Raw genomic sequence first — 57,155 nt, 5'->3', positions numbered from 1 at the left:
ACCGTGGTGCGGGCCGGGGTGATCCAGGCGCCCGCTCCGGTGGGTTGCGCGGTGGCGGCGAGCAGGCCGAACCCGCCGCCCGGGGTGGTGACGGCGTCGGTCGCGTAGAGGCGCAGGGTCAGTGGCTGCCGGGAGTGGTTGGTGACGGCCACGTGATCGGTCAGGGTCGCGCCCGGGTCCAACTTGTAGTCGAGCGCGGTCCGGCCGTTGGGTCCCTTCGGTCCGGACGGCGCAACCGACCAGGTCAGGGCATCGGTGGCAGAGGTCCCGGGCGTGGACTCGGCAGCGGAGAGGAAGGCCGCGGGGGCCGGAACGGCGTCGGGAAGGTCGGCCGCGGGGGCCGGAACGGCGTCGGGAAGGTCGGCCGCGGGGGCGGGAACGGCGAGGAGGAAGGCGGTGAGAAGGGCCGCGCGTCCGGGCGTACACATGAGGGGTCTCCGTCTGAAGCGGGACGGGCCGGGAAGCGGGACCGCCGGGCGACCGAGGGGCCGGACCGCCCGGCGGAATCTCAGATGGCGGTCAGGGTGAGGGTTCCGGTGTAGGTGCCGGCCGCCGTGTCGGTGGGGACGCTGAGCAGCAGCGCGGCGTCGAGGCGGGCCGTGCCGAGGCCCGCGCCGGCCGGTGCCGAGGCGAGGACGGCGCTGCCGCCGAGCCCGGTGTGCGGCTGAACGGTGCCGTACGGGTGCGCGACCGGCCCGGCCAGCGCGCCCTGCCGGACGCTCTGCTGGACGACCGTGGGTGTCCAGCCGAGGTAGCCGCCCGCGAAGGTGTCCCCGCCGTCGGTGCGGAAACCGTCGGCGACCTGGCCGGACGCGGTCCAGCCGGGTTTGGCGGAGCGGGTGTCGGTGACGGTGACCGGCCGGAGGGCGCCGGTGCTCTCCCACCTGTCGCCGGAGGCGCCCAGGACCGCGGCCGGCAGGTTCACCGTCCGGTCGGCGGGGTCGACGCTGATCACCAGGGCGCCCTCGGTCGCGCTGATGGTGGCGGTGACCGATTTGGTGGCGCTGCTGCCCTCCGGCGGGAACGCCACCCACAGCCACACCGGTTCGGCGGTGGCCGCCACGGTGTCGCCGTCGTAGAGCTTGACCAGGTATTCGGTGCCGTTCAGGGCGCGGGTGGCGGTGAACGTGTAGGCCGCCCCGGTCTCGCCCTCGATCGGCCGGTAGTCGGCGTCGTCGGGTCGCTTGCTGAACCACTGATACCTGGTCAGGGCGCCCTGCGGGGACTGCACGGCCTGCACGGTGACGGTGTCGCCGACCTGGTATTCGTCGTTCATGCCGACCACCGACAGACCCACCGTGGCCTGGTCGTCGCCGACGACGAACCGGTAGTCGACGGCCCCGGTGCTGAGCGCGGTCCCGTCGGTGAGGGTGGCGTCGGCCTGGAACTTCAGGGTGTACGCGCCGGGTGCGGAGAACACCCACCCGGCGTGGGCGTGCGTGTGCACCGGTACGTCGAGCCGGTCCGGTAGGCCGTCGTTGCTGCGGAACTTGACGTTCGCGACGCCGAGTGAGCTGGTGTCGAAGAGGGTGACGTCGCCGGGCCCGTCGACGCCGACGAGGCTGATGGTGACCTTGTCGCCGGCGAACACACCACGGCTCAGTTTCGTGGTGTTCCAGCCCGGCCACAGCAGCTCCGGGTCCTGGACCTGCGGGAGCATCCAGATCGGGGTGCCGGGTGCGCCGAGGAACGCGAAGCTCGGCAGGTCGGGGACGGTGGTCTCGGCGGCCGGCAGCACCTGGAAGGTGACGTCGGCCGGGTCACGGACGACCGCGGGGCTGACGGTGTCGTCGTTGACCCGTAGCTGCAGGCGGCCGTCGATGTGGTGCACGTCGACGGCGTCGGTGTGCCCCTTGGCGAGTGTCACCCGGTCCGCGGCATACGCCGGGGAGGGGCCGAACAGGGTGGCCGTGGCCAGGGTCAGACCGGCCACGGTGGACGCGATCCGCACGGGATGCCTCCTGACATGAAAATGAAAACGATTGTCGTTTCGTGGCGAGACGCTAGCACGAGAGGAGGTCGGATGTCGTCAGGGGAGCAGGCGCGAAGCGCGTAGCCAGGCCTCGGTCCGGGCCATCCCCTCGGCCAGGTCCACACTGGGCCGGTAACCGAGAAGACGCTGCGCCTTCTCGATCGAATACGTTCCGGTACGCGCGAAGTAGCGCATCGAAACGGCGTTGACCTCGGTCTCCGCCCCGGTTAGGCGAATCAGCCGACCCGCCGCACGGGCCACCCCGACCGCCACCGCGGTGGGCGCCACGATCGGCCCGCGCCGCCCCAGCATCCGGTAGTAGTGCCCGAAGAACTCCCGGCACGGCACACCCACCCCGCCGGTGAGCGTGAAGACCCGCCCCGCCCCGGCCCGTGACGTGGCGGCCCGGATCAGACCCTCGACCAGGTCGTCGACGTAGACCGGGCTGAAGATCCCGGTGCCCATGGCCGGGAGCAGGAACTGATACCTCTTGATCAGCTGCAGCGGCAGGACCGTCCACGGCCGGGACCCGGGCCCGTAGACGTCACCCGGCCGCACCACGGTCACCGCGATCCGGCCCTCGGCGTGCGCCTGCAGCACCACCTGCTCACCGGCGATCTTCGTGTCGACGTACGGGTTGCCGTCCGGCCGTACCGGATGGTCCTCGGTCACGCCGTCCGGGAAACCCCGATCGGAGAACGCCCGGATCGACGACAACTGCACGAACCGCCCGGCCCCGGCCCGCACCGCCGCGTCCAGGACCCGCCGGGTGCCCGCCACGTTGACCAGCCACTGCCCGTCCAGCCCGACCGCGTTCGACACCACGGCCGCGGTGTGGATCACCACATCGGCGCCGGCCATCACGTCCTGCCAGGGGCCGCCCCGGGTGATGTCGCCGGCGACCACCCCGGCTTCCGGATCCGCGCGCAGGTCCATCCCGTACACCTGATGGCCCTGCTCCCGCAGCCGCGTGGCGGTGGCACGGGCGATGAAACCGTTCGCGCCGGTGAGGAAGACCCGCATCACCGGACGGTACCGCCCTCTACCGAAAGATAGAGGACCGTTCGGCTCACGGGCCGATCCCGGCGTTGCGCCGTGATGGCAGGCTCTCAACGGCCCGGCGATCCCGGGCGCCATCTGTCGAATCGGGGGAGGCGACGTGGCGCGCAAACGTGCCGTGACGGAAGAGCGACGGCGATGGGACTGGCGAAGCCGGGTGCCCATGGCGTTCGGCATGCTCTACGCGGTCGTCGGGGTCCTGGGCATCCTGGCCGCCGTGGGCACGGTCGGCAAGCAGTTGGCCGGTGACGCTTCACTGTGGACCGGCCTGCCCGCGATGACGTCGGCCGCGAGCGGCATCCTCTACCTGATCGTGGCCCGTGGCCTGAGCCGCCGCGAACACACCGCCTGGGTGTGGCTGGTGTCGCTGCTGACCCTGCAGATCGTGCTGGCGGCGGCCGGCATCGTCACCGACACCGCACACCCGATGCGGCACGGCGCCACGCTGCGCATCGGGATCAGCGCACTGCTCCTGGCGGTCGCGGTGGCCGCCGGATCGGAGTTCACCACCGGCCGACGGCGGCCCCGCCGGTCGACCACCGTGCTGTTGGTGTCACTGGTCGCGGTCGGCCCGCTGGCCGGCTGGCTGATGCTGACCCTGTTCAGCCCGGGCACCTCCACCGGTGGACTGCGCCGGGCGTGGTGCGGCGTCTGGTTCCTGGTGCGCTGGCTGGTCGGGATCAGGCAGCCGCACTTCGAGGCGGCGCCGCCCGCCTGGATCCCGTTCACCGTCGGCCTGGCCGGCGCGACCGCCGTCGTGCTCGCCGCATGGCTGAGCCTGCGCCCCAGCCGCCCGGTCACCGGCGACGACGGCGACGCGGCCACCCGGGTCCGGGAACTGCTGGCGACCCACGGCGACCAGGACTCCCTCGGCTACTTCGCACTGCGCCCGGACAAGGCGGCGGTCTTCTCGCCCAGCGGAAAGGCGGCCGTCTGCTACCGCCTGGTCAACGGGGTGAGCCTGGCCGCCGGCGACCCGATCGGCGCCGCGTCGGAGTGGCCCGGCGCCATCGAGGCGTGGCAGGAGGAGGCGATCGCGCACGGCTGGACCCCGGCTGTCCTCGGCGCCGGACCGGCCGGGGCTCGCGCCTACGCCCGGGCCGGGCTGCGGGTGCTGGAGATCGGTGACGAGGCGATCCTGAACGCCGGTGAGTTCACCCTGGAAGGCCGGCCGATGCGGACCGTGCGACAGGCCGTGCAGCGGGTCCGGCGGGCCGGCTACCGGGTCCGCGTGCACCGGGTCGGTGACGTGGCCCCGAGCACCATGGAAGAACTCGCCGGATACGCGGAGCGGTGGCGCGACGGCCGTACCGAACGGGGTTTCTCGATGGCTCTCGGCCGTTTCGCCCACCCGGACGACCTGGAGTACGTGGTGGTCGAGGCCCGGGACGCGCAGGACCGGCCGGTGGCCGTGCTCGGATTCGTGCCGTGGGGTGCGGGCGGCCTCTCCCTCGACCTGATGCGCCGCGACCCGGACGGCCCGAACGGCCTGATCGAGTTCATGATCGTGGAGCTGCTGGCGATGTCGGCGACGATGGGGGTGCAGCGCCTCTCGCTCAACTTCGCGATGTTCCGATCCGTCTTCGCTCGCGGTGAGCGGCTCGGCGCCGGGCCGTTTCTGCGCTGGTGGTACGGCGTACTCAAGATGCTGTCCCGGTGGTGGCAACTGGAATCGCTGTACCGCGCGAACCAGAAGTACCAGCCGACCTGGCAGCCCCGGTTCATCTGCTATCCGAAGGGCCGCTCGTTCCCGAAGGTGGTGATGGCCGCCGCCGTGGCCGAGGGTTTCGTCACCGCCCCCAGCCTGCGCCGCACGATCCCGCCGGCGCCCCGCCGCCTGCCGGCCGAACTGGACCGCAAGCAGACCACCGTCGGGATGCCCCGATGAGCGGCGTCGTCCTGACCAGCGGCTGGGTGATCGCCCTGCTGGTCGGCCTGACCGTCGCCGCCGCCGTGGCCACCGCCGCGTTCTGGGACCGGGGCCGGTTCCGGGTCGTGCACCGGGCCGCCGGGTTGCTCGTCGTGCAGCTGCTGCTCCTGGTCAGCCTGGCCGCCGTGGTCAACAAACAGGCCAACTTCTACGTCACGGTCGGTGAGTTGCTGGGGCAGGGCGGGGACACGTACGCCCAGACGCTCCCGGCTGATTCGCCACGACTGTCGGTGGACGGTGGACAGGACGAACTCGCCGGCTGGATCGCCGCCCACCCGGCCGCTCCCGGCCGGGGCACGGTGATCCCGGCGACCCTGGCCGGCAGGTCCACCGGTTATGCGCTGCCCGCGCAGATCTACCTGCCCGCCGGGTACCGCGCGTCGGCCGGGGACCTGCCGGTGGTGATGTTCCTGGCCGGTTATCCGGGCACTGTGTTCAGCTGGCTCGACAGTGTGGGTGTGGGCGCCGCCCTGGACGAGGCGATCGGATCCGGTCGGCTGCCACCGGTGATCGCGGTGATGGCCGAACAGGATCCGGTCCGTGGTCGGGACAGCGAATGTGTCGACTCGGCGCTCGGCGTCAAGTCCGACACCTACCTCACCAGTGATCTCCCGGAGATCATCCACAAGCATTTCCGTGCCGCTCAGGGGCGGCAGAACTGGGCCGTGGCGGGCTACTCGACGGGTGGGTTCTGCGCGGTCAACCTGGCGCTGCGTCATCCCGACCGGTTCGGTGCCGCGGCCTCGCTGGCCGGATACTTCCGTCCGCTGATCGACAGGTCGACGGGTGACCTCTACCAGGGTGATCTCGACCTGCGCCGGGCCAACGACCCGCGGCTGATGATCGGACAGTCCCGGCCGCAGCCACTCGACCTGTTCCTCACCGCCGGGGCCGACGACCGCAGCGCCCAGCGCGACCTGACGGCCTTCGCGCCGATGGTGCGCGCCCCGGACACCGCGCTGGTGATCGCCGACCGGCCGGGCGGCCACAACTTCACCACGTGGCGGGCGATCCTGCCCGACCTGTTCGACTGGCTCGACGAACGCCTCGGCGGCGGTCACCGTACCGCGGCCTGACCGCGCACCGGCGACCGAAGGTCAGGTGGGCAGGCGGAGGCGGGCCTGGATCGGCAGGTGGTCACTCGGGAACTGGCCGGCGACCTGGTAGGGGTTCATCAGGGCGGCCTGCGCACTGACGTCCGGGGTGGTCAGGATCCAGTCGTCGCGTTCGCCGTCCGGGATCAGCGGATCGTAGTTGTGGATGGTTCCCCAGGCTGGGCCCCGTCGTGGGGTGTCCCAGGTGTCGTGCAGCGCCGCCGACACCGTCAGCAGCCGGTAGACCTCGCTGTCCGGGCCGGCCGGGCTGTTGAAGTCGCCGGTCAGGACGATCGGGACCGGGGCGAAGGCGGCCAGCCGGTTCATGATCAGTTCGGCGGAGTGGCGGCGGGCGGGTTCGCTCACGTTGTCCAGATGGGTGTTGACCGCGTAGAAGCGGCCGCCGGTCTGCCGGTCCTCGAACAGCGCCCAGGTGACCATCCGGACGCGATGGGAGTTCCAGCTGGTCGAGCCGGGTACGTCGGGGGTCTCGGAGAGCCAGAAATGGCTGTACCGGAGCAGGTGCAGCCGGGTCCGGTTGTAGAAGATCTCCATGTGTTCGCTCAGGCCGCCCGGATCACGGCCGACGCCGATCCGGTCGTAGTCGGCGCCCAGGTCGCTCTCGATGTCGCGCAGCTGGATGGCCAGGCCTTCCTGGGTGCCGATCAGGTCCGGGCGCTCGGCGGTGAGGAGGGCGCGGGTCACCGGGCGTCGCTCGGCCCACGAGTTCGGCCGGTCCAGGCTTGCGTAGCGCAGGTTGAAGCTCATCACGTCGAGATCGGCCGGAGAGCCGGGCCCGGCGAGCCGATCCATGGCGGACACCGACGGCGGCCCGGCCACCGAGGCGGAGGCCGACCCGGAGGTCGGTAGGGATGACGGACCGGCCGACACCGAGACCGGCGGCTCCCCGGTGGGGGCGGCGACCGACGAGGCGGGAGCGGACGCGGGCACGGCGAGTCGCTGGGCGACCGCCGCGACGGCCGCGGTCAGGCAGAGCACGGCGAGCGTCGTGAGGATGAGCACCCGCATTCCGCGCTTCTGCACCGTTCGACGATACCAAGTGGAATGTCACTCACCGTGACGAAGCATTCGCGGTTGGGGCGGGCGGTGCCGCTCCGATACGGTCTGGCGGACCGACGGGGAGGCGGGGCGATGGGCAACCGGAACAAGCCGATCGTGGTGGACGGGCTGGTCTGCACGGACACACCGGCCCTGATCTGGGCCGACGGCGAACACGAACGATGGGCGGCCCGGGCTGCGGCGCTCGACCACGGTCGTCAGCAACCCGACTGGCCGATGGCGGTGACCAGCGCGAACCGCATGTCGGACCTGTCGCCCGCCCAGATCTCGTGGCTGATCGCCAAGGGCCCGGACGGCCCGGCCCGAGCCCTGCTCGCCGACCCGCCGATGCTGCGCCACCGGCAGCGGATCGACCTGGGTCGGGTGGCCCTCGCCCGGTTCGGACTGGACGCGATGCCGTTCGTGCTCAGCGAGGCCGGCCAGAGCGCCGACGTGCTCGGCCTGCTGATCCTGCCGTTGCGGGCCAAGGAGGCGGCCGCGCTGGCCGCGAGCTGGTTGCGGCACCTCGGGTCGGCGCGGCTGTGGGCGCGCCTCTGGCTGGCCCGCCATCCCGAGGCCGCCGCGCGCGCCCTGATCCCGGCCGCCACCGGGCGCCCCGGCAAAACCCGGCAGAACGCGGAGGACGCACTCCGCTTGCTCACCGCATCCGGTCACACACCGTTGATTCAAAAAACCACGAGGGAGTACGGCCACGAGGCTCTCGCCGCACTCGTTGCCCTCCTGGGGCCCGCCATGGCGGTGACCGCACCCGAAGATCCCCGGCCCCTCCCGTCCCCGACGCTGCCGGGGCTCGGTGATGCGGCCGTGACTGGCGGCGGTTCGTCGGCCGGAATGGGCGCGCCTTTCCGCGTACCGTCTAAAAAGGTCCGGGATCTGCCGGAGTTGCGGCGGGCCGACGGCGGGGTGATGCCCGAGGACGAGGTCGCCGCGGTGGCCGAGGCGCTGACGAGATCGCGGCCGGCGGATCCGCCGGAGCCGCCACCGGGCGATCCGGACCGGCCCGGCCTGCCGCTGGTGGTCGAGTCGTCGGCGGCGCGGCAACCGCTGGTGGCCGCCCTCGACGACGACGCCGAGCGGTTGCTGAAAGGCTGTGACCAGGAGAGTCTGACCGCGTTCGGGCGGACGCTGCTGGACCGGTGGCTGACCGACGGCATGCCCGCCGCCGACGCGTGGGTGCTCGTCGCGCAGGCCCACATCGGCGACGACACCACGATGGAGCAACTCGGCCCGCTGATCAGGTCATGGCCGGCGAAGAGCCGCTACGCGCGGGCGATCGACGGGTACGCGGTGCTGGCCACGGTCGGTTCCGATGTGGCGTTGCGGCACCTGCTGGCGATCGAGGCGAACATGTCCGGTGGTTCGACGAACGACCGGGCCCTCGACTATCTGACGCAGGCGGCGGCCCGGCGCGGCTTGACGCCGACGCAACTGGCGGACCGGCTGGCGATCACCCACGGGCTGGATGCCGGGCTGGTCGTCGACTACGGGTCACGGCGGTTCCCGGTGGTCGTCGACGAGCATCTGACCCCGCACGTGACCGCCCCCGACGGGCGGATCCTGGCCCGGCCGCCGAAACCCGGCGTGAAGGACGCCGAGCCGGGCGCCTACCAGTGGTTCCTGCAGTTCAAGAAGGATCTGCGGGCGACCGCGGTGGCGCAGACGGCCCGGCTGGAACGGGAGATGCACCGGCATCGGCTGCGCCCGGCCCGGGACCTGACCGGGGTGCTGCTGCCGCACCCGATCCTGGGGCCGATCGCCCGGCGGCTGCTGTGGGGCGCCTACGACGGGGGCGATCGCCTGGTTCAGGCGCTGCGCGTGGCCGAGGACGGCAGCCTGGCCGACGTCCACGACTCGACGGTGACGGTGGACGGCGACACCCCGCTCGGGATCGTGCACCCGGCCGAGTTGGGTGCGGAACTGCCCGAGTGGGCGCAGCTGCTGGCCGACTACGAGATCCTGCAGCCGTTCCCGCAGGTCAACCGGCCGTCGGTGGTGCTCACCGAGGAGCAGAAGGCGGCGACCAGCCTGCCTGGGTTCGGGCCGGTGTCGCCGGACGCGATCGAGGAGATGCTGCGCGGCAGGTGGTACGGCAACGGTTACGAGACCGGGAACAGCATCCACACCCAGATGCGGCGCAGCCTGCCCGGCGGTCTGACCCTGCTCGTCGAACTGGATCCGGGGGTGTCGACGTCGACCTACCTCAACCCGGCGGGTGAACAGCGGATCACCGAGATCTGGGTGGACGACACCTGGTCGGATCATTGGCAGTCGGTACGGCGTACCACCCTGGGCTCGTGCGATCCGGCCGCATTGTCGGAGTTGCTCGTCGACCTGTACGCCCTCGGCCGTTGATCGTTCTCCGGAGGAGACGCCGTTGTACGAGGATTCGCCCTGGCAGAGGACCGGCCCGCGGCTGGGGATGACGATCGTCTTCTGGTCGGTGGCCGTGTCGACCGTCGCCGCCGCGGCCCTCCTGGTCGTCTCGGTGGTGAATCGCGACGTGCCGGGCGTCATCGGTTTCGCCGCCGGCACCGTCGTCCTGGGGCATCTCGTGGGATTCGGCGCCCACCTGTGGTGGCGTCCGCGGCGGACCGCGCCGCGGGTGGCGCTGCTCGACGGCGCGGTGACGTTCCGGTTCTCGGTGTGGACCTACTACTGGCTGGCCAGCTTCATGATCATGACGATCGTGGCGCTGCTGTTCCTCGGCTGGATCGCCGACCTGGCCGCCCGGGGCGGGGCCGTGGTCGTGGAGGTGATGGCGTTCGGCGCCGCCGCGTTCTTCGGCTGGCGACTGCTGCGCCTGATCTTCGGCGGCCGGGGTGGCCTACTGCTGACACCGGCCATGATCGAGCATCACGGCCCCGGCTTCGTCCGCCGCCTCGGCTGGGACGAGGTCGCCGCGGTCGTGGCCGGTGAGCTGAACGATGCGCCGCTGATCGTCCTCAAACCGGGAGCACCGGCCCGGCCGGACATCACCCCGATCGCGATCCGCAGCGTGTGGCTGGTGGACGACCCGGTGATCGTCTACCGCACGCTGCGGCACTACCACGCCAACCCCCGCCACCGCCCGGAGCTGGCCGGAGCAGCGGGCGCCGACCGAATCCGCCAGCGCCGCTTCGCCACCAGGTGACCACAACGACCACCGGGCAAGCGTCATCCTCGCGAAGGGTCGGTGAGCCGATCGGGCCGATCCGGAGGATCGCCGGACGGGGTGGGTCAGGTGCGGAAGGTGAACCAGTTCAGGGCCGCGTAGTCGGCGGGCTGGGCGCTCTGGAACGTCAAGTACAGGGTGTGGGTGCCGGTGGGGGCGGACACGTTGCCCGGTACGGAGCGCCAGGACTGCCAGCCGCCGGTGTTGTCCAGGGCGAAGTCGCCGATCGGGGTGGCCGACGGGCTGTCCAGGCGGATCTGGATCAGGCCGCTGCCTCCGCCGGTCACGCCGGATGCCGCCCGGGCCAGGAAGTCGACGGCCCGGGTCGTTCCGAAGTCGACGTTGTCGTAGCGGAGCCAGTCGCCGTTTCCGAGGGCGGTCACCGCCTTGCCCCCCTCGTCGCACGCTACGACGGTGCCTCCGCTGCGGGCGCTGAAGGATTCGGCCTGCTGGACGGCGAATGCGTCGACGGTGGCGGTCCGGGCCGACGTCGTCGTGGCCGCCGGGGCCGGGGTGGTCGGGCTGATGGTCCCGGTCCGGGCCGGGGCGTCGCTGCCCTGACCGGGTGCCGGGGAGAAGGCCGTGGATGAGCCGCCGGGAGGAGGGCCTGGAGAAGAGCCCGGAGAAGAGCCCGGATAGCCCGGCGGGTACGCCGTGGCCGGATAGCCCGGCGCAAGCGCCGAGGACAGGGCGCCGGGGGAGAGCGACACCGCCGGCATCGGGGGCGGGAACTGGTCGGCCACGTTGTTCGTCCCGGCGGTGCCGGACCGGGACGAGTCACGGTTGAGGCCGGACCAGAGGGTCACGGCGAGCAGGACCGCGAGCGCGACGATGCCGCTGAAGATGACGACCCATGGTGCGGCCGCCAGGGCCGGGCTGCCGGCGGAACGCCACGCCCGATGCCTGTTCACCATCTATTTCCCCGGAAACTTAAGAGATGACCGTCGATCGCCCCGTGAACGTGCACACCCTAAACGAGCGCTTGATCGGGTGTGCACGGAGGCCCCGGCCGGTGATCACCAGGCGACCACCCCCTGGGTGGCCGGCTGCAGGCTGCCGATCTCCAGGGACTTCATGGTGATGCCGCTCTTCTCGGCGGCCGGGAAGCCGTCCAGTTTCGCGGCCGGGCCGGTCGTGGCCTTGGCCAGGCTGTAGCGGATCGTGTTGCCGACGCCGCAGTCCGAGTCGCTCTTGTCGCAGACGGCCCACTTGGTCCCGGCGAACGCGGTGGTGCCCGGTTTGATCTCGAAGGCCACCGGCGGGCCGGGCTCCTCGACGGTCTTCACGGGTACGTCGACCGGTTCGTCGGCCGCGTTCACCAGGGTGAGGAACAGGTAGCCGTGCACCGTGCAGGCCTTCTTCGACGTGTTGGTGACGGCGACCAGCCCGCGCTGGGTGGTGGCGGTCCCGTTCGGCTGGAGGGTGATGGTGACGCCGACGTCCTCGGTCCGGCACGTCGACTTCCCACTGGTCTCGGACCCGCCGGTGCTCTTCGTCGGAGCGGCCGTCGCGCCGGTGGCCGGGGTGGTCCCGGTGGGCGTGGGTGCGGGCCGGGTGGGGGAGGAGGACGGGGAGTCACCTGACGACCCGCAGGCGGCCAGGGCGGTGAGCAGGAGCAGACCGGGAACGACCGTCTTGAGGACTCGCATGCGTTTCCTGTTCGAAGAGGAAAGGGTTGATCGACAAGGCATACCGTGCCCGATTCCGTGGTCGTCGATCGCGTCCCCGCCGGAGCTGGCACGAACGCGGTAGACGTACGAAAAAGTATGTTTGGTTGGGGTTTATCGGCCCGGTGATGGAGGTCGCCGGGCACCGGGCCGGGCACGCTGGGCGCGTGGATGACGAGCAGCGTGGTGGGTTGGCCCGTCGCCGGGTGCTGAGCCTGATGACGATGGCGGTGCCGGCCGCCGTCCTGACCGCGGGCGTGGCGCAGCCGGCCCAGGCGGCGCGAGGGTCGGGTGGCCCGGTCCCGTTCCGGGCGGGCAAGGCGATGCACGGCTCGTTCCTGCGGCTGCGCGGCAGGACTCTGACCGAGAGCCTCGCGTTGCGCCGCAGGCAGCTGGGCCGCGAGCAGCGCATCGTGCACCGTTACTACCCGTGGTCCGGGTACGCGCCGGTCAGCGAGCCCGAGGTGCCGTCGAGCGCGGTGCTGATGGTGTCCTGGGACGGCACCTTCCACAAGCGGATCACCAGCGGTAAGTCGGACCGCAATATCGCCCTGATGGCGAACCGGTTGGCCGGCATGCAGCGCCCGATCATGCTGCGCTGGGGCTGGGAGATGAACGGCAACTGGTTCGACTGGGACGGCGTGCACAACGGGAAGAAGCCGGCCGGGTACATCAAGTCGTGGCAGCGGATGCATCGGATCTTCCGGGACGAGGGCGCCGCCAACGTGGCCTGGGTGTGGGCGCCGAACTGGAACTCCGGCCCGAACGTCTCCTGGAACAGGTTCCAGCACTACTACCCGGGTGACGCGTACGTCGACTGGGTCGGCGTCTCCGGCTACAACTTCTCCAGGGAGTCGCCGCGGACGCTGTTCACCCCGATCGTCGAGGCCTACGGTAAGCGCAAACCGATCGTGCTGGCCGAGACCGCGGCGATCAACCACGGCCGCAACACCAAGGCGCCGTGGATCCGCAAGCTCTCCGCCTACGTGGACGCGACCCCGTCGATCGGCGCGGTGGTCTGGTTCGACACCGACAATCAGAAGGGCACGTCCCGGAACTTCCGGCCGGACAGTGACGCCGAGGCGCTCGCCGCGTACCGGAAGATGGTCCGGAAGGCCCGGTTCTCCGGCTGACAGACCTTAACAATCGGAATATTTGCATGCACCGACTAAGACGGAGGGCATGCGTAAATTTCTGGTCGCCGCCGTGGCGACGAGCACGCTGCTGTGGGGAGTGACGGCGCCCGCCTCGGCGGATCCGCCCGGACCGGCGCCGGGGGCACTGCCGTCCGGCTGGTCCTTCGACAAGCGCGCCCTGACCTGGACCAGCGACCAACCGATCCCACCGGGCGACGCCGCGGTCGAGTTCTGGTCGGGTGACCGGTTGCTCGGCCGGGCCACCGGCGGCGCCGACCTGCGGACGTTCGCCCTGCCGGCCGGTGCGACCGGCCGGCTGACCGATCTGCAGGTCCGGATCGGCGGCAAACGGGTCGACGCGGCGGCCCCGGCGGCGAAGCGGAGCCTGACCGCCGCCGCGCCGGCCACCGCCCCGGTGCTTGCGACGAACCCGGTCGACCCCGGGGTCAAGGGGCCATACCAGACGACGACCGGCGAATACACCCTGCCCGGCGTGCAACTCTCGACCTACCCGTCCCGGGTCGAGATGCAGGCCGTCGTGGTCGCGCCGAAGGGCGCTCCGGGCAACCGGCCGCTGGCGGTGTTCCTGCACGGCCGGCACTGGACCTGCTTCGCCGGCGACGACCCGGACTCGATCAGTCTCGAGTGGCCGTGCCCGACCGGTTCGGCGGCGGTGCCCAGCCACCGCGGTTACCTCGAGGCACAGCGGTTGCTCGCGTCGCAGGGCTACATCACCGTGTCGATCTCGGCCAACGGCATCAACGCGCAGGACACCGCCGACTCCGACGGTGGCGCGCAGGCCCGTTCGTCGCTGGTCCGCATGCACCTCGCGCGCTGGGCCGACTGGTCCGGCGGCGGCCGGGCGAAGGCGCCCGCGATCGTCCGGGCGGCACCCCGGGCCGACCTGTCCCGGGTGCTGCTGATGGGACACTCGCGCGGTGGCGAGGGCGTCAACCGGGCCGCGCTGGACAGCCTCAACCCGCCCGCGAACGACGACTACCGGGGCCGGGTCCGCTGGAACATCCGCGGTCTGCTGCTCATCGGGCCGACCATCTTCGGTCACAACCCGCAGCCCGACGTGCCGTCGGCGACGATCCTGCCCGGCTGCGACGGTGACGTCTCGGACCTGCAGGGGCAGATGTTCGTCGACGCGACCCGCGGGGTCAGCACCGGGCGGGCGCTGCACAGCGCGCTCTACATGGTCGGTGCGAACCACAACTACTTCAACACCGAGTGGACGCCCGGGCAGGCGATCGGGCCGGCGTTCGACGACTTCCAGGGCGAGGACGACCCACTGTGTACGCCCGGAGTCGCCCCCGCCCGGCTCACCCCGCAACAGCAGCAGACCGCCGGGGCGACCTACATCGCGACCGCGGCCCGGCTCTTCGTCGCCGGCGACGACCGGGCGCGCCCGCTGCTGGACGGCACCGGCGTGCGTGCGCCGTCGGCCGGTCCGGCCCGGGTGCTGAGCCATGCGATCGGGGCGAACCGGACCGCCGCCCTGGTTCCGGACGAGACTCTGGCCGTACGCGATGCTCGTCTCTGCGATCAGGTGGGAGGCGAACCGGAAACGCTCTGCCTGGAGGGTGGGTCGCCGCATTTCGTGGGTTTCCAATGGCCTGAGCCGGGCCGCTACGCGGTCGAACTGACCGGCGCCCGCACCGCGACGCTGACGCCGAGGAAGGCGCTGCCGGTGGCCGGTTCGCGGGCGCTGGCGCTGCGGCTGATCGTGCCGCCGAACGCACCCGCCACCGGATTCACCGTCGCGGTCACCGACGAACGGGGCCGCCGCACCGAGTTGGGCACCGCGACCGTGGCCGGTGTGCCCGGCAGCGAAGGCACCGCGTCGTTCTGGGCGCAGGAGGTGCGGCTGCCGCTGCCGTCGCACGTCCGCTCGGTGGCCGGTCTCGACATCACCTCGGGTGGGGCCGGCCCGGCCTGGCTGATCGACGCCTGGGGCTGGTCACCCGGCACCCCGGCGCCACGGGCGTCGGCTCTCGACCGGATCGACGTCGGCGAGATCACCGTCGAGGAGGGCGACTCCGGGACCGCCGAGTACACCGTGCAGGTGCGGTCGAGCGGGCCGAAGACGGCCCAGGTGCGGCTGTTCCTCACCGACGCGCGCACCTACGCGACCACCAACTGGGTCGCCGACGTCAAGCCGGGTACCTCGCGGATCAGGGTGCCGGTCTCGGTGCCCGGCAACACCACCTACGGTGGTGACCGGCGGTACACGCTGACGGCGAAGGCGATCCGCAACGCGGTGGTCGGCGACTACGACGGCGGAGTCGTGGTACGGGAGGACGAACCCGCCCCGGACGTCACGATCACCCCGTCCAGTGCGGTGACCGAGGGCTCGCCGCTGACCTGGACGGTGTCGCTGTCCGGGCCGGTCGACGAGTACACGTACGTGATCTTCCTGGCCCAGCCGCCCGCCACCGGCCCCGAGTTGTCGTCGACCGACGTCGACCCGGCGTGGTTCAGCGAGAACAGCGGCCAGGACCCGGAGCCGTCGCGACCGCTGTCGTCGACGGACCTCCAGCCGTACCTGGAGATCCCGCCGGGCACCACCTCGATCGACTTCACCGTGCCGACCGTCGCCGACGGCCAGGCCGAGGGCGCCGAGCACGTCCGGTTCCAGGGGCTGCTCTTCCTGCCCGGTGTGTGGGAGCCGGTCGAGTTGCCGTTCGCCGACGGCACCGTGACCGACTGAGCGTGACGTGTGCCCGGGGCCGGTTCGGGTCCCGGGCACACTCCGGCGCCGTTGCCCACGAATCGCCGTTCGTGATTGAGTGGGCGGGTAGCGGCGCTTGGGGGCTCCTGTGACGGCTGGTATCCCGCGGCGAGACCACACTTGGGCGGCGGGGACGTTTCTCGGCAGTCTGCGTCCCGAGGTCGCCGAGGCGCTGGTCCGGAGCAGTGTGCAGCGCACCCTCGAAGCCGGCCGCACGGTCCTGCGTGAGGGCTCCCGCGACACCCACGTGCTGCTGTTGATCGACGGCTTCGTCAAGGTCACCACCTCGGTCGAGGGCGTCGAGACCCTGCTCGGCATCCGGCTGCCCGGTGAGGTGGTCGGCGAGATCGGGGCGCTCACCGGCGAGCCCCGCAACGCCACGGTGATCGCCTGCGGCCCGCTCACCGTCGGCCAGCTGAGCCGGGGCGACTTCAGCGCGTTCCTGCGGCAGCGGTCCGACGCGGCCGCCCTGATCGCCGCCGCGATGACCAGGCAGCTGCGCTGGGCCAACCGGCGGCGGGTGGATTTCGCGGCGTTCCCGGCCCATGTCCGGCTGGCCCGGCTGCTCACCGAGATCGCCGAGGTCTGCGGACGGCAGCGCCCGGACGGCAGCGTCGAACTGCTGGTGGCGCTGAGCCAGACCGACCTCGCCGCGATGATCGCGATCGCGCCGGCCACCATCCAGAAGGCGCTGCAACAGCTGCGTGACCGCGGCCTGATCACCACCGGCTACCGGCGGCTGGTCGTCACCGACCTGGCGAAGCTGAGGGCGGCCGACTGAATCGGAGACGCGCAATCCCCTACTTGTAGGCGGTCTTGTTCCCACGGCGACCCCACCATCGGGCGTACAGGCTTTGATCGGGGAGGCAGGCCGTGCACGTGATGATCGGACGAGACGACGAACTACGGCGGATCGAGGAACACCTGCGAGTGCTGGTCGCGTCGGTCGCCGCCCTGCGCACCGAGCCACCACGGCGACCGGCCCGGCCGGTTGCGCCGCCCCGGCGCGAGGCGCGGCCCGGGCCGGTCGACTGGGCCGCGCTCAGCCCCCGCGAGCGGGAGATCGCCGACCTGGTCGGGCAGGCGCTGACCAACCGGCAGATCGCCCGCCGGACCGGGATCAGCCCGCACACGGTCAACTTCCACCTCCGGCAGATCTTCCAGAAACTGGGGCTGGTGTCCCGGGTGGAGCTGGTGGCGCTGTGGCATCAACGGCCGACGTCATGACCGGGCCGGCGACCCGTGGCCGTACAACCAGTCGTGCCCGGGCAGGCCGGCCCCGGCGAGCTGATCGTCGCGTTCGGCCTGTTCGGGGCCGTCGGCCAGGTGCAGCAGGCGGGTGCCGGCCAGGCTGGCGGCGGCGACCCGGGCCCGCCGGGTGGCCCGCGCCTCCTCGTATCCGATGAGACCGTTCTCGGCCAACGCCACCGCGTCCTCCAGGGCCTGGCACGCGCCCTGAGCCAGGAACGGCAGCAGCGGATGCGCGGCGTCGCCGAGCAGCACCACCCGCCCGCGCCGCCAGGCCGGCCGCGACCTGTCGTAGAGACCGTGCCGATCGAAGTGGTGCGCGGCGGCCAGCAGCGCCCGGACGGCCGGATGCCATCCGGCGAACTGACCCAGCACCTCGGCCGCCGGCACCTCCCGGGCGGCCCGGACCGGGGTGGCGGCGGCCACCGCGGCGACCACGTTGATGGTGTGGCCGCCGTCGACCGGATAGCTCACGCAGTGCCGTCCCGGGCCGAGCCGCACGATCACCCGGTCGCCGTGCCGGGGCAGCCGCCGGGCCGGGGCCAGGCCGCGGTAGACGGTGTAGCCGCTGTACCGCAGCGGATCGGCGACGACCGTCCGGCGGACCACCGAGCGCAGACCGTCGGCGCCGATCACCAGGTCGGCGGTGAGTCGGGAGCCGTCGGCCAGTACCACGGCGGCCCGGTCACCGAGATCCTCGACGGCCGTGCAGGGTGCGTTCAGGCGCACCTCGGCGTGCCGGTTCGCGGCGCCGAGCAGCATCAGGCACAGCTCGGACCGCCGCAGCGCGTAGTAGGGGCTGCCGTATCGCCGTTGCGCGTCGGCGCCGAGGGGGACCGCACCGATCGGGGTGTCGTCACGCCACCGGCGCAGTTCCCGCACGGCCGGCCGGACCGCCGCCGCGAGTTCGTCGGCCAGGCCGAGCCGGTGCAGCACCGCGGCGCCGTTCGGGGCGATCTGGATGCCGCCGCCGGCCAGTGCCGGGGCCGGCCCGCGTTCCAGCAGCAGGCAGCGCATCCCGCGCCGGCCGAGGGCGGCGGCCACGGCCAGGCCACCGATCCCGGCGCCGACCACGACGATCCGGGTGGCCATCAGTAGTACTCCAGGGCCTTGTTCCAGTCCTCCCCGGCGTGGAACAGCCCACGGGGTTTGACCACCTCCGGTTCGGTGGTGAGCAGCCGCTCCGGGACCAGGCCGCCGGGTGGCAGCGACTCGATCCGGGCCGGCAGGCCGTACGCGCGGTCGACGGCGTCACCGAGTTCGCGAACGGCGGCGGCCCGGTGGGCGGCGGCGACCTCGATCTGGATGCGCAGGCCGTCCGTCTCGGCGCGGGCCCGCCAGAACATCACGCCGTACTCGGCGGGCAGCCCGAACACCAGGTCCTCGACGTCACCCTGGGTCAGCTCGGCGGCGCCGTCGCGGACCGTCCAGGCGCTGCGGCCCAGCACCCGCACCACCGGCAGCCCCCAACCGCAGCCACAGTCCGGATCGGACACCTCCACGCTGTCCTCCAGGTTGTAGCGCAGCAGCGGCATCGCCTCCCGCTGGAACGGCGTGACGACCAACTGGCCGCGGCCGGTCGGCGAGCATCGGCCGGTGTCCGGGTCGTACACCTCGAACAGCGCCCGGTCGGCCCACAGGTGCAGCCGGCCGGACGGGCACTCACCGGCCAGGCTGCCGGTCTCGGTGGCGCCGTACTCCTCGACGACGGGCGCGTTCCAAATCTCGGCGATCCGCTTCTTCTTGGCCGGGCCGAGCGGGTCACCGCCGACGAACAGCGCACGCAACGCCGGGAAGTCCCGGTCCGGGGCGCGCCCGGCCAGCCGGGCGGCGGCCGCCCAGAGCAGCGTGTCGGTGGCCAGCGACCAGGTCAGCGTCACCTCGAGGTCGTGCAGGAGACGGACCACCTTGGCGTACGGCATGGCCAGCGACCGATTGTCGGCGGGCACCACGGTGGCGCCCCGGTACCGTGCGGCGGCGTGCGCCAGATGGCCGGTGATCATCAGCGCGTACGGGGTGCGGACCAGGAACATGTCGTCCGGGCGGATCCCGACGTGCTTGCGGGCGTACCGTTCGGTCAGGTCCCGCCAGTCCTCGGGCGTGTAGTACGACGATGTCGGCACCCCGCTGCTGCCGCTCGACTCGTGGTAGGTGGCCAGTTCGGCCCGGTCCACCGCGAGCAGCCCGAACGGGTATCCGGCACGCAGGTCGGCCTTGGTGGTGAGTGGATAGTCGGCCAACTCGGCCCGGCTGCCCGGCACACCCCGCCCGGCGTAGAACGGCGAACGTTTCGCCGCGGCCAGGGCGGTCGCGAGCCGGTCCTGTTGCAGTCGGGCCAGCCCGGCGCGATCGGCCCAGGTGACGTCCAGAGTGTTCATCGGATCTCCTCTCCCAGCACGCGGCGCGCGTTCCCGCCGAGGACCGCCGAACGTCCGGCCGGATCGAGCCCGAGCGCGTCGACCTTGCAGAGCTCCACGGCCGGTGCCTGGAGCGGATATTCGGTGCCGAACAGCACCCGGCCCACCCCGAGCCGGGTGACCGCCCGACGTGCGGTGACGGTCAGGCAGCCGGAGATCTCGGCCAGCACGTTGGGGCAGCCGGCGAGCACGTCCAGCCCGGCCAGGCCGAGCCCGTGGTGCCCGCAGTGCCCCCAGACGAACGTGACCCGCGGGAACCGTCCGGCCAGCCGGGCCAGATCACGGGGTCCGGCGCCGGGTCGGGCCACCGTCACCAGGTAGACCGGATGCCCGGCCGTCTCGGCCACGGCGACCAGGTCGTGCACGCTCGGGTCGTCGAGACGTCCGCCGTGCACCGCCGGGGAGATCTCCAGACCTTTGAAATCAACGGCCTCGCTGCGGTACGTGGACAGGTCGTTCACCGGGTCGGCGAAGAAGAACGGCAGCAGTCGCCCGCCGGATCGTCGGGCGGCCCGCCGTACCCCCTCGTTGTCCGCCGCGGCCTCGGCCCGGCCGCCCTCGTCGATCTGTGCGGCGAGCCGGTCGAGGGGGATCAGCCCGCCGGCGCTGATCGCGGCCCGGTCGATGCCGGCCGCATCCATCACGGCCAGCAGGTTCTCCGGCTCGGTGGCACCGGGGACGAGCCGGGCGTGGAAGTCGACGACCGTCATCGCTCACCTCTGATCTCCGTCGCGACTGATGTCCGACCCGCTTCCGGACGCTATGCATCCGGGCGGCGGCGGCCCACTGCTCGAATGGGTAGGTGGCCTCGTGACGGCATCGAAGCCACAGGTCAGTGCGGTGCCGACCGGTCGGGCCCATCGAGATGGGTAGTTTCCCTTCGCGCCCGCCGGGCGGTGGGATGAGTGGTCGGCGCTCGACGATCCGGTCGGGTCCGGCGACCGGCCTTTGTGGACTCGGCCGGTGACGGTCACTCGATCGGGTGTCAACCATTGATCGATTGGCTTCGAAAGGTCTCATCCGGCAAGGTGCGCAGCGACACGACCGATGCTGATTGGTCAGACGGACAGAAACCATGCCGTATCGGCCGGTCGGGTGAGCCGCCGGCGCCCACTAAATTCCGGCGGACGGGGACTTTCGAGGTAATAGCGATCTTGTGAGGGAGACGGGTCGCGTACGTGACTGACCACATCATCGGGCGTGCCCGCGAGCTGGCGATCATCCGCGAGGCCCTGGACGAGACCAGGGCCGGCATCGGCGGCTGCCACGTGATACTCGGCCCACCGGGCATCGGCAAGTCGCGGATCCTGCGCGCCGCCGGTGACTACGCCGACGGCCGGGACATCGCGGTGGCCGCCCGCGAGGCGTTCCGCCACGACCTCGCCGCCCCACTGGTCTCGCTGGCCGGGGCGCTGCTGCAGTGCAGCCCGCCGACCGGGGAGTTCGCCTGGCTGGCGGGCCCGGCCGAGGCGGACTCCGGCAACCACGCCCGCATCCACCGGCTGCGCACCTCGCTGGAACGGTACGCGGCCGACAACCCGCTGCTGATCGTGCTCGACGACGCGCAGTGGCTGGACGAGTTGAGCGCGTTGGCCGTACGCGAACTGGTCCCCGCCCTGGCCTCCTCACCGGTCCGCTGGCTGCTCGCCGGCCGGCCCGGTGAGGACGGCACCCCCGGCACCGAGACCCTCAACTGGCTGGCCCGGTTCGGCTCGCCGATCACGCTCGGCGTCTTCGGCGAGACCGAGACGAAGGAACTGTGCGAGTCGGTGATCGGGGCGAGCGTCGACAAGACCGTCGAAGCGCTTGTCCCCGGCTGCGGCGGCAACCCGCTGCTGATCGAGGAACTGCTCTCCGCCCTGCGTGACTCCGGCCAGCTCGTGGTCGCCGACGGCATCGCCACGGTGACCGGCGAGGACCTGCCCGGCAGTTTCGTGTCGATAATCAATGGCCGGCTGGAACGCCTCTCCACGGACGCCCGATGGCTGCTGCGGGCCACGTCGGTGCTGGGCCGCCCGTTCGACCTGGAGGCGGCGGGCCGGCTGACGGACCGGCGACCGACCGGGCTGTTCGACCTGGTCGACGAGGTCACCGAGGCCGGGATGCTGGTCGAGGATCAGGACGGCCTGACCTTCCGACACGACCAGGTGCGCCTGGCCGTGCAGAGCGGCCTTGGCGCGATGAAGGCCCGCCAGCTGCACCGGGAGGCCGCCGCGATGGCCGTCGAGTCGGGCCGGCCGACCGCCGAGATCGCCGCGCACCTGCTGCGTAGTGGCCCGGCCGGCACCCGCGAGGCGGTCGAGCTGCTACGCGACACCGCGGCCCGGGTCGCCCCCGACTCGCCGGCCGACGCCGCCGAGCTGATGCAGCTGGCGCTGGACGCGATGGGCCGGCACGACCCGGAACGGCCGGAGATGGTCGCGGCGACCGTACGGCTGCTGGCCTCGGCCGCCAAGGTGGCCCGCGCCCAGGAGCTCGGTGAGGCCGCGCTACGGGCCGGTCTCGACCCGCCGACCCGGGCCTATCTGCACCTCGGGCTGGCCGAGGCGTGCAAGCACGCCGGGCACAACGCCCGCGCCGCCGAGTACGCCGAGGACGGGCTGGCCGGTCCGGCGGCCTCCCCACCGACTCGGGCCCGGCTGCACGCGATCCACGCGCACGCCACGTTCTACCTCGACGACTTCACCACCGCGGACCGGGCCGGAGCGGCCGCCGACGCGATCGGGCGCGAGCACGAGCCGGGTGCGGCGGTCTTCGGCCTGACCGCGCGCAGCCTCGTCGCGCAGGCCCAGGGGCGGCTCGGCGACTCCCTCGACCACGCGAGCGCGGCCACCGAACTGGCCGACCGGGCGGGCGGGACGGCCCGGCACCGGCATCCCCGGATCTGGCTCGCCAACGCGCTGACCTCGCTGGACCGTTTCGACGAGGCACAGCGGGAACTGGGTGCGGCCCGCCGGGAGGCCGAACGTCTCGGCACCCGCTGGGCCCAGCCGCTGCTGCACTACTACCTGTCCGCGCTGCTGACCGCCCGCGGCCGGCTCGACGACGCGGCCGCCGAGGCCGACGCCGGGGTGACCGTGGCCGAGCAGGAGACCGCCCACCAGCTGATCGTGCCGCTGCTCGGCACGCTCATCCGGCTCGCCGTGCTGCGCCGTGACCTGGGGCAGGCGCGCGCCCACATCGAGCGGGTGGCCGGGCTGATCGCCTCCGGGATCACCGCGCCACCGGAGGACGTCGAGTGGCCGCGGGCGATGCTGTTCGTGGCCGAGGGTTCGGCCCCGGCGGCGGTGAGTGCGGCCGCCCCGATCTACGACACGCTCCGGGACCGCCCCACCCTGATCGTGCAGCGGCCGACCGCGGCCGGCGCCCTGGTCCGGATGGCGCTGGCCGCGGGCCGCCGGGACCGGGCCGCGATCGTGGTCGACTCGGCCGCCCGGCTGGCCGTGGCCAACCCCGATTCGCGGGCGGCGGCCGGATCGGCCGCCCACGCCGCCGGTCTGCTCGATCAGGACCCGCAGCGGCTGGCCGTCGCGGTGACCCGGTTCCGTGCGGCGGGCCGGTCCCTGGCGCTGGCGTCCGCGCTGGCCGATCTGGCCGTGCTGACCCGCAGGCGCGACGAGCACTACGAGGAGGCGATGGAGCTGTCCGCCGAGTTCGGCGCGTACAGCATCCGGGCACGGCTGGACGCCGGCTTCGGCGCCGCGGCCGGGTCCGGGATCGCCCGGACGCCGATCCTGCCGCTGCTGACCAGGGTGGAACGCGAGGTGGCGCTGCTGGTGGCCGACGGGATGACCAACACCCAGGTGGCCGACCGGCTGTGGAAGTCACCGCACACGGTGGACACCCACCTGCGGAAGATCTTCAAGAAACAGGACATCCGCAGCCGGGTGGAACTGGCCAAACTCGTCGCCGAGGAACGCGCCCGTTTTCCCGGGGACACGTGATACCGGCGGCGGCCCGGCCGGACCAGCATGACGGTGGGTGACCCGCACCCTGCCCTGACGCTGGAGCCGAATGCGCATGCCTGATCCACGTATCGCCGTGCTGGTGGTCGGTGCCGGTCTGACCGGTTGTGTGCTGGCCCTGGAGTTGGCCCATCACGGAATACCGAGCATGGTGGTGGAGCGGGCCGCCCGAATACCCCGGCAGCCCGAGCTCAACCTGGTCAGCGGACGCAGCATGGAGTTGCTGCGCCGGCTCGGGCTGGCCGAGCGGATCCGCGAGCACGGCACCGACCCGGACAGCCGGGCCGCGGTCGTCTGGAGCCGGTCGATCGACGAGCCGCCGGTGCTGGTCACCGAGACGCCGTCGCCCGGCGAACTGCGGCGCCGGTACGCGGACACCGCCGACGGCAGCACCCCGGTCGAGCCGTACACGCTGGTGACCGGCACCGGCCTGACCACCGGGCTGCGCGGGGCGGTCCGCGAGCATCCGCTGATCGACCTGCGGGAGGGGTGGACCTTCACCGACCTGCGGGCCGGACCGGACCGGACGGTCGCGACCGTGCTCGACGGCGGCAGCCGCAGCCGGCACGCGATCGAGACCGGGTATCTGGTCGGATGCGACGGGGCGCAGAGCACCGTACGTCGGTGTCTCGGGGTCCCCCTGGACACGGCGACCGCCCCGGCGTACCACTGCACGATCCACTTCCGGACCGGACAGCTCGGTGACCCGTTCGCCGGACAGTCCACGGTCATCGCGTCCGGGGTGACGTTGAGCCGGCAGTCCGGCTCCGACGTGTGGATCGGGCAGCTGCCCCTGGACCAGGGCGACAGCGCGGTCACCGACCCGGCCGCCCTGCTGCACCGGCGGCTCGGTGTGCGGCTCGACGCGGAGCAGATCCTCGGGGTCACCCAGTGGCAGGAGACGCTCGGCATCGTGGGCACCTACCGGCGGGACGCCGTCTATCTGGCCGGGCAGTCGGCGCACCCGTTCCACCCGCCGGGCCATACGGTGGACACCTGTCTGGGTGACGCCGTCGACCTGGGGTGGAAACTCGCGGCCACGATCGGTGGGTGGGCCGGCCCCGGTCTGCTGGGCAGCTACGAGACGGAACGTCGGCAGCGGGCGGTCCTGGCCCGGGAGTCGCTGTCCCGGTCGCTGTCGGCGCGGCAGCGGTTCCGGCGGTTGGCGGCGGCCGGCGCCTCCGCCGATCATCTGGCCGGGGTGCTGCGCACCGAACCACCGCAGATGGACCCGTCCGGCACCCTCCCAGGCAGTGGTTTCCGCACCTCCGAGGTGGTCTGGCGGGAGGCGGGCGATCCGTTGCCCGGGGTGCGGCCGGGCAGCCGGTTGCCCGCCTTGCGGACGAACGACGGGCGGCAGTTGTACGACCTACTGGGCCCCCGATTCACGCTGCTCGACCTCACCGACGGTCAGGACGGCCGGGAACTCGCCGACATCGCGTGTGCACGTGGCGTACCCACCGTCCACCTGGCCGTACGCGACGCGTCGGTGCGGGCCAGGGCCGGATGCGGGCTGCTGCTGGTGCGTCCCGACCAGCACGTCGCGTGGCGGGGGACGGGTCGTCCGTCCGGATGGGACGACGTTCTCGACGTGGTGACCGGACGCCGCGCGCAGGACCCCGCGATTACGTGATGGTGCGGTTCCGGTGATCCGGCCAGGCTCGTTGGCACGCAGGCACGACCAGCGAGAAGGACTGAGGGCGATGACGACGGCACCAATCGATCCGGTCACCTTCCAGGAGTTCGGCCCCACCGTCGTGGCGCGATGGGTGGAGCGGCTCTCCGGCAACATGTCGTCCCGCCGGAACCACTGGCAGACCAAACTGATCTACTACCGGGCCGCGGTACGACTGCTGGAAACCGTTCCGGCGCCGAAACCGACCTGGCGCAACATCCTGACGGCCGCCGACGGTCGGGGCTGCCGCAGCACGTTCTACGAGGTGGCCGGGTCCCGGGCCCGGCACAGCATGGTCGACGAGCTGATCGGTGACGGCAGCACCGACTCGATCCAGATCGCGTTGCGGTATCTGCGGTCCGACCCGGTCGAGCAGCTCATCGACGAGACCAAGGTGTGGTCGTTCTGGCCGTACCGTCAGGGATCGACCAGGCGGCTGGCCGCCGCCGCGGGCCCGGAGACCGCCGAGCGGGAACTGGCCGCCACCCTGCTCACCTGGGCCGACCGCAATCCGGTGTTGGCCGCGGCGGTCGGGCACGCCCCACCGGCCTGCGCCGTCGAGGACCTGACCGTGATCCACGGTGGTCGGGTGTCCGGCACGCAGGCCGAATACCGGCTGCGGGAGTTGCTCGCCCGCTGATGACCCGTCGGCCGCCGGAAACGGGGTCGGCCGACGGTGGACGGCCCGGTGCCGGTCGCGGTGGCGGCCGTGTCGGCACCGGGCCTCCGACCGGGTCGTCCGGGGCCGTGGACGCGTGCCCCCGGCGGGCCGTCGGGCCATGCGATCATGCTGCGGTGCGTGTCGTGTTGCTGGGCCCGGTGACTGCCACTTCGGACGACGGCGCTGCGGTCGACGTTCCCGGCACCCGGCTGCGGATGCTGCTGGCCCGGCTCGCACTGGCCGCCGGTCGTCCGGTTCAGGCCGACACGCTGATCGACGACCTGTGGGGCGAGCACACCCCGGCCGGTGCCGCGGCGGCGTTGCAGGGCCTGGTCTCCCGGCTGCGCCGGGTGCTCGGCACGACGGCGACGGTGGACTTCGCGGCGGGTGGCTACCGGCTGCCGATCGGTCCCGACGATGTGGACGCCCACCGGTTCGAGGAGCTCGCCGCCCGGGGGCGCCGGGAGTTGGCGGCCGGCCGCCTGGAGGAGGCCGCGGACACGCTCGGCGCGGCCGCCGGGCTGTGGCAGAGCAGCGCGCTCTCCGACGTCCAGGACGCCCCGTTCGCCCGCAACGCCGCGGCTCGCCTGGAGGAGCTGCGCACCGGTGCCGCCGAGGACCGTTTCGAGGCGGAGCTGGAACTGGGCCGCTACCGCCGGATCCTGGCCGACCTGAGCGCCGCCGCCGTGCACCGGCCGCTCAGTGAACGGCTCGCCATGCTGCGGATGCGGGCGTTGACCGCGGCCGGTCGGCAGTCCGACGCGCTCGCCGTCTACGAGCGGATCCGGACCGCCCTCGGCGACGAACTCGGCGTCGACCCCTCGCCGGAGCTGCGTGAACTACACCTGTCGCTGCTGCGCGGGCAGCTCGAACGCCCGGTCGCGCCGACCGCTCCGGCCGCCCCGGCGAGCCGCCTGCCGGCCGGGGTCACCAGTTTCGTCGGGCGTGAGGACGAGCTGGCCGGGATCGCCCGGCTGATGGGCACTGCCCGCCTGGTCACGATCGTCGGACCCGGCGGCGCGGGCAAGACCCGGCTGTCGCTGGAGGCGGCCCGGCGGGATCCGGCCCACGACCCGGGCCGGGTGTGGTTCGTGCCGCTGGCCGGTGTCGCCGACCCGGAGCAGCTGGCCGACGCGGTCCTCGGGGTGGTCGGCTCCGCGCACGGCCGGCTCTACGACAGCGGGCCGCGGTCGGCGCTCGACCGGCTCGTCGAACTGCTCGACGTCGGTGACGCCCTGCTGATGCTGGACAACTGCGAGCACCTGGTGGACGCGGCCGCCCGGCTCGCCGACGAGTTGCTCGGCCGGTCGGCCCGGCTGCGGATCCTGGCCACCAGCCGGGAGCCGCTGGCCATCACCGGCGAGGCGCTGTGCCATCTCGGGCCGTTGGCGCTGCCCGCCGGGGAACCCGATCTGGGCACTGCCGCCGGTGCCGCCGCGGTGCGTCTGTTCGTCGACCGGGCCGCCGGGGTCCGGCCCGGGTTCACCCTGGACGAGCGGACCGTCGACGCGGTGGTGGAGATCTGCTGGCGTCTCGACGGGATGCCGTTGGCGTTGGAGCTGGCCGCGGTGAAGCTGCGGTCGATGGCTGTGGACCAGATCGTCCGTGGGCTCGATGACCGGTTCCGATTGCTGACCTCGGGCAGCCGGACGGCGATGCCGCGCCAGCGCACCCTGCTCGCCCTGGTCGAGTGGAGCTGGGACCTGCTCGACGAGCCGGAGCGGATCCTGGCCCGGCGGCTGTCGATCTTCCCGGGCGGGGCGGGCCCGGCCGCGCTGGAAGCGGTCTGCGCCGATCGGGACCTGCCGGAGCGGGACGTGCTCTACGTGCTGGACGCGCTGGTGGAGAAGTCGATCGTGCAGCAGCACGGCGGCCGCTACCGGATGCTGGAGACCGTCCGCGCGTACGGCGCGCAGCAGCTGGCCGCGGCCGGCGACGACGTCGCGGACCGGTTCGCCGATCACCACCTGGAGCTGGTCGAGCGCCTGGAGCCGCTGCTGCGCACCCGCGAGCAGCTGACCGCGTTCGCCGTCCTGGACACCGAGCACGACAACATCACCGCCGCGCTGCGGATGGTCCTGGACGCCGGGGACGCCGTCCGGACGTACCGATTCATCAAGGCCCTGTTCTGGTATTGGGCCAACCGGGGGCTGAACGCCCAGCTGGAGACGTTCCTCGCCGCGTTGTGCGACCTCGGCGACATCGCGCCGGACGGCGCCCATCAGGCCCTGGCTCTGGTACGGACCACGCTGCGCGCCCGGGAGGTCCATCCGGCACGTCTGCTGTGGATCTGCCAGCAGGCGTTCTCCCCCGAGGCCGATTTCGATCAGGCGCTGACGTCGTCCGATCCGTGGACCCGGGCCAGCGCGAACTGGGCCCACAACTTCACCCTCGTCGAGCACGGCGATCTGGACGGCGGCGCCCGGGCCCGGGAGGAGGCGGTCCGTGGTTTCGAGGCGGCCGGCGACCGGTGGGGTCTGGTGATGAGCCTGCTCGCGATCGGCCGGCTGCCGTCGTTGCGCGGCGAGTACGCGGTGTCGATCGCCGCGTTCGAACGGGCCGTCGCGATCAGCGCCGAACTCGGCACCGAGGACTATCGGTACTGGTCCCGCAACCGGCTGGCGCGCGAGCGGATGCGGGCCGGTGACCTCGACGGGGCGCACCGCGATCTGCGGGCCATGCAGCAGCGCGCCGGTCGGTGGGGTCGGCGGCGGGAGGCGGCGCTGCTGTTCGGGGTGGCCGGCTGGCAGCGCCGCTCGGGTGATCTCGCCGCGGCCGAGCGCACCCTGGACAGCCTGTCGGCGCGGGTGCGCGATCTGCCGTACCCCGAGGAGATGGCCCTTGATCTGATCGACGGCACCCGGATGATGAACCGGCTCGCCGCGCGCGACGCCGCCGGTGCCCGCGAGTTGCTGCCGCGTGCGGTCCGGCCGAACCTCACCCGCGCGCAGAGCAACGGCCTCGCCTGGGCGGCCGAACAGGTCGGTGAGTTGCTCGCGCTGGAGGACCGGCCGGGCGACGCGGCGACCGCGCTGGGCTGGAGCCAGGCGATCCGCGGCGCCTTCGACCAGGGCGAGCCGGTGCTGCGGGACCTGGTCGCCGGTCTGGTCACCGTTCTCGGCGACCAGACCTTCCGGCAGCGGTACGACGAGGGCGCGCGTCTGCCTCGCGAGGAGGCGTTGCGGCGGCTCACCGCAGCGATCTGAGCACCTCGTCCAGGCTGGGCAGCCGCAGGCCGAGTTCGTCGACCGGGATGTCGGCCGCGTCCAGCCGCCGGACCAGCGCCGACATCAGCATCGGATCGCCGGCCGGCACGCTGAGCAGGCCGGTCCGGTCGTCGCGGGCCGGGACCGTCCCGGTCATCTCGTGCAGGATCGCGGCCACCGCGGCACCGTCGGCGGCGACCGTCGCGCGCACCTGCAGGATCCGGCCGCCGGTCCGTCGTCGCAACTCCCCGGCCCGGCCGGAGGCGACCACCCGCCCCCGGTCGAGCGCGATCATCCGGTCGGCGAGCTGCCCGGCCTCCTCCGGCAACCGGGTGGTGAGCAGCACCGCGGTGCCGTCCCCGGCGGTCCGGCGGATCTGGTCCCACCGCCGGTCGCGGTCGTGCGGGCCGAGCCCGGCGGTGGGTTCGTCGAGCAGCAGCACCCCCGCCCGCCGGACCGCGACCCGGCCGGCGTCCGGGCCGGTCAGCCCGGACAGCACCCGGATCAGGGTGGTCTTCCCGGACCCGGCCGATCCGAGTACCCCGGCCACGCTGCCGGCCGGCACCCGGAGGTCGACGCCGTCCAGCGCGACCGTCCCGCCATATCGTTTGACCAGCCCTTCGACGTGGATCGGATACGACATCGCGGGCCCGTCACCGACTGTGCGCCACGATGTCGCCGTAGTCGCTGGTCGCGTGGATCTCCAGGTCGGCGGTGCCGTCGTTCTTCAGGCGGTTGTCGACGCGCCCGTACGAGACACCCGCGTTCAGCACGGCCGAGACACCCGCCGCGGCGCCGATCTCGATCGCCCCGGCCCGGACCCGCAGCACCACCGAGCCCCGCACCGCCTCGGCGATCCGGATGTCACCTTTGCTGACGGTGATCTCGGCCGGGCCGGTGAGCCGCCCGAGCGACACGTCACCGGCGGCCACCTCGATCCGCGCGCTCGCCGCCTCCTCGACGACGATCGGGCCCTGGGCGGTGTCGAAGACGAGGTCCCCGAGCCGGCCGGCGGCCCGGAACTCGGCGGCCGCCGCCCGCCCTTCGACCCGCGACCCGGCGGGCACCCGGACGGTCACGTCGACCGAGCCGGAGTTGCCGAAGATCTGGTTCTTCGCGGTGGCCGCCTCGATCCGCAGCACCCCGTCGGCGTACCCGACCGTGGTCTGCTCGGCCGCCCGCACGTCACGTTTCCTGGTGGGGTCGGCCGGCCGTACCTCCACCGTGGTCTCGGTGACGTCGGCGGCGGTGACCGCGACCCGTCCGGCCGGGATGTCGAGGATCGCGGTGATCGGGCCGGCGGTGTCGAACGTCTGCATCATGGTCTCCCTGTGGTGTGTCGTGTTGACCCACAGACCATGACCGCGACCGCTGACACCGCTCTAACACCGCACTGACAGCGGCCGGTCAGGCCGCCGTCTCGTCGCCTCCGGTGGGGATGTCGATGCGCTCGGTGTGGTCGGCGCCGATCACCTCGACGCCGCGGGTGCCGATCAGTCCGGTCAGGTCGAGCTCCACCACATACGGCATGATGGCGGGCTGGCCGATCGCGGGCATGCTGCCGACCACCTGGATGCCCCAGTACTCCGGCTGCTGGATGTAGGTCAGCGGCCGCAGCGTGACCTCCATGTTCGCCCACGGCTTCGAGCCGGACACGACGAGCTTCGGCGGCGGCGGGGGATAGATCATCAGGGTGACGGCCTCGGCCCGCTCGAAGTCGATCAGGTGCTCGCCCATCACTCGGCAACCGTGTGCTGCAGACCCGTCACGAACTCCAGTGCCAGCGGCGGGGCGGTCCAGGTCTGCTGGCCGACGACCCCGTCCGCCTCGAGGCCGGCCCAGCTCTGGAACGCCCGTACCGCAGCCTCGGTGTTCTTGCCGAAATGCCCGTCGGTGCCCTGCGGGGTGGTCTCCCACAGGCCGGCCGCGCCGAGTGTCAGGACCTGCTGGAGGCTGCGGACCGCGTCGCCCTCGGAGCCGTTGCGCAGGGTCGGCATCGGGTTGCCGTCCGGCAGTGCCTTCCAGGTCGCGGCGTCGACGACACCGGTGGCCGGCAGCCCGGCCGCGGTCTGGAAGGCCTTGGTCGCGGCCTCGGTCTTGGGGCCGAACTTCCCGTCCACCGCGAGTGTGGTGTCCGGGGTCCGCCGCAGCGCGCGTTGGGCCTGGCTCACCGCTTCTCCGCCGGCGCCCGGACCGACTGTCGGCTGTCCCTCGTTGGCCATGATGACTCTCCCTGCCCGGCGACGTCACGTATCGATGAGGATCGACCTCATCCTGGACGTCGCCGGGTGCCGGGTCAATGGTCAGCGGGCGCAGGTGAGCTGGTAGGGCAGCTCCGGGATCTCGCGTGCCCACTCCTGCGGGGTGAGGCCGCGGCTGGTGATGGTGCAGCCGAACGCGGCCGGATCGGTCCGCAACGAGTGGAGATCACCGAGATCCCAGAGGGTGAGCCGCCCGTCCCAGCCGTAGTCGGTGCCCACGGCGAGGGTGTTCCCGTCGCCGCTGAACCGCATGTCGACCGGGCTGTGGTACTGGTCGAGTTTCATCCGGGCCAGCTGCACCGGTTTGGCCGGCTGCGACACGTCCCACAGGATCGCCCACGAGCCGTCCTCGGCGGTCGCCACCGTCTTCCCGTCCTGACTGAACGCGACCGCGCTGACCTTGTACTCGTGCCCGGTGAGCGTGGTCAGCCGGCGTGGCGCGGCCGGGTCGGTGACGTCCCAGAGCATCGCCGTGTGGTCGTAGCTGCCGGTCATCACGGTCTTGCCGTCCGGGCTGAACCGGACCGCGAGCACGGTGCTGCCGTGCCCGTTGAGGACCGACAGCTGCCGGGGCGCGGCCCGGTCGCTGATGTCCCACAGGCTGACCGTGGAGATGGCGGTGACGGCCATCGTCCGGCCGTCCGGGCTGAACGCCACGTCCCCGACCGAGGACAGGGTGAACGTCAGCGTGGTGATCCGGGTGGCGGTGCCACCGGCCACGTCCCAGATTTCGAGCTTGCCGGACCCGCCGATGGTGAAGGTACGCCCGTCCGGGCTGAACGAGAGTGAACCGGGCGACGAGATCGCGGTCCGGATGCCGGCCACCGCCGTCGGGTTCGCCGGGTCGCTCACATCGGTCAGGACCACCACGTCGTCCTCGGCGCCGGAGCCGGCGATCACCGTCCCGGCCGGGCTGATCGCCGCCGGACCCCAGCCGCCGAGCCCGGGAACCTCGAGAGTGTGCCGCCGGGTGGGCCGCTGCCGGTCGGTCACGTCCCAGAACACCGCGACACCGTCGGCCCCGACCGTGGTCACCGACTTGCCGTCGGCGCCGTACGACATGGCCAGCAGCATGTCGTCGTGCGCCTGCGACTCGGAGAGCTTGTGCGGGGCGGCGAACTCGGTGGTGTTCCACAGCACCGCGGTGTCCGCGCTGTCGACGGTGACCACGGTCCGGGCGTCGCCGCTGAAGGTCAGCGAATCGATCCCGCCGGTGCCGGTCATGTCGGCGATCTGCCGCGGATAGGCGCCCATCTGCCAGAGAATGGCCCGCCCGTCGCTGTCACCGGAGGCGAGCAGGTAACCGTCGGCACTGAACGTCAGCGACAGCATCAGGGTGGTCGGGTCGTACTCCAGCTGCGCGGTCCGTACCGGCTTGGCGGTGTTGGTCAGGTCGTAGAGGTCCAGGTCACCGAGGCTGTTGCCGATCGCCAGCAGCGGCTGCGACGGGCTGAACGCCAGGGCGAAGACGGAGACGGCGGTGCCGGTCGGGATGGTCGCCCGCGCGATCGGCCGGGCCGGGGTGCTGATGTCCCAGATGTGGGTGCCGTTGACGCTGTCCACCAGGGTCCGGCCGTCGGCGCTGAACACGAAGTCGTCACCCGACGAGACACTGCCGGTCAGGGTGGACAGCTGCCGCGGGCTGGTGCGGACCGAGATGTCCCAGAGGGTGGCGTAGCCGTCGGAGCCGGTGCGGTCTCCGGTGACCAGGATGCGCCCGTCCGGGCTGAGTGCCACCGAGTGGAAATACCGGTCCTCGGGCAGCGCGGCGATCCGCGACGGGCGGGCCGGGACGCTGATGTCCCAGAGTTCGGCGACGCCGTCGCGGGCCAGGGCCAGCACCGTCCCGTCCGGGCCGAGTGACATGACGTTGTTGAGCGGTCCGGCGGCGCCGATGGTGGCGAGCAGTGTCGAGTCGGCCCGGTCGGTGGTGTCCCAGAGTGACACCACGCCCGCGTCGCTGAGGGTGATCAGCAGGCTGCCCGGTCCGTGGACGGCCGAGGCCACCCCGGCGATGTCGCCGGCGTACCGGGTCGACGCGATCAGGTTGGCCACCGCCCGCCGGGTCTCCGCCTCCGGGTAGATCTGCTGCGCGGCGATGCCCCGGCGCAGCGCCGTCTGCGGCTCGTCCTGCAGGGTGGCCTTCGCCTCGTTGATCAACCGGCGGCTGATGGCGATCCGTTGCTGCTGCTCGGCGTTCGCCTTCTCCCGTTCTGCGTTGGCCTTCTCGCGTTCGGCGTTGCCCTTCTCCCGTTCGGCGTCGGCCTTCGCGGCCTCGGCCCGGGCCTGCTGCTCACGGGCGATCTTCTCCTGCCGACGCGCTTCGGCGGCCGCCTCGGTGGCGAGTTTCTCCTGCTCGGCGGCGATCTTCTCCTGCCGGCGGGCCTCCGCACCGGCCGCCTTGGCGAGCCGTTCCTGCTCGGCGGCGATCTCCTGCTGCCGCCGGGCGTCAGCGCCGGCCGCGGTGGCCAGCCGCTGCTGTTGCCGGGCGATCCGGGCCTGCTCCTCGGCCCGTTCCTGCTGGCGGCGCATCTCCCGCGCCGACTCCCGGGCCAGCGCGTTCTGCCGCTCGGCGAGCCGCTGCTGTTCGACCGCCCGGGCCGCGGCGCTGTCCGCCCGGGTCAGCTGCTTCTGCGCCTCGTCGGCCGCGTCCCGCGCCCGGGCCTCCTGCCGTTCGGCCATCTCCTGCTGCCGCTTCGCCTCGTCGGCGAACTTGGCCGCGCTCCCGCGCTGCACGGTCGCCTCCTGCTGCTGGCGGACCGCCTCCATCGCCGACGCGTTGGCCTCCGCCGCGTTGCGGAACGCGAACAGACCGGCTCCCGAAGCCAGCAGCGCGAGCAGCGCCAGCGACGTCACCGCCGCCCACCGCAGCCGCCCGGCCCGCCGGTGCTGCCGGACATCCTCACCCTCCAGATCGTCCTTGGTCACCCCGTGCATCGGGGCCGCGAGCTGGGCGATCGCGTCCCGGAACCGGGAGTGCCGCAAACTCGGATGCCGGTCGTCACGCGCCCAGCGCAGGTCCAGGTGCAGCGGTTCCTCATCAAAGACACCCCGCAGGGCAGGTGGTACGGCAGTCGACGACTCGTCGAAGTCGCGGGTCCGGCGGTCCCACTTCCATTCACCGTCGGTGACCACCGGCAGGATCCGGTCCGCCGACTTGGTCGCCACCCAGTGTTCGATCTCCCGGTTCACCCACGGCGACTGTGCCGCCTCCGGCGAGGCCATCAGCACGAAATAGTCGGAACTGTCGATCGCACGCTGAATGGACGACCACAGTGCGGGGGTCACCGACAGGCCGGTCTGATCCCGGAAGATCCACAACGCCCGGCGGCGGTTCCACGGTTTGGCCAGGTGGTGAAGCCCTCGTTGGACGGCCGGTGCGAGCCGCCCGTCCGCCGCGTGACTGTACGAGATGAACCCGTTGTACGACACGGTCATCGATTGTGCACGATCTGTTGATCGTCGATGTCTCCGGCGGGCCCGCCGGTTCTCCTTCCTCCCGCGTCGCGGTCGCCCGCCTGCCCGGCGCCCTCGTCGGTCACCCCGGCGTCCGGCTCGGCTTCGGCGGGGGTGACGATGATCCGAGCATCGGCGAAGTGACGACGAAGGGCGGCGGCACGATGAGCGTGAGCAGCGAGATCGCGGCGAGCAAACAGGTCAGCCTGACCACGTACCGCAAGGACGGCACCGCGGTCTCGACTCCGGTCTGGCACATCATCGACCAGGACACCCTGCTGATCGTCTCGGAAGCGGACGCCTGGAAGGTCAAGCGGATCCGCAACAACCCGCAGGTCCAGGTGACGGTCTGCGACATCCGGGGCCGGGTCGCACCAGACGCCCAGCCGGTCCCCGGCACCGCCCGCCTGCTCGACGAGGCCGGCACCGAACGGGCCCGCGAACTGCTGGCCCGCCGCTACATCACCTCACGAGTGGGCAACTGGTTCGCCAAGACCTTCGGCGTCAAACGCAACCCGATGATCGCCATCGCCATCACCCTCTAGTCGAGCCTGCCGCCGCTCACTTCGATCGGCAACCATGCTTTCCCCGCTGTTGATCAACGGGGTGGCCTACGTCGAGTTGTCCGTCGACGGCAGGTTCCGGGGTCGGGACACCACCGCGCCGTACAGCTTCCCGGTCACCACCAGGCAGGCGTCCTGGTACCTGTGGACCGTCGTTGACAGGGCCGGGAACGCCACCAGCGTCGAGCGCCACATCTTCGTCGACACGAAGGCGCCCACGATCAGGAAGCTGACCGCGCCGAAGAAACAAGGCCCGCGTACACGGCAAAGTGACGGTGACGCTGTAACCCGACGACGATTTCAGCGTGGTGCCCCGCGCCGAGCTGCTGGTGAACGGCAAGGTCGTGGCCACCGCGACGAAGTTCCCGTACCGGCTGACAGTCGACACCCGCCGCCAGAAGAAGACGATGAAGGTCCAGATCCGCGTCTACGACAAGGCCGGAAACAACAGAACCACCCCGATCCGTACGTGGTACCGCCGCTGACCCACCTCGATCAGCCCGGCTGGCCCCACACGACATCGTCGCGTCTCCAAAGCGCGTCGACGAGACCGGCGGCCGGGTCCGCACCCGAGCCGGCGTTGCTGAACAGCAAAAAACCCCGGTAGGAATCGCTTTAAGCGAATACCTACTGGGGCTTACCTGTGTCCGAGGGGGGACTTGAACCCCCACGCCCGATAAAGGGCACTAGCACCTCAAGCTAGCGCGTCTGCCATTCCGCCACCCGGACCTGCTCCGTACAGCTTAGCGGGGCCGTCTCCCTGGCTTTCACCTGGGTTTTGGCTGCCTGCTCAGCGGCACGGACAGAACTATATACGGCCCCGACGCAGGGTCGAAGCGGGGGCCGGTCGTCGGGCGGGGTGTGGCGCCGGGCGGGGGAAACGGGCAGCATGGCGGGCGTGTCTCGGTCGCCTCTCACCCCTGCCATCGAACGTGCGCGTGCCCTGATCTCCTCCGGTGATCTCGGGTCGGCTCAGGTTCTGCTGGAGCGGGCGGTGGAGTTGGGGCGGGAGAACCTCGGGGAGGACGATCCGGACGTTCTGACCGCTCAGCGGGAGTTGGCCGGGGTGTTCCTGCAGTCGGATGATCCGATGGCGGCCCGGCGCATGCTCGAGGACGCCTACGCGGCCGGGCAGTGGCGGCTCGGTGACAGTGATCCGCTCATGCTGCACATCTCCCACGACCTCGGTGTCGTCGCTCAGGAGTTGGGCAACCGGCACGAGGCCCGCAAGGCGTTCGGCCGGGTGGCGGCCAACGGGCCTGCGGCCCTCGGCGAGGGCCACCGGTTCGTGGTCCAGGCACGGTCCTACCTGGGAGAGGATCCTTCAGGCGCGACGGTACGGCCGGACGCCCCGCCCACCCAGCCGGCGCCGGTCCCCAGCCCCGCGCCCCCGCCGCCGACCGTGACGCCGGTCGCCGACCTGACGCCCGCGCCTCCGGTGAACGACGTGCTCCCAGTGCCGCCGGTGAGCAACACACCCCCGGTGAACAACGTGGCGGCGGTTCTGAACCCGGCCGTCGACGTGCCGCCGGTGCCGCAGCCCCGGACCGGGGAGGTGGATGCCCGGGCGGCGCTGGAGCGGCCCACCGACGTGCTCCCGGTCACCCGGCCCGACGGGCGTTCCGGGAATCCGTGGGATGCCGCCCCCGCGGTCCCGGAGCAGCGGCGACCGGTTCAGCAGCCTCCGCAGCCGGTTCAGCAGGCCCCGCTGCCGGTTCAGCAGGCTCCAGTGCCGGTTCAGCAGGCCCCGTATCCGGTTCAGCAGGCTCCGCTGCCGGTTCAGCAGCGCGGGCCGCAACCCGTTCACCAGGGCGGATACGGTTCTGTGGATAACCCGCAGGTCGCCTACCAGGGCGGATACCCGCCACCGCAGCACGTGCTCCCGCAGAGCACCGAGTGGCCGACGACACCTCAGGTCGAATCCGGGGCGGATGGGGCGTACCGCAAGAGGGCTTTTGCTGTTGGTTTGACCGTTGTCGCGACGCTGGTCGCGCTGGTCGCGGTGGGTGCCCTCGTGGTCGTGCTGATGAACCGCGAGGGGAAGAAGGAGGAGGGGCCGGTCACACCGGTGGCCACCGCCTCGGCCGGGCCGCAGCTCGGCGGTGCGCCGCCGACCAGGGTCAAACTGACCGATCGGGGTGCGTCGATCGATGTCAGCTGGCGGGATCCGAGCGGCGGGAAGGCGCCGTTCATGATCACGATGGCTCGGGAGGGTCAGCAGCTCAAGCCGGTCGCGCAGGTCGGCCTGGGCAAGACGAAGACCAGTGTCGACGGCCTGAATCCGAAGCTCCAGTACTGCTTCGCAGTGGTCGCCGTCTATACCTCGGATCTGTACGCCAGTTCGACTCAGGTGTGCACCGAACGGGGCTGAGTTGTCCACAGGCGCGGGACACGGGTATCGACGCGGACCGTCGTTTCGCTAAGGTGGCCCACGTCGTTCAGGCGGCGACACGGGGAGGGCAGCCGCAGTGACCAGCACTGACGCCACCACACCGGGGCGTGGAAGCCGGATGTTCAGCCGGGGCCGACTGGTCACGATGGCCACTGTCGCCGTCCTGGTGGCCGGTCTCGGGCTCACCGTGCGCGGGCTCGGCGCCGCCGATGACGCGCTGGCCAGCTTCGACGCCGCGTCGTGGGTGTGGAGTAAGGGGGCCGGCGAGCTGGCCCGGGTCAACGGGGTGAGCGCCCGCATCGACACCCGCGCCAACGTGCCCGACGGGCTGCGTCACCAGGTGCAGGTCAGCCAGAGCGACCGGTTCGTGCTGCTCCGCGACGTCAACACCGGTGCGATCGCCTCGATGGACCTCACCGACCTGCAGGTCTACTGGAATCAGCAGTCCCAGCCGGGCATCGGCGTGAGCGTGGCACTGCACGGCGACGACGCGTTCGTCATCGACGCGGTGCAGGGCAAGGTGCAGCAGGTCGACCCGTCGAGCGTGCAGCCGGTGGGCGAGCCGCTGCAGTTCCCGCCGGGCATCAGCGGCGGCGTCTTCGACGGCTCCGGCCGGCTGTGGGTGGCCGTGCCGAGCGAGGGCACCGTGACGTCGATCGCCTCGGGTGAGGCGGGAGCCACCCGGGTGCGTACCGATCCGGTCGCCGCACCCAGCCACGACCTGGCCGTCACCGCCCTGGACCAGGGCATCGCCGTCCTCGACCGGACCACGAACGCGCTGGTCCGGGTGGATGAGAAGGGTGCCGGCCAGCCGACCACGCTGCCGCTGAACTCGCCCGGTGAGCTGCCGCCGCGCTCCGAGGACGACATGATCGCGATCACCCTGCCGGACGAGCGGCGGGTCTTCACCGTCACGCCGGCCGGTGTGCGTGACGTCACCATCCCGGATTCGGGTGGCGAGCTGCGGCCGGCGGTCACCTACCAGGGTTATCTGTATGTGCCGGAGAACGACGGCACGGTGCACGTCTTCGACAGCACCGGTAAGCAGCAGGCGCCGATCGACATCGACCGGCCCGGCGGTGACCTGGAGCTGGAGGTCCGGGAGAACCGGCTGTTCATCAACGCGCCCGGCTCCTCGACGGCCCGGGTCGTCGACGACAACCACGAGGTCCACAGCGTCGACAAGTACGACGACAACGTCCTCGGTGGTGACCCGCCGCCGGTGAAGGCGCCGCCCGCCCCGCCGAAGCAGGAGAAGCCGAAGAAGCCGCAGGCCGCGAAGCCCGGCGCCCCGCGTAGCGTGCGGGCCGCGGCCGGTAACGCCGAGGTCCGGGTCTCCTGGCAGGCCGCGCCGGACAACGGCGCCGCGATCAGCAAGTACGTGGTGGCCGGCGCGGGCCGCACCTTCCAGGTCGGCGCCGATCAGCGGTCGCTGGTGGTGGACCAGCTGATCAACGGCCAGAAATACAAGTTCGGGGTGCACGCGGTCAACCGCAAGGGTGACGGGCCGGGCCGCAGCAGCAACGAGGTCATGCCGACGGCCGAGGTGCCGGACGCACCGGGCGCCCCGGTGGCCGAGGCCAAGCCGGACGGCACGGTCGCGGTCACCTGGCCGGCCGCGAACGGGCAGGGCCACGACATCGTGCGGTACGCGGTGACGGCCGTGACCGAGGGCGGCACCGCCCCGATCGGTGAGGCGACCGGCACCGAACTGACCGTGGCCGCCGGCCAGGTCGAGTTCGGCAAGTCGTACGCGTTCACCGTCGTCGCGATCAACGACATCGGCGCCGGGTCCAAGGCGTCCGCGGTCAGCAACAGCGTCGTGCCGTTCGCCGCTCCGGGCGCTCCGGAGAACCTGGCCGCCGCCACCGTCGCCGGGCAGGCCGGGGCCGTGTCGGTGACGTGGACCGCGCCGGCCGACAACGGGCGGCCGATCACCAAGTACGTGGTCAAGGCCGGCGGTAAGGAGACCGAGGTCACCGCCACCTCGACCACCCTCACCGAGCTGGGCAACGGCACCAACGTGCAGGTCGAGGTGACCGCGGTCAACGAGGCCGGGCCCGGGCCGGCGGCGACCGCGTCGGCGCGTACCGTGGCGGCTCCCACGGTGACCGTCACCGGGGTGGACCCGACCTACAACACGGCGAAGGTGACGTTCTCGGTGAACAACGGCGGTGGTACGACCACCTGCACGCTCACCGTGACCGGCGGCGGCAAGGGCTCCACCGGCAGCTGCTCCTCACTGAGCGCCAGCGGTCTCAAACCGAGCACCAGCTACACGTTCACGGTCACCGCCAAGAACGCCGCGGGCAACCAGGCCAAGGGCATGGCCAAGACCACCGACGCCCTCTACGGCACCGCCACCTGCATCAACGGCAAGACCGGCGACCAGAAGACGTACTGCGACAAAGACGTCGACGGCCGCAACGGCAACGAGATCTTCAAGGTCACCAGGCAGGACGACGACCAGCAGGCGGGCTGGGTCGAGAACGGCACGAAACTCAAGACGTACTGCAAGAAGGCCGGTGAAGAGGTCTACGCGTTCGTCTACAACGACGACAAACGAAGCACGTGGTGGATCCAGGTGGACTACAAGGGCAAGACCTACATCCCGTGGGCGTGGCTGAACCTCGACGGCGGGGACGACCTGGGAGACCTGTCGACGTGCTGACCCCCGCCCACATCCAGGGCTTCGCCGACGTCGCGAACGAGCTGGCCACCCGCATCGGCACCGTCGTGCTCGGCAAGCCCGAGGTGGTCCGGCTGGCGCTCACCGCGATGTTCGCCCAGGGTCACGTGCTGCTCGAGGACGTCCCCGGCGTCGGCAAGACCACCCTGGCCCGGGCGATGGCCGCGTCCATCCGCGGGCAGTGGCGACGCATCCAGTTCACGCCCGACCTGCTGCCCTCCGACGTGTCCGGCGTGACCGTCTTCAACCAGGCCAACCGCGGGTTCGAGTTCCATCCCGGGCCGGTCTTCGCCAACCTGGTGATCGCCGACGAGATCAACCGGGCGTCGCCGAAGACCCAGTCCGCGCTGCTGGAGGTGATGGAGGAACGCCGGGTCACCGTCGACGGCGTGCCGCATCCGGTGCCGCAGCCGTTCCTGGTCGTCGCCACCCAGAACCCGGTCGAGATGGACGGCACCTACCGGCTGCCCGAGGCACAGCTCGACCGGTTCCTGGTCAAACTCTCCGTCGGCTACCCGTCCGAGGAGGTCGAGATCGAGGTGCTGCGCGGCGCGGCGGTCCGGTCACCGGACGGCCTCGAACCGGTCACCGACACCAACATGATCGGCGAGATGACCCGGATGGTCGCGGCGGTGCACATCGCCGACACCCTCTACGCGTACGCCGTACGCCTGGCCGCCGCCACCCGAAACCACCCACAGGTCCGCGTCGGCGTCAGCCCCCGTGGTGTGATCGCCCTGACCCGGGCCGCCTCCGCCTACGCGCTGATCAACGGCCGTGGCTACGTCCTCCCGGAGGACTTCAAGGACCTGGTCGAGCCGGTCTTCGCCCACCGGGTGCTGCTCTCCGCCGACGCCCAGCTCCGTGGGGTGACCCCGGCCGAGGTGCTCGCCGACGCGCTGCGTTCGGTTCCCGTCCCGCTGCCCGACCAGCACGTTCCGGCCTGATCCGTTGCGCCGCCGTAACTCCGCCGCCCGCTCCCGGGTCACGGCCCGTTTCCGGGTTACGGCCCGTCTCAGCGGCGTACCCGGCTCCCGGGTTACGGCCCGTCGCAGCGGTGTTTCCCGTTCCCGGGTCACGGCCCGTGGCGTCGGCCTGATCGTCGCGGCGTTCGCACTGCTCGGGGTCGGTTTTCGCTACGGATATCCGGATCTGGCGCTGCTCGGGGCGTCCGCTGCGCTCGCCGTGGTGGCGGCGGTGGTGTTCGCGTTCTGGCGGCCCCGGCTCGGCGTGACCCGGGTGGCCGATCCGGATCGGGTCGCCCGTGGCGAGCCGGCTGACGTCACGCTGACCATCAGCAACACCAGCCGGATGCGGGCCGCCACCCTGATCGCCACCGATCGCTGCGGGAGCACGTCGGTCGAGGTGCCGCTGCTGCGGTTTCGGGCCGGGCACGACACCGTCGAGACCTATCCGGTGCCCACCCATCGGCGCGGGCTCGTGCCGATCGGGCCGCTGCATGTCACCCGACGTGACCCGCTCGGGCTGATCACCCTGGCCCGGGGCTATGGCGAGACGATCGTGGTGCGGGTCTATCCGAAGGTGCATCCGCTGCGTGCGGTTCCGGCCGGGCTCACCCGGAGCCTGGATGGGAGCGTCGACAAGGTGCCGCACGGGTCGATCACGTTCGACACCCTGCGTGAGTATGTGCCCGGGGACGAGTTGCGGCGGGTGCACTGGCGCAGTAGCGCCAAAGTGGGTGAGCTGATGGTCCGGGAGCAGCTCGACACCGCCGAGCCGACGATCGTGGTGCTGCTCGACGACCGGGCCTCGGCGCATCAGGGGGACAGTTTCGAGGACGCCTGTGAGGCCGCGGCTTCGATCGTGGTGGCCGCTGTCCGGGAGGATCTGCCGGTCAGCCTGCATCTCGTCGGGGGCGGCGCCACCGGGCCGCATCTGGATGTGCTGACCGAGGCCTCGCTCGGCGACGGGGATCTCGCGGCCACTCTTCGCCGGCTGCGGGCGCAGAAGATCGGGGACACGCTGATCTTCCTCACCGGGCCGGGTGGGCGTGCGGATCTCGGCGCTGTCAGTGGGCTGCGGGGGGTGTACCCCATCGCGCTCGCCGGGATCCTCGGCGACCGTGACTCGTCGCCCGCCGCCGCCACCGACCGCCTGCTGGTGATCGAGGCCGCCGACGGCGCCGAGTTCGCCGCCGCCTGGGACGGGATGCGCGGATGGTGACCCGCGTCGGCATCAGGGATGCGCGGATGGTGACCCGGGCGGGCATCGGGGATGCGCGGACGGTGATCCGGGCGGCTGCCTGGGATGCGCGGACGGAGACGCGGTCCGGCGCCGGAGGTGGGTCGTGCGGCTAGCGGGAATCGTGCGCCGGGCCGTCGTTCCGTTGGCCCTCGTCGGCATGCTGGTGCTGGCCGGAGCGGTGCTGGGGCGGATCTTCGCCGATGATCTGATGTTCCGGCTGGCGGCCGGGGCCGCGGTCGGGTCGGTCGGCGCCGGGGTCGCGATGCGGCGGCTGCCGTCGTGGGCGGTCGCGCCGATCTCCACCGTTCTGCTCGGCGGCTATCTGGCGCTCGCCCTGCACCTGGCCTCCGGAGCGGCCGGGCTGACCGCCGAGGCGGCCCGGGACGCGCTCGGAAACGGCATCCCACGCCTGCTCACCGCGATGATCCCGGTCGAGACCGCGCCGGACACCGTGGTCGTCGCGGTCGCCGCGATCTGGATCGCCGGGCTCGCCGCCACCGAGGTCGCGGTACGCAGCGGGCGGGTGCTGCTCGGCTGCGTGCCACCGGTCGCGGTGTACGCGGCCGCGCTCTACGTGGTCGGCCCGAACGCCTCGGCGGCCACCGGATTCACGCTCGCCCTCGCCGGGCTGGTGGTGACGGCTCTCGCCGCGGCTTCCGGAACCGATTCGGGCACGCCCGCGGCCGTCCGGGTGCGTGCGATCGGCGGGGCGGTCGCCGGACTGGCGGTGCTGCTCGGCGTCATCGCCGCGGCCGGACCCTGGGTCGGCGATCACGTCACCGCCACCCCTGTCGACCCCCGGCGGTACGTGCAGCCGCCCCGCGTGGACAGCCTGGACGAGAGCCCGTTGAACCGGATCTCCGGTTGGGCCCTCGACCCGGCACAGCCACTGCTCGAGTTCCTCCCCGGTGACGCCACGGCGACTCCCGCCCCGGCGCCCTCCGCGTCGGCACCCACGCCGGGAAAGAGCGCGACCGGAAAGCCGGCCGGGGAAGAGCACGGCCGGAAAACCCGGTCCAGGAAGCAGCGCGACCGGAAAACTCGGTCCAGGAAGCAGCACCGCCGGGCCCGATGTGCGACTGCGACTCGCCGTCCTCTCCGACTACGACGGCGTCACCTGGAAGGTCGGCGGCGTCTACCGCAACGCCGGCCGGGTGCTGCCCTCACCCGACGTTCCCGGCGGAACCGCGGTCACCGAGACCCGGCAGCAGATCACCATCACCGGGCTGACCGGCCGACTGCTGCCGGCAGTGCCGACACCGACCCGGATCACCGGCGCGCGGGTCGCCTACGACCCGGCCAGCGGCACCCTGATCAGCCCCGAAGGGCTCACCGAAGGCCTGCACTACACGGCGATCTCCGAGGTGCAGAATCCGGACCTCAACCAGCTCCCGATCGCCGACGTGCCGTCCGGCGACGCGGTCTCCCGCTACCTGACCATCAGCGCCGGAGCACCCGAGCAGGTGCAGAAACTGGCCGACTATCTGGCCGAGGGCAACGGTGCGCCGTACGACAAGGCCGTCGCGATCGAGACGTTCCTGGCCGAGCACTACCAGCACGTCGCCGACGCCCCGAGCGGGCACGCGTTCCCCAACCTGCGGCACTTCCTGTTCGGCCGGCGCGACATCGGCGGGCAGAAGGGCACGTCGGAGCAGTTCGCCGCGGCGTACGCGGTGCTGGCCCGCATGACCGGCCTGCCCAGCCGGGTCGTCGTCGGGTTCACCGCACCGGCCGCCGGTGGCGCGGTCACCGCCGGGGACGCACTCGCCTGGCCCGAGGTCTACTTCGACGGGCTGGGCTGGGTGGCGTTCGACCCGATGCCGAAGACCGATGAGGTACGCCCGGTCGAGGAGGATTTCACCCCGCCCACTCCGAGCCCACCGCCGTCCCAGTCGGAACCGCCGCCGCCCACCGCCACCGACTCGGCCTCGGCCGGGCCGGAGATCGCCGCGCCGCCCACAGCTGCTGGTCCGTCGGCGGTGCTGGTCGCGTCCGGGACGTCCGGGGGAGTGCTGCTGCTGATCTTCGGGGCGGCCGGTGCCGTGGTCGGGATGCGCAGTTCCCAGCGCAAACGCCGGCTGACCGGCGGGAGTCCCGGGCAGCGGATCGCGGGGGCATGGCTGGAGTTCACCGACGCGTTGCGGCTGGCGGGCCGACCGGTCCCGGCGCATCTGTCGGCGACCGAGGCGGTACGGCACGCGGCGGTCGTACCCCGGCCGGTGCAGCGGACCGGGCTGTTGCGCCGCGCCGTCCCCGATCAACCCGAAGTCGACGAGCCGCCGCTGCCCGGACTGGACGGGCTGGTGGATGCGGTCAACACGGCCGGGTTCGCGCCGGAGGCCGCCGACGCGGGGCAGGCACAGGTCGCCGGAGCGCAGGTGGTCGCCTATGCTGCGGCGCTGCGCGAGCGTCGCTCCTGGTGGCGGCGGTTCTGGTGGTCCGTACACCCGGGGCCGTTGCGTTGGAACCGCAAACCCGCCGCCGACCCGCCGCGCTGAACCCCGATGCCGCGGTTGAGACCCGAACGGCGGACGTCAGGGGAGGGCGGCTGAGGTGATGCGGGCGCGGCCGAGTTCCGGACCGACCGCCAGGCGGGCGCCCGGTTTGCGACCGCGGCCCCAGCCGATCTCCCGCCGATAGCTGCCCAACAGCCCGGACGCGGCGAGGTGCGCCTCGTCACGCAGCGGCGAATCGGCGGGCGCCGGATGGGTGAACGGCGCCACGAACAGCGCGTCGGCCGGGCAGTGCGCCTCGCACATGAAGCAGGTCTGGCAGTCACCCTGGCGGGCGATCACCGGAATCCCGCCGGGGCCGAGCTCGAAGACGTTGGTCGGGCAGACCGCGATGCAGACGTCGCAGGTGACACAGCGCGACGCGGAGACGATTTCGATCATCAGGCGGCCGCCGGCTCACGGCCGGTGACGGCTTCCGGCCGGGTCCAGATCCGATCCAGACCGCCGACGGCGATGCGGTGGTGCTGGTTCGGGTCCAGGTCCGGATATTCCTCACGACGGGCCATACCGCGACTTTCGGTACGGGCCAGAGCACTCGTGTACATCCACCGCGCATGCGCGACCATCGCCGCCGCCTGCCGAAGCCCCGGAAGTTCGCCGCCATGCGCGATCGCCCCGCCGCGGAACCCCTCCCACACCGCGTCGAGATGTGCCAGCGCCGGCCGCAGCCGCGAGCCGTTACGCAGGTAGTTCTTGTCGTAGGGATGCACCTGCCGCCGGATCACGTCGAGGGCATCGTCCCGCCCGACCGCCCGACCGCCCTCGTCCGGCCGGATCCCGGCGCCGCCGACCCCGATCAGCTTCCGCCGCACCGCCGAAGCCCCGAGCGACGTGGCGAACGCCGCCGCCCCGCGCCCGGCGAACGTCCCGGACGACATCGCCCACGCCGAGTTGTGGCTGCCGCCACCGGTGAACGCGCCACAGATCAACTCCCGGGTGGCGGCGTCACCCGCCGCGTACAACCCGGGAACCGTGGTGGCGCAGTCGTCGCCGGTGATCCGGATCCCGCCGGTGCCGCGGACCGTGCCTTCGAGCAGCAGCGTGACCGGGAACCTGTCGGTGAACGGGTCGATGCCGAGCCGATTGAACGGGAGGAAGAAGTTCGGCTGCCCGAGCCGCATCTGCTCCTGCTGCTCCGGGGTGGCCTGGTCGATCTGGCACAGCACGATCCCGGTGCGCAGCAGCTCACGCGCGATCACCGACCGGCCGCCCTGACTGCCGGCGCCGTCGAGCGGGGTGCCGTCGCTGTGGAAGAACGTCGCGAACCCGTAGTACGCCGTCTTGGTCACGCTGGTGAACGCGGGCGCGATGCCGTACGCGTTGGAGAACTCCATCCCGGACATCTCGGCACCCGCCTCGGCGGCGAACAGTGCGCCGTCCCCGGTCGACACGTCACAGCCGAGCGCCTTGCTGAGGAACGCGCACCCGCCGGTCGCCAGCACCACCGCCCTGGCGCGCACCCGGTAGTCGGTGCCGTGTTGACGGCGGTGCCCGCGCACCCCGGCGACCGTGCCGGAACCGTCGACGAGCAGTTCGGTCGCCGGGCTGTGGTCGAGGATCCGCACGCCGGCCCGCTTGATCCAGGAGCGCATCCGACGCATGTACTCGGGGCCCTGCACGCCACGCTTGTACGGTTCGCCGTCGACGATCGGGAACGGGTAGCGGGCTTCGGCTTCGAGACGGTTCATGTTCTCGTACGTCTGGTCCAGCACCCGGGCCATCCAGCGCCGATCCTGCAGGAACCCGCCGAGCGCCTCGCGGCCGGCCATCGCCTTCTCCCGCTCGGCCGGGTCGGGCCGGGTGTACCAGACGCCGGTGCCGCCGGAGGCGGTCGGACCGCTGGTGCCGCAGTATCCCTTGTCGAGCAGGAGCACGTCGGCGCCGGACTCGGCGGCGGTCAGCGCGGCCCAGGTCCCGGCGGGCCCGCCGCCGACGACCACCACATCGGCGGTCAGGTCGAGGGGGACGAGGTCATGTGAGGGCATGCCCTCAGCCTTAACCTTCAAATCCTATCTGTCAACTGGGGTATGTGATCAACCGTGGGGCCCGCCGGGGCAGCCGGGAGGTAACTGGGGGACCGTCCACCCCGGCGGGAGTCTCACGGACCGGTCACGTTGCTCGCGATGCAGCTCGTGCCGTCCGGGCCGGAACCGATCTTGGTCGGCTCGTCACCGGTGTCGTTGCCCTCGAACCGGTCACACAGCTCGATGTCGTCGCCGACCAGGGTCACCCCGTCGATCGTCAGCCGGTCGCCGAGGTTCGAATTGATGCCGGCGAGCACGTCACCCGGCGCGGTCGCGGTGATGTTCTCCAGCCGTACGGTCCGCGCCGCCTGCGTCGAGCAGTTGCCACACGACCGGTAGAGCTTGCCGAAGTCGGACACCTCGAAGTCGCGGATCGTCACCGAACCACCCGCGCCCCGATTGTCCTGGAACACCTTGTCGTCGGCCTTCGCCGCGCTGCCGCCCTCGATCACCACGGTCGCGTTCGTGCCCCGGAACGTCGCCGCGTCCTCACCGACGTCCTCCCAGTGCACCCCGGACAGCGTGCAACTGCCGGAACAGTGCACCCCGTCAGCGGCCGGGCTGCCCAGGATCACGTTGCGCAACGTCGCGCCGTCGGCCAGCTCGAACAGCGCGTCCTGTCCCTCGTCCTGCCCGCCGTCACCCAGCGCGCCACCGCCGATGAACCGCTTGTTCTCACCGTCGAAGACCCCGGTGACCTCGATCGTCTCGGTCACCACCTGCTCGCCGCTGGCCTCGGGCACCGCCGCCGACGCGAAGTTCGTGAAGACGACTGCCGCACCCAGTCCGAGAGCGATCACCGCCGCTCCGATAGCTCTGCCTCTGATACGCCGGGAATCAGCCATCATGTGCCTTTCGCTAGGAGGGGCGGCTTTCTCTCCTTAGGCACGGATCCAGGGTGAAAGCGGTTTCCCCGCCCGAGCAGACTTAAGGCTCCCTTAAGAATTTTGGTCTCGCTCCCACGGGCGTGCGGGGTGTCGTCAGGCCGTCGTCGCCGCCTTGGCGCGGGTCAGCAGATCGGTGAACCAGCCCACCTCGTCGATCGGTGCCATCGGCGTCTTCGCCCAGAAGGCGGCCGCCTCGTCGGCGCTGCTCACCGCCTCGGTGAAGTAGACCGTCACGTATGTCGAGCCGACCTTGTCGTCGCGGACGCACCGCGACTCGGGGGTGAGCTGACCGTCCTTGATCAGCTCGCACGTGTCGGTCGGTTTCGGGGAGAGTTCGACGAGAGCCTGCACGCGCCGCTCGCCGAACGCGTAACTGGTCACGGAGGCGCCGTCTGTGGAGTCGGTCCCACCCGGCGTCATCCGGAGCAGGCCGGGCGGGCGCTCGGTGGGAACCAGCGAGTACGGCCGTGTCTCGCCCTGCCGGCGGTCGAAGTCGATCTGAAGGGCGTCGTTGAGCAGCTTGAACTCGGGAACCGAGACGTCGGTGACGGTGTCCGGATAGGGCTGCGACGGCGGTTCGGCCGCTTTTGTGCAGGCGGCGACGGTGAGGGCGGCGGCGAAGGTGATGACGATCTTGCGCATAGGAGTCGTCACGGTAACCAGGTCGATCAACGAAGAAAACTGTTAGATTCAATGGAAACGGCGTTTCCCTGACATGGTGCTCATGTGGGCGACCCGTTGCCGAGTTTCCCAAGCGGAGGTGCGGATGCGGTACGTGATCGTCGGCTGCGGCAACGTCGGTCTGGAACTCGCCGCCCGCTGGACCACCGCCGGGCATCACGTCACCGGCACCACGACCACGCCCGGCCGCGTCGACGAGATCGCCGCCGTCTCCGCTGAGGTGGCCGTGCTCCGTGGCTCCGACCGCGACGCCCTGGCCCGGGCCACCGACGGCGCCGACGCGGTGGTGCTCACCGTCAGCCCGCGGATCTTCCGGGCCTTCGACGCGCAGACACGCGTCGCCGAGTACGCCGACACCCTCACCGCGACCGCGGCGACCGCCGTCACCGTCCACCCGAGAGTGGTCTTCACCAGCTCGATCTCCGTCTACGGTCGAGGCGACAGCACCCCGGTCACCGAGGACTCGCCCCGCACCGACGACCCCGACGCGTCACCGCGCAACTTCATCGCGGCCGAGGCGGCGGTCCTGGCCACCACGCGGGGAGCGGTCGTGCGCATTCCCGATGTGTACGGCCACCCGCGCGACATCGACTATCCGGCCCGCGTGAAACTGGCCCACGAGATGCTCGGCGGCAGTGTCCCATTCGACGGCGACGCCCTGATCTACCGAATCGACTACCGGGACGCGGCCGCCGCCCTCGACCACGTGGTCACCCACAACCTGACCGGCGCGTGGAACGCCGTCCCCGACACCATCGTGCCCCCGACGAACCGTGAGTTCTTCACCCGAATCGCCGCCGAAGCCGGACTCCCCGCCCTGACCTACCGAGCCGAGATCGCCACCCCGACCGTCCCGATCAGCTCAGCGCGCCTTCGGGCGAAAGGCTTCACCTTCCGATATCAACCGGACGCCTGCCGGAGTCAGTAGGGGACCGCGAGGCTGTACGCCCAGACCGCCAGACCCGCGGCCGGCAGCAGGCTCAGCGCCCAGCCGGCGACCGCCGCCGTCCGCGCCCGCGGGAACCGCCACAGCATCGCCCCGAGGAACAGCACCAAGAAGATCGCCCACAGCCCAGCCGTCGCATAAACCGTGCCGGTGCCGTCGTCGGTCAGATTCTCCATCCAGGCGACCTCGGCCCCATGCGCCATGTACCAGAACGGGACCGCGCCCGCGATCACCCACATCGTCCGCCCGAACACCGACGCCGTAACCCGCATACCCTGCTCATCCCCGTGCATCCGGGAATCCTCGCACGCTGCCGCAACGCATTCCACCTGCCGATCGGCGGGTATTCGCAAAGCGCGGCAGCTGTCTAAGATCACGCGTCATGTCCGAACGCAGCACCGCCCCCGAAACCGCCGACGACGCCCTCCTGGCGGCGGTCGACGATCCGGCCACCACGCGGCCCGATCCGAAGCCGGCCAGTGACGACTCCGCCCCCGAGAAGCCCAGCCCGGTAGCGAACGGTGGCGGTTCCGTTTCCGGCAAGACTGAGCCGGTAGCAAAGGGTGGCGGCTCCGCTCCCGCGACAACCGGGCCGGTTGCGGTGAGCGTCGACTCTGGTCCCGCAAAGCCGGAGTCGGTAACGGCAGGAGGCGACTCCGCATCTGCGAAGCCCGAGGTCACGACGACCGATGAACAGACCGTCCTGACGTCTGAGTCGCTGGCGGACCGCGGTTTTGCAGCGGAGGGCGACGGCTCTGTGTCGGTCGGGGCTGATGTCGCTGCAACTGCTCCGGTCCAAAGCGACCACGTCGACGGCCATCCCGATGCGGTTGTCGACCCCGGCGGCCATGTTGATGCCGACGTCACAGCCGAGCCCAGCGTCAATGTTGACCCTGGTGGTCAGATTGACGCAGTCAATGTTGATTCGGACGTCAATATTGATTCCAGCGGCGCCGCGAATACAGACGTCAACGTTGATTCGCCCGTCAACGTTGATTCGCCCGTCGGTGCGGATTCGCCCGTCAACGTTGATTCGCCCGTCGGCGCGGATTCGCCCGTCAACGTTGATTCGCCCGTCGGCGCGGATTCGCCCGTCAACGTTGATTCACCCGTCGCCGCGGATTCGAGCGTCCATGTTGACGCGGTCAACGTTGCTGACGGCAGTGCCGTTGCTGTTGCCGATGCCGCCGCGACCGCTGCAGCGGCCGCCGTCTTCGCTGCCAATGCGGCAGCCGATGCCGCCGCGGCAGCTTCCCAAGCCGCCGATGCCGCCACGCAAGCCGCCGATGCCGCTGCCGAAGCCGCCGACGCCGCGGCACTCGCTGCCGACCTTGCCGCAGCGGCGGCAGCGAATTCCGAGCCAGGTGCCTTCAGCGCCGACGCACTGGCCCGCGCGGCCGGAGGCGGGTGGGCCGATGCGGCCGGGACCGACGCGGTGGACGCTGCCGGCGACGGTGCGGCGACAACCGACGCGGTGGACGCTGTCGACGATGGTGCGGCGACAACCGACACGGCTCGCGCGGCCGGCGCCGACGTAGACATCGATCTGACGACCGATGGTGTCGACACCGACGACGATGAGTCCGGGATGTCGGGTCGAGGTTTCCGACACTGGCTGACGGACCGCCGGCCGGACGTGCTGACTTACATCTTCGTGCCGGTGGTGACACTGTTCGCCGCGCCCGCCCTGGTGATCTTCTGGGGCATCGTGATCCTCGGTTCCGGCAGCGACGCCCCGGCCATCTGCGACGATGTCCGCGCCGTGAACGGCTGTGAGGAACTCACCTGGGGCTTGATCCGGGCCCACGTGCTCGGGTTCCTCGGACTGTGGGCACTGCTGTGGGCCCTGCCCTGGTGGCGAGGCCTCCGCACACCCCGCGTGCTGCTCGCCCTGGCATCCGGCGCCGTCCTCTTCATCGCCCTTCTGCGGATGGCGGCCTGATCCAACGGGCCGCCGGAAGGGAACGCTGATGTTGATCTGTCGGTTCCCTGATGGCATCAGCGGGACGGCCGCATCCACACATGTCCCGGACGACGATGGCCGAAGGGTTCGGGGGACCGTCCACGGCGATACCTCTGTCGGCCGGGCCCCTGCGCGGTATTCCTGACCGGACCCGGAATACCGCGCACGGGACCGGGATTGGCAGAGATATGACCGATGCTTCGTTCGACCCTCGTCAATTGATTGCGGACAGCAGAATCGGTGTCCTGGCCACGATCAAGGCCAACGGGATCCCGCAGCTCTCCCCGGTGACACCGTGGTATGACCGGGCCGCCGAGACCATTTACGTGTCGATCACCGCGAACCGGGCGAAGACCGCCAACCTGCGCCGTGACCCGCGGGCCGCGTTCGAGGTGACGAGCCCGGACGGCTGGGCGTGGGCGACCGCCGAGGGCTCGGTGACGCTGATCGGCCCGGGCGACGATCCGGACGGCCCCGAGGTGCAGGCACTCGTCGACTATTACCGTGCCGCGGCCGGCGAGCACCCGGACTGGGCCGAATACCGGCAGGTGATGGTCAACGACCGCCGGGTCCTGATGGCGCTGAAGGTCGAGCACGTCTACGGCGCCAAGTTGCGCTGACGGAGTGCGAGAATCGAGGGCGTGCGGCTGGAGATCGAAGAGACCTCGGCACTGGCCTTCGACGACGGCTCGCCGGTGCGGGCCGCCTCGGCGATCGCCCCGTTCGGCGACGGATGGCTGGTCGCCCAGGACGACGCCACCCACGCCGCCTGGATAAGGCCCGCCACACCCACAGGCCACGCCCCGAACACGAGCCCCGGCGGAGAAGCGCAATCCGGCAGGAAAGCCCGATCCGACGGGAAAGCGCAACCTGACAGGGAGGCGCGATCCGACGGGAAAGCGCAACCTGACAGGGAAGCGCGATCCGACAGGGAAGCCCGATCCGACGGGAAGGCGCAACCCGACGAGGAAGCGCGATCCGCCGGGGGAGCGCAACCCGGCACGGAGCCGATGTCCGGCGAGGGTGTGAGGTCGGATGTCGTCCGCCGATCGGAGTCGATCACCCGGGTTCGGGTGGTCGATCCGGTCGACGGGTTGGAGACGTTCGCGGCCGTCGACGGGACCAAACATCTCAAACCCGACTTCGAGGCGGCGTGCGCGGTTCCAGGGGGCGAGGTCCTGCTGCTCGGTTCCGGTTCGTCGCCGACTCGGATGCGTGCCTCGCTGGTCGGTCCGGACGGCTTCCGGGTCGCCGATCTGCGGCCGCTCTACCTTGCGGTCGCCGCCGCGTTCGGGCTGCGTGCGGACCAGCTCAACCTCGAGGGGGCGTGCCTGGCCGGCGATCGTTTGCGGTGGTTCCAGCGCGCCAACCTGGCGGCCGGCGCCGCGACGGCGTCCGCCGACATCGAGGTCTCCGCGCTGCTCGCGGCGATCCGCGGCGAGATCACCCCAGACAAGATCAACATTGATGGGGTACGCCGATACGACCTCGGAGTCGCACACGGAGTAGCCCTGGCCGTGACCGACGCGGTGTCACTCACCGACGGCCGGATACTGGTCAGCGCAGCCGCCGAGGACACCCCGAACGCCGTCGACGACGGTCCGGTGGTGGCCTCCGGCCTGGTCCTGCTCGGCGTCGACGGCGAACCACAGTTCTTCGCCGAGATCCCAGGCGCCGAAAAGGTGGAGGGCCTGGCCGTCCGCGAGATGACCACCGACGGAGTCCGCCTGCTGGCCGTGGTCGACGCCGACGACCACGAAACCCCGTCCCGCCGCCTCACCCTCCACCTCCATTGGTGAACCCCGCGGCCGGACAGGCCGCGGTGGTTCGGGCCCCCTGTCGAAATGGGGCGGTGGGTGGCCGCTTCGGGGTGGGAAGGCGCGTCGGGTGAACCTCACGGCCGGACAGGCCGCGGTGGTTCGGGCGCCCGTGTCGGGAATGGGGCGGTGGATGGCCGCTTCGGGGTGGGAAGGCGGGTCGGGTGGGTGCCGGGAGTCGAGAGGGTGGCGGTGCTTCGGGCGCCCGTGTCGGGAATGGGGCGGTAGATGGCCGCTCCGGGATGAGAAGGCGCGTCGGGTGGGTCGCGGTGGTTGGGTGCCCGTGTTGGGAAAGGCGCGGTGGATGGCCGCTGCTGGGAAAGGCTCGGTGGGCGGCCACCGCCCGGGAGGCTCGATGGCCGGTCGGGTGCGGCGCAGGCGCGGTGAAGGCGGGCCGTGGGCCGCGTTGATAAATGCGTTGTGAGACCGGTGCGGCGCGCTGAAGAATGGCCATCGGCCCCGGCGGTCTCAGAAGAAAGCGCGTAAGCAGCGGGCGCACAGGCGATCAAACCAGGCTTGTCCGCTGTCATCATCCGCGACCGATCCTTCCCATCGGAACCGCTACGGGGCCTCCCTTTCTTACATTCATGAACTGCCAATGATGAACTGCAACATAGAAGTAACGAGGTGTACCCGATGACCGACGAGGTGATCATTCGGAGTGGTTTCCGTGGCCTGCGCTATGTCGACGGCCGATTCGACCAGGTGCTGGAGCCGGGGCGTTACGAGCTGCCGCAGCGCCGCCGGTTCGGTGGCCGGGTGGCGAAGGTCGACGTCGTCCAGGTGGACCTGCGTGAGCGTGAGCTCAACATCAAGGGCCAGGAGATCCTGACCGCGGACAAGGTCGCCGTCCGGGTCAACATCATCACTCATTTCCGGGTGACCGATCCGGTGGCCGCCGTCGAGCGGGTGTCCGACTACAGCGACCGCGTCTACAGCGACGTGCAGTTGGCCGCCCGCCGCTCGCTGGCGTCGATGACCCTGGAGGCCATCCTCACCAACCGTAACCAGCTCTCCGAGGACATCCTGCGGGACGTCGAGGGTGTGTCGGCGGGCTACGGCGTGGAGATCATCCGGGCCGACGTGAAGGACCTGGTGTTCCCGGGCAACCTGCAGGACGTGATGAACCGGGTTCTGACCGCCCAGCGTCTGGCCGAGGCACAGATGGTCGAAGCCCGTACCAAAGCTGATCGGGAATTGCTGGAGGCGACCTCGCGCGCCGACGCCGCACGGCTCGCCGCCGAGGCCGACGCCGAGGCGAAGCGGATCCGCGCCGACGCCGAGGTCGACGCCCTGCGTCGGCTCGCCGACGCCGCCGAGGCATACGCCCAGCACCCGGCCCTGCTGCGGCTGCGCGAGCTGGAGACCCTGGGCGCACTCGGCGCGAACGCGTCGGCCCGCCTGTACATCGGTTTCGACAAGCACGTGAACGAGTAGCCGAGTAGCGAAGACGAGCCACGTGAACGGGTAGCGAAGACGAGCACGTGAACGAGTAAGAGCCCTCATAACGGCGATGGCGCGACCGATCTGGCCGGTCGCGCCATCACTGTCGCCTGGACCGAACGCCTGGAGGTGGGCCGCATGGACCTGATCGAGAATCCTCCGCTGGCGGTCGTCATCGACCTCGACGACACTCTCTTCCCGCAGGGCAGCTACCTCTACGGTGCGGCCCGCGCGGTCGGCCGGGCCGGTGCCGCGGCCGGGCTCGACCCGATCCGGCTCACCCGGGCGGTCCGCCGCCAACTGGTCGCCGGATCGGATCGCGGCGGCACCCTCGACCGGGCGCTGGCTGCGTACGGGATCACCCCCGACCTGGCCGCCGATCTGATCCCGGTGCTGGTGGACGCGTTCACCGCCTACCGTCCGCGCCGGTTGCCCCGCTATCCGGGTGCGCTCGACGCGCTGCTCGCGATCAGTGCCCGCTACCCGGTGGCCTGTCTGACCGACGGCAACCCGACGATCCAGCGGGCCAAACTCGCCGCGACCGGCCTGGCCGAGTCGTTCACCACGATCGTCATCACCGACGAACTGGGCGGTCGCACGCTGCGTAAACCCCATCCCGAGGGCTTGCGCCAGGCCGCCGAGACGCTCGGTGTCCGGCCGTCCGACCTGGTGGTGATCGGTGACCGCCCGGCCCGGGACATGGCCGTGGCGGCGGCACTGGGCGCCCGTTCGATCCGGGTCCTTACCGGCGAATACTGCGACGCCCCGGACGACCCGGCCCCGACCGCCCAGGCCCCCGACCTTCCGTCGGCCGCGGCCCTGCTCGGCGTCTGACCGAGGAACGGGGCGGCGGGAAAGACGCGGCCGTCCGTCAACGGGATGCCCGTACCTCATCGGGTTGGAGGTCGAGGACGGACGCGGCGAGGGAGTGCGCCGGCCGCAGTGAGGCCGCTTCCAGGTCGCGGAAGAGGGCCTGGGCCCGCACCGCCGGCCAGTCCGCCGGCAGATGCTCGACCGGAAGCCGCGGATCGCGGCGGATGGCGCCGAGCCATTCGGCGATCAGGCTGAGCCGGGCCGCGAGCGGATCGGCGAACGGCGCCGAACCCTCCCACCGATCCAGGAACGACTGATAACGATCAGCGAGCTCGGCGAGGTCGTAGGCGTCCCCGACCATCGCCCCGACATCGGTGAGCTCAGCCGCCCGGGCGTGGAAGACCCGGGCGTGCGCCGACAGCCCGAGCCCGTCCACGATCGACTGCGCGGGCACCGCGCCCGGCGCGATCCACAGCCCGCCCTGCAACGGCCCGAACCCGGACCAGGCGAGCTGGGACCGCAGGTCGTGGCGTTGCCGCTGCCACGACTCGGGCAGCGAGAAGCAGAGCAGCGTCCACGTCCCGTCCCAGTCGTCGTTGACGGCGCCGGTCTCCCAGATGCGGGCGCGTCCGTCGTGGAGGATCGCGGCGGTCCGGTCGGTGAGGCCGAAGTACATTTTGCGACCGTGTCGCTGCCGGCGCAGCAGTCCGCGATTGACCATGCGGGCCAGCGTCGAGCGGGTGGCGTGCGAGGAGACGCCGAGCCGGCCGAGGACGTCGATGGCGCTGCCGGAGAACACGCACACGTCCCGGTCCAGGACGAAATCCCCGAGAAGCATGAGCAGCAGAGTCTGCGGGGGGACAACAGGCGTCATGCGCTAGATGTTAGGCACTTTCTTGACGGCCGTTGAAGACAGAGCCTAACTTCGATGAACCTCACCGAGGAGGTTCCTCATGCGCAGAACCGGGCCACTCCTCCTGGCCCTCACCCTCGCCCTGACCGCCTGCGGCAACGAGACAGCCGACGGCGACGACCCGATCCGGGTCGGCCAGATCGTCTCGTTGACCGGCAACTATTCACCGCTCGGCACCGAGAACCAGAAGTCCGTGGCCCTCGCGGTCGAGAAGATCAACGCCGCCGGCGGCATCGGGGGCCGGCGGATCGAACTGTCCGTCCGTGACGACAAGAGCCTGCCGGACCAGGCGGTTCTGGCGTTCAACGAGCTCAAGGACGACTCCGACGCGATCATCGGGTCGCCGTTCAGCAACTCGGCGCTCGCCACGATTCCGCTGGTCGACCGGGAGGAGATCCCGTATGTCTCCCTGACCCCGGCCGACGAGCAGGTCAAACCCGTCCACCCGTACGTCTTCGTGGTCCCCGCCCTGTCCAGCACCTACGCCGAGGCCACCCTGCAGTACTTCCAGTCGGCGAAACTGACGAAGATCGCCGTCGCCTACGACACCAAGAGCAGCTACGCCGTCGCCGGTTTCAAAGGCATGCAGGCCGA

49 protein-coding genes, 1 tRNA gene and 1 pseudogene (2 of these 51 running past the window's edge) are annotated in these 57,155 nt (G+C 71.6%); 26 read left to right on the top strand and 25 right to left on the bottom strand.

The window, feature by feature from the left end:
- The 3 genes from Q0Z83_RS32880 to Q0Z83_RS32870 all read right to left on the bottom strand — a co-directional run.
- Nucleotides 1-428 carry the beginning of a WxL protein peptidoglycan domain-containing protein gene (locus Q0Z83_RS32880; RefSeq protein WP_317787119.1) on the bottom strand. It extends 682 nt beyond the left edge of the window, so 428 of the gene's 1,110 nt are visible here — the first part of the coding sequence; its start codon is at nucleotides 426-428; its stop codon lies beyond the left edge, outside the window.
- 80 nt (nucleotides 429-508) lie between these two features.
- Nucleotides 509-1,951, bottom strand: a complete 1,443-nt coding sequence (locus Q0Z83_RS32875; protein WP_378079149.1) for a choice-of-anchor M domain-containing protein — start codon at nucleotides 1,949-1,951, stop codon at nucleotides 509-511.
- Between the two features lie 78 nt (nucleotides 1,952-2,029).
- Nucleotides 2,030-2,995 carry an NAD-dependent epimerase/dehydratase family protein gene (locus tag Q0Z83_RS32870; RefSeq protein ID WP_317787118.1) on the bottom strand — a complete coding sequence of 322 codons (966 nt, stop codon included), beginning with the start codon at nucleotides 2,993-2,995 and terminating at the stop codon, nucleotides 2,030-2,032.
- 136 nt (nucleotides 2,996-3,131) lie between these two features.
- On the opposite strand from Q0Z83_RS32870, the gene Q0Z83_RS32865 reads away from it, so the two are divergent.
- Together Q0Z83_RS32865 and Q0Z83_RS32860 are read left to right on the top strand one after the other, a co-directional pair.
- Nucleotides 3,132-4,919 carry a phosphatidylglycerol lysyltransferase domain-containing protein gene (locus Q0Z83_RS32865; RefSeq protein ID WP_317787117.1) on the top strand — a complete coding sequence of 596 codons (1,788 nt, stop codon included), beginning with the start codon at nucleotides 3,132-3,134 and terminating at the stop codon, nucleotides 4,917-4,919.
- The gene (locus Q0Z83_RS32860) at nucleotides 4,916-6,037 is read left to right on the top strand and encodes an alpha/beta hydrolase (RefSeq protein WP_317787116.1); all 1,122 of its coding nucleotides are present in this window, start codon (nucleotides 4,916-4,918) and stop codon (nucleotides 6,035-6,037) included. The genes Q0Z83_RS32865 and Q0Z83_RS32860 overlap by 4 nt, the downstream gene beginning before the upstream one ends.
- A 21-nt stretch (nucleotides 6,038-6,058) precedes the next feature.
- Here Q0Z83_RS32860 and Q0Z83_RS32855 read toward each other — a convergent pair whose 3' ends face one another.
- Nucleotides 6,059-7,099, bottom strand: coding sequence for an endonuclease/exonuclease/phosphatase family protein (locus Q0Z83_RS32855; RefSeq protein ID WP_317787115.1), 1,041 nt, complete (start codon nucleotides 7,097-7,099; stop codon nucleotides 6,059-6,061).
- A 21-nt stretch (nucleotides 7,100-7,120) separates the two neighbouring features.
- Between Q0Z83_RS32855 and Q0Z83_RS32850 the strand changes: the two are divergent.
- Together Q0Z83_RS32850 and Q0Z83_RS32845 are read left to right on the top strand one after the other, a co-directional pair.
- Nucleotides 7,121-9,112: pseudogene (locus Q0Z83_RS32850) on the top strand (DUF4132 domain-containing protein); the annotation flags it as partial.
- Between the two features lie 397 nt (nucleotides 9,113-9,509).
- Nucleotides 9,510-10,265, top strand: coding sequence for a hypothetical protein (locus Q0Z83_RS32845; RefSeq protein ID WP_317787113.1), 756 nt, complete (start codon nucleotides 9,510-9,512; stop codon nucleotides 10,263-10,265).
- An 86-nt stretch (nucleotides 10,266-10,351) separates the two neighbouring features.
- On the opposite strand, the gene Q0Z83_RS32840 is transcribed toward Q0Z83_RS32845, so the two are convergent.
- Nucleotides 10,352-11,200, bottom strand: coding sequence for a carbohydrate-binding protein (locus Q0Z83_RS32840; RefSeq protein ID WP_317787112.1), 849 nt, complete (start codon nucleotides 11,198-11,200; stop codon nucleotides 10,352-10,354).
- 102 nt (nucleotides 11,201-11,302) lie between these two features.
- Nucleotides 11,303-11,935 (bottom strand): DUF4232 domain-containing protein, encoded by a 633-nt coding sequence (locus Q0Z83_RS32835; protein ID WP_317787111.1) that lies wholly within the window; start codon nucleotides 11,933-11,935, stop codon nucleotides 11,303-11,305.
- 185 nt (nucleotides 11,936-12,120) lie between these two features.
- Between Q0Z83_RS32835 and Q0Z83_RS32830 the strand changes: the two genes are divergently transcribed.
- From Q0Z83_RS32830 to Q0Z83_RS32815, 4 genes are all read left to right on the top strand, one after another.
- The gene (locus Q0Z83_RS32830; protein ID WP_317787110.1) at nucleotides 12,121-13,086 is read left to right on the top strand and encodes a glycoside hydrolase family 26 protein; all 966 of its coding nucleotides are present in this window, start codon (nucleotides 12,121-12,123) and stop codon (nucleotides 13,084-13,086) included.
- A 49-nt stretch (nucleotides 13,087-13,135) separates the two neighbouring features.
- Complete coding sequence (locus tag Q0Z83_RS32825) at nucleotides 13,136-15,802, top strand: S9 family peptidase (RefSeq protein WP_317787109.1); 2,667 nt, start codon at nucleotides 13,136-13,138, stop codon at nucleotides 15,800-15,802.
- A 109-nt stretch (nucleotides 15,803-15,911) separates the two neighbouring features.
- Nucleotides 15,912-16,604, top strand: a complete 693-nt coding sequence (locus tag Q0Z83_RS32820) for a Crp/Fnr family transcriptional regulator (RefSeq protein ID WP_317787108.1) — start codon at nucleotides 15,912-15,914, stop codon at nucleotides 16,602-16,604.
- Nucleotides 16,605-16,705: 101 nt separating this feature from the next.
- Nucleotides 16,706-17,050, top strand: coding sequence for a helix-turn-helix domain-containing protein (locus Q0Z83_RS32815; protein WP_317797177.1), 345 nt, complete (start codon nucleotides 16,706-16,708; stop codon nucleotides 17,048-17,050).
- Here Q0Z83_RS32815 and Q0Z83_RS32810 read toward each other — a convergent pair.
- Genes Q0Z83_RS32810 through Q0Z83_RS32800 form a run of 3 tightly spaced genes read right to left on the bottom strand, consistent with a single transcriptional unit; the run spans nucleotide 17,045 to nucleotide 20,198 of the window.
- Entirely contained in the window at nucleotides 17,045-18,163 is a 1,119-nt protein-coding gene (locus Q0Z83_RS32810; protein WP_317787107.1) for an FAD-dependent monooxygenase, read from the bottom strand. The genes Q0Z83_RS32815 and Q0Z83_RS32810 overlap by 6 nt on opposite strands.
- The gene (locus Q0Z83_RS32805; protein ID WP_317787106.1) at nucleotides 18,163-19,449 is read right to left on the bottom strand and encodes a phenylacetate--CoA ligase family protein; all 1,287 of its coding nucleotides are present in this window, start codon (nucleotides 19,447-19,449) and stop codon (nucleotides 18,163-18,165) included. Before Q0Z83_RS32805 ends, Q0Z83_RS32810 begins: the two co-directional genes overlap by 1 nt.
- On the bottom strand, nucleotides 19,446-20,198 hold the full coding sequence (locus Q0Z83_RS32800) for an amidohydrolase family protein (RefSeq protein WP_317787105.1): 753 nt from the start codon (nucleotides 20,196-20,198) through the stop codon (nucleotides 19,446-19,448). The genes Q0Z83_RS32805 and Q0Z83_RS32800 overlap by 4 nt, the downstream gene beginning before the upstream one ends.
- A gap of 468 nt (nucleotides 20,199-20,666) precedes the next feature.
- Here Q0Z83_RS32800 and Q0Z83_RS32795 point away from each other — a divergent pair, with 468 nt between their 5' ends.
- The 4 genes from Q0Z83_RS32795 (at nucleotide 20,667) to Q0Z83_RS32780 (ending at nucleotide 28,995) form a co-directional block, all read left to right on the top strand.
- The gene (locus tag Q0Z83_RS32795; protein WP_317787104.1) at nucleotides 20,667-23,432 is read left to right on the top strand and encodes a helix-turn-helix transcriptional regulator; all 2,766 of its coding nucleotides are present in this window, start codon (nucleotides 20,667-20,669) and stop codon (nucleotides 23,430-23,432) included.
- Between the two features lie 76 nt (nucleotides 23,433-23,508).
- Complete coding sequence (locus Q0Z83_RS32790; RefSeq protein WP_317787103.1) at nucleotides 23,509-25,086, top strand: FAD-dependent monooxygenase; 1,578 nt, start codon at nucleotides 23,509-23,511, stop codon at nucleotides 25,084-25,086.
- Between the two features lie 70 nt (nucleotides 25,087-25,156).
- Entirely contained in the window at nucleotides 25,157-25,768 is a 612-nt protein-coding gene (locus tag Q0Z83_RS32785; RefSeq protein WP_317787102.1) for a hypothetical protein, read from the top strand.
- Nucleotides 25,769-25,923: 155 nt separating this feature from the next.
- Nucleotides 25,924-28,995: an ATP-binding protein gene (locus Q0Z83_RS32780; protein WP_317787101.1), complete on the top strand. Its 3,072-nt coding sequence runs from the start codon at nucleotides 25,924-25,926 to the stop codon at nucleotides 28,993-28,995.
- Here Q0Z83_RS32780 and Q0Z83_RS32775 read toward each other — a convergent pair.
- From Q0Z83_RS32775 to Q0Z83_RS32755, 5 genes are all read right to left on the bottom strand, one after another.
- Nucleotides 28,979-29,638 (bottom strand): ATP-binding cassette domain-containing protein, encoded by a 660-nt coding sequence (locus Q0Z83_RS32775; protein ID WP_317787100.1) that lies wholly within the window; start codon nucleotides 29,636-29,638, stop codon nucleotides 28,979-28,981. The genes Q0Z83_RS32780 and Q0Z83_RS32775 overlap by 17 nt on opposite strands.
- 10 nt (nucleotides 29,639-29,648) lie before the next feature.
- Nucleotides 29,649-30,314: a DUF4097 family beta strand repeat-containing protein gene (locus Q0Z83_RS32770; protein ID WP_317787099.1), complete on the bottom strand. Its 666-nt coding sequence runs from the start codon at nucleotides 30,312-30,314 to the stop codon at nucleotides 29,649-29,651.
- An 88-nt stretch (nucleotides 30,315-30,402) separates the two neighbouring features.
- On the bottom strand, nucleotides 30,403-30,732 hold the full coding sequence (locus tag Q0Z83_RS32765; RefSeq protein ID WP_317787098.1) for a hypothetical protein: 330 nt from the start codon (nucleotides 30,730-30,732) through the stop codon (nucleotides 30,403-30,405).
- The gene (locus Q0Z83_RS32760) at nucleotides 30,732-31,217 is read right to left on the bottom strand and encodes a peptidoglycan-binding domain-containing protein (RefSeq protein ID WP_317787097.1); all 486 of its coding nucleotides are present in this window, start codon (nucleotides 31,215-31,217) and stop codon (nucleotides 30,732-30,734) included. The genes Q0Z83_RS32765 and Q0Z83_RS32760 overlap by 1 nt, the downstream gene beginning before the upstream one ends.
- A gap of 81 nt (nucleotides 31,218-31,298) precedes the next feature.
- Nucleotides 31,299-34,688, bottom strand: coding sequence for a TIR domain-containing protein (locus tag Q0Z83_RS32755; RefSeq protein WP_317787096.1), 3,390 nt, complete (start codon nucleotides 34,686-34,688; stop codon nucleotides 31,299-31,301).
- Nucleotides 34,689-34,699: 11 nt separating this feature from the next.
- Between Q0Z83_RS32755 and Q0Z83_RS32750 the strand changes: the two genes are divergently transcribed.
- Nucleotides 34,700-35,257 (top strand): PPOX class F420-dependent oxidoreductase, encoded by a 558-nt coding sequence (locus Q0Z83_RS32750; protein ID WP_317787095.1) that lies wholly within the window; start codon nucleotides 34,700-34,702, stop codon nucleotides 35,255-35,257.
- Nucleotides 35,258-35,323: 66 nt separating this feature from the next.
- Here the strand turns inward: Q0Z83_RS32750 and Q0Z83_RS32745 are convergent, their stop codons facing one another.
- Nucleotides 35,324-35,494 (bottom strand): hypothetical protein, encoded by a 171-nt coding sequence (locus tag Q0Z83_RS32745; RefSeq protein ID WP_317787094.1) that lies wholly within the window; start codon nucleotides 35,492-35,494, stop codon nucleotides 35,324-35,326.
- Nucleotides 35,495-35,580: 86 nt separating this feature from the next.
- On the opposite strand from Q0Z83_RS32745, the gene Q0Z83_RS32740 reads away from it, so the two are divergent.
- Complete coding sequence (locus tag Q0Z83_RS32740) at nucleotides 35,581-35,760, top strand: hypothetical protein (protein WP_317787093.1); 180 nt, start codon at nucleotides 35,581-35,583, stop codon at nucleotides 35,758-35,760.
- A 159-nt stretch (nucleotides 35,761-35,919) separates the two neighbouring features.
- Here Q0Z83_RS32740 and Q0Z83_RS32735 read toward each other — a convergent pair.
- Nucleotides 35,920-36,004 (bottom strand) — tRNA-Leu (locus Q0Z83_RS32735).
- Between the two features lie 169 nt (nucleotides 36,005-36,173).
- Here Q0Z83_RS32735 and Q0Z83_RS32730 point away from each other — a divergent pair.
- The 4 genes from Q0Z83_RS32730 (at nucleotide 36,174) to Q0Z83_RS32715 (ending at nucleotide 42,540) form a co-directional block, all read left to right on the top strand.
- A complete protein-coding gene (locus tag Q0Z83_RS32730) occupies nucleotides 36,174-37,646 on the top strand; it encodes a fibronectin type III domain-containing protein (RefSeq protein WP_317787092.1) in 1,473 nt (490 codons plus the stop codon).
- 139 nt (nucleotides 37,647-37,785) lie between these two features.
- Nucleotides 37,786-40,338: a fibronectin type III domain-containing protein gene (locus Q0Z83_RS32725; protein WP_317797176.1), complete on the top strand. Its 2,553-nt coding sequence runs from the start codon at nucleotides 37,786-37,788 to the stop codon at nucleotides 40,336-40,338.
- Nucleotides 40,332-41,303, top strand: coding sequence for an AAA family ATPase (locus Q0Z83_RS32720; RefSeq protein WP_317787091.1), 972 nt, complete (start codon nucleotides 40,332-40,334; stop codon nucleotides 41,301-41,303). Before Q0Z83_RS32725 ends, Q0Z83_RS32720 begins: the two co-directional genes overlap by 7 nt.
- Before the next feature lie 148 nt (nucleotides 41,304-41,451).
- Complete coding sequence (locus tag Q0Z83_RS32715; protein ID WP_317797175.1) at nucleotides 41,452-42,540, top strand: DUF58 domain-containing protein; 1,089 nt, start codon at nucleotides 41,452-41,454, stop codon at nucleotides 42,538-42,540.
- A gap of 339 nt (nucleotides 42,541-42,879) precedes the next feature.
- Here Q0Z83_RS32715 and Q0Z83_RS32710 read toward each other — a convergent pair whose 3' ends face one another.
- Nucleotides 42,880-43,059 (bottom strand): hypothetical protein, encoded by a 180-nt coding sequence (locus Q0Z83_RS32710; protein WP_317787090.1) that lies wholly within the window; start codon nucleotides 43,057-43,059, stop codon nucleotides 42,880-42,882.
- A 72-nt stretch (nucleotides 43,060-43,131) separates the two neighbouring features.
- The gene (locus Q0Z83_RS32705; protein WP_317787089.1) at nucleotides 43,132-43,305 is read right to left on the bottom strand and encodes a hypothetical protein; all 174 of its coding nucleotides are present in this window, start codon (nucleotides 43,303-43,305) and stop codon (nucleotides 43,132-43,134) included.
- Nucleotides 43,306-43,634: 329 nt separating this feature from the next.
- On the opposite strand from Q0Z83_RS32705, the gene Q0Z83_RS32700 reads away from it, so the two are divergent.
- Complete coding sequence (locus Q0Z83_RS32700; RefSeq protein ID WP_317787088.1) at nucleotides 43,635-45,059, top strand: DUF3488 and transglutaminase-like domain-containing protein; 1,425 nt, start codon at nucleotides 43,635-43,637, stop codon at nucleotides 45,057-45,059.
- Between the two features lie 36 nt (nucleotides 45,060-45,095).
- Here the strand turns inward: Q0Z83_RS32700 and Q0Z83_RS32695 are convergent, their stop codons facing one another.
- The 4 genes from Q0Z83_RS32695 to Q0Z83_RS32680 form a co-directional block, all read right to left on the bottom strand.
- A complete protein-coding gene (locus Q0Z83_RS32695; RefSeq protein ID WP_317787087.1) occupies nucleotides 45,096-45,455 on the bottom strand; it encodes a 4Fe-4S dicluster domain-containing protein in 360 nt (119 codons plus the stop codon).
- On the bottom strand, nucleotides 45,455-47,059 hold the full coding sequence (locus Q0Z83_RS32690; RefSeq protein ID WP_317787086.1) for an FAD-dependent oxidoreductase: 1,605 nt from the start codon (nucleotides 47,057-47,059) through the stop codon (nucleotides 45,455-45,457). Before Q0Z83_RS32690 ends, Q0Z83_RS32695 begins: the two co-directional genes overlap by 1 nt.
- 113 nt (nucleotides 47,060-47,172) lie before the next feature.
- Complete coding sequence (locus Q0Z83_RS32685) at nucleotides 47,173-47,898, bottom strand: pectate lyase (protein ID WP_317787085.1); 726 nt, start codon at nucleotides 47,896-47,898, stop codon at nucleotides 47,173-47,175.
- A gap of 180 nt (nucleotides 47,899-48,078) precedes the next feature.
- A complete protein-coding gene (locus Q0Z83_RS32680; RefSeq protein WP_317787084.1) occupies nucleotides 48,079-48,627 on the bottom strand; it encodes a hypothetical protein in 549 nt (182 codons plus the stop codon).
- A gap of 124 nt (nucleotides 48,628-48,751) precedes the next feature.
- On the opposite strand from Q0Z83_RS32680, the gene Q0Z83_RS32675 reads away from it, so the two are divergent.
- A complete protein-coding gene (locus tag Q0Z83_RS32675; protein ID WP_317787083.1) occupies nucleotides 48,752-49,594 on the top strand; it encodes an NAD(P)H-binding protein in 843 nt (280 codons plus the stop codon).
- On the opposite strand, the gene Q0Z83_RS32670 is transcribed toward Q0Z83_RS32675, so the two are convergent.
- Nucleotides 49,588-49,905: a hypothetical protein gene (locus Q0Z83_RS32670; protein WP_317787082.1), complete on the bottom strand. Its 318-nt coding sequence runs from the start codon at nucleotides 49,903-49,905 to the stop codon at nucleotides 49,588-49,590. The two genes, Q0Z83_RS32675 and Q0Z83_RS32670, sit on opposite strands and share 7 nt — an antisense overlap.
- A gap of 89 nt (nucleotides 49,906-49,994) precedes the next feature.
- Here Q0Z83_RS32670 and Q0Z83_RS32665 point away from each other — a divergent pair, with 89 nt between their 5' ends.
- Entirely contained in the window at nucleotides 49,995-51,554 is a 1,560-nt protein-coding gene (locus Q0Z83_RS32665; RefSeq protein ID WP_317787081.1) for a hypothetical protein, read from the top strand.
- 209 nt (nucleotides 51,555-51,763) lie between these two features.
- A complete protein-coding gene (locus Q0Z83_RS32660; RefSeq protein ID WP_317787080.1) occupies nucleotides 51,764-52,195 on the top strand; it encodes a PPOX class F420-dependent oxidoreductase in 432 nt (143 codons plus the stop codon).
- On the opposite strand, the gene Q0Z83_RS32655 is transcribed toward Q0Z83_RS32660, so the two are convergent.
- Nucleotides 52,174-52,362, bottom strand: a complete 189-nt coding sequence (locus Q0Z83_RS32655; RefSeq protein ID WP_317787079.1) for a hypothetical protein — start codon at nucleotides 52,360-52,362, stop codon at nucleotides 52,174-52,176. The two genes, Q0Z83_RS32660 and Q0Z83_RS32655, sit on opposite strands and share 22 nt — an antisense overlap.
- Before the next feature lie 238 nt (nucleotides 52,363-52,600).
- Here Q0Z83_RS32655 and Q0Z83_RS32650 point away from each other — a divergent pair, with 238 nt between their 5' ends.
- The 3 genes from Q0Z83_RS32650 to Q0Z83_RS32640 all read left to right on the top strand — a co-directional run bounded on the left by Q0Z83_RS32650 (nucleotide 52,601) and on the right by Q0Z83_RS32640 (nucleotide 55,669).
- Entirely contained in the window at nucleotides 52,601-53,374 is a 774-nt protein-coding gene (locus Q0Z83_RS32650; RefSeq protein ID WP_317787078.1) for a DUF6910 family protein, read from the top strand.
- A gap of 654 nt (nucleotides 53,375-54,028) precedes the next feature.
- Nucleotides 54,029-54,829: a slipin family protein gene (locus Q0Z83_RS32645; RefSeq protein WP_317787077.1), complete on the top strand. Its 801-nt coding sequence runs from the start codon at nucleotides 54,029-54,031 to the stop codon at nucleotides 54,827-54,829.
- Between the two features lie 144 nt (nucleotides 54,830-54,973).
- Nucleotides 54,974-55,669 (top strand): HAD family hydrolase, encoded by a 696-nt coding sequence (locus Q0Z83_RS32640; protein WP_317787076.1) that lies wholly within the window; start codon nucleotides 54,974-54,976, stop codon nucleotides 55,667-55,669.
- A gap of 37 nt (nucleotides 55,670-55,706) precedes the next feature.
- Here the strand turns inward: Q0Z83_RS32640 and Q0Z83_RS32635 are convergent, their stop codons facing one another.
- Nucleotides 55,707-56,522, bottom strand: coding sequence for a PaaX family transcriptional regulator (locus tag Q0Z83_RS32635; RefSeq protein ID WP_317787075.1), 816 nt, complete (start codon nucleotides 56,520-56,522; stop codon nucleotides 55,707-55,709).
- Between the two features lie 79 nt (nucleotides 56,523-56,601).
- On the opposite strand from Q0Z83_RS32635, the gene Q0Z83_RS32630 reads away from it, so the two are divergent.
- Nucleotides 56,602-57,155, top strand: the 5' end (the start) of a protein-coding gene (locus tag Q0Z83_RS32630; protein ID WP_317787074.1) for an ABC transporter substrate-binding protein. It continues 607 nt past the right edge of the window; the window shows 554 of its 1,161 coding nt (coding positions 1-554); it begins with the start codon at nucleotides 56,602-56,604; its stop codon lies beyond the right edge, outside the window.

Origin of the sequence: Actinoplanes sichuanensis, assembly GCF_033097365.1 — a bacterium.
In the GTDB taxonomy this organism is placed as follows: Bacteria; Actinomycetota; Actinomycetes; order Mycobacteriales; family Micromonosporaceae; genus Actinoplanes; species Actinoplanes sichuanensis.
The sequence above is the reverse complement of the archived record's forward strand: the minus strand, read 5'-3'. Positions and strand labels throughout refer to the sequence as shown.

Bases quoted from the DNA above. Each gene is read 5' to 3' on its own strand.
- Q0Z83_RS32870 (WP_317787118.1), bottom strand. From the start codon at position 2,995: ATGCGGGTCTTCCTCACCGGCGCGAACGGTTTCATCGCCCGTGCCACC.
- Q0Z83_RS32860 (WP_317787116.1), top strand. From the start codon at position 4,916: ATGAGCGGCGTCGTCCTGACCAGCGGCTGGGTGATCGCCCTGCTGGTC.
- Q0Z83_RS32840 (WP_317787112.1), bottom strand. From the start codon at position 11,200: ATGGTGAACAGGCATCGGGCGTGGCGTTCCGCCGGCAGCCCGGCCCTG.
- Q0Z83_RS32835 (WP_317787111.1), bottom strand. From the start codon at position 11,935: ATGCGAGTCCTCAAGACGGTCGTTCCCGGTCTGCTCCTGCTCACCGCC.
- Q0Z83_RS32825 (WP_317787109.1), top strand. From the start codon at position 13,136: ATGCGTAAATTTCTGGTCGCCGCCGTGGCGACGAGCACGCTGCTGTGG.
- Q0Z83_RS32815 (WP_317797177.1), top strand. From the start codon at position 16,706: ATGATCGGACGAGACGACGAACTACGGCGGATCGAGGAACACCTGCGA.
- Q0Z83_RS32810 (WP_317787107.1), bottom strand. From the start codon at position 18,163: ATGGCCACCCGGATCGTCGTGGTCGGCGCCGGGATCGGTGGCCTGGCC.
- Q0Z83_RS32805 (WP_317787106.1), bottom strand. From the start codon at position 19,449: ATGAACACTCTGGACGTCACCTGGGCCGATCGCGCCGGGCTGGCCCGA.
- Q0Z83_RS32800 (WP_317787105.1), bottom strand. From the start codon at position 20,198: ATGACGGTCGTCGACTTCCACGCCCGGCTCGTCCCCGGTGCCACCGAG.
- Q0Z83_RS32790 (WP_317787103.1), top strand. From the start codon at position 23,509: ATGCCTGATCCACGTATCGCCGTGCTGGTGGTCGGTGCCGGTCTGACC.
- Q0Z83_RS32785 (WP_317787102.1), top strand. From the start codon at position 25,157: ATGACGACGGCACCAATCGATCCGGTCACCTTCCAGGAGTTCGGCCCC.
- Q0Z83_RS32775 (WP_317787100.1), bottom strand. From the start codon at position 29,638: ATGTCGTATCCGATCCACGTCGAAGGGCTGGTCAAACGATATGGCGGG.
- Q0Z83_RS32770 (WP_317787099.1), bottom strand. From the start codon at position 30,314: ATGCAGACGTTCGACACCGCCGGCCCGATCACCGCGATCCTCGACATC.
- Q0Z83_RS32765 (WP_317787098.1), bottom strand. From the start codon at position 30,732: ATGGGCGAGCACCTGATCGACTTCGAGCGGGCCGAGGCCGTCACCCTG.
- Q0Z83_RS32760 (WP_317787097.1), bottom strand. From the start codon at position 31,217: ATGGCCAACGAGGGACAGCCGACAGTCGGTCCGGGCGCCGGCGGAGAA.
- Q0Z83_RS32725 (WP_317797176.1), top strand. From the start codon at position 37,786: ATGTTCAGCCGGGGCCGACTGGTCACGATGGCCACTGTCGCCGTCCTG.
- Q0Z83_RS32705 (WP_317787089.1), bottom strand. From the start codon at position 43,305: ATGACGCCGAGCAGCACCGCCAGTCCGGCGACCGCCCCGCCGATCGCA.
- Q0Z83_RS32695 (WP_317787087.1), bottom strand. From the start codon at position 45,455: ATGATCGAAATCGTCTCCGCGTCGCGCTGTGTCACCTGCGACGTCTGC.
- Q0Z83_RS32690 (WP_317787086.1), bottom strand. From the start codon at position 47,059: ATGCCCTCACATGACCTCGTCCCCCTCGACCTGACCGCCGATGTGGTG.
- Q0Z83_RS32680 (WP_317787084.1), bottom strand. From the start codon at position 48,627: ATGCGCAAGATCGTCATCACCTTCGCCGCCGCCCTCACCGTCGCCGCC.
- Q0Z83_RS32675 (WP_317787083.1), top strand. From the start codon at position 48,752: ATGCGGTACGTGATCGTCGGCTGCGGCAACGTCGGTCTGGAACTCGCC.
- Q0Z83_RS32670 (WP_317787082.1), bottom strand. From the start codon at position 49,905: ATGCACGGGGATGAGCAGGGTATGCGGGTTACGGCGTCGGTGTTCGGG.
- Q0Z83_RS32665 (WP_317787081.1), top strand. From the start codon at position 49,995: ATGTCCGAACGCAGCACCGCCCCCGAAACCGCCGACGACGCCCTCCTG.
- Q0Z83_RS32660 (WP_317787080.1), top strand. From the start codon at position 51,764: ATGACCGATGCTTCGTTCGACCCTCGTCAATTGATTGCGGACAGCAGA.
- Q0Z83_RS32645 (WP_317787077.1), top strand. From the start codon at position 54,029: ATGACCGACGAGGTGATCATTCGGAGTGGTTTCCGTGGCCTGCGCTAT.
- Q0Z83_RS32640 (WP_317787076.1), top strand. From the start codon at position 54,974: ATGGACCTGATCGAGAATCCTCCGCTGGCGGTCGTCATCGACCTCGAC.
- Q0Z83_RS32635 (WP_317787075.1), bottom strand. From the start codon at position 56,522: ATGACGCCTGTTGTCCCCCCGCAGACTCTGCTGCTCATGCTTCTCGGG.